Annotated in this window: 53 protein-coding genes and 1 pseudogene (1 of these 54 running past the window's edge); 8 read left to right on the top strand and 46 right to left on the bottom strand. The window is 71.2% G+C overall.

Features of this window, described 5'->3' with window-relative positions:
• The 14 genes from C3489_RS07345 to pyrR all read right to left on the bottom strand — a co-directional run.
• On the bottom strand, nt 1-626 hold the 5' end (the start) of the coding sequence (locus C3489_RS07345) for a primosomal protein N' (RefSeq protein ID WP_103780944.1). It extends 1,537 nt beyond the left edge of the window; only the first 626 of its 2,163 coding nucleotides appear in the window; it begins with the start codon at nt 624-626; the stop codon falls past the left edge of the window.
• A gap of 123 nt (nt 627-749) precedes the next feature.
• The gene (gene metK / locus C3489_RS07340) at nt 750-1,958 is read right to left on the bottom strand and encodes a methionine adenosyltransferase (RefSeq protein WP_103780943.1); all 1,209 of its coding nucleotides are present in this window, start codon (nt 1,956-1,958) and stop codon (nt 750-752) included.
• A gap of 238 nt (nt 1,959-2,196) precedes the next feature.
• Nucleotides 2,197-3,402, bottom strand: coding sequence for a bifunctional phosphopantothenoylcysteine decarboxylase/phosphopantothenate--cysteine ligase CoaBC (gene coaBC, locus C3489_RS07335; RefSeq protein ID WP_103780942.1), 1,206 nt, complete (start codon nt 3,400-3,402; stop codon nt 2,197-2,199).
• Nucleotides 3,403-3,504: 102 nt separating this feature from the next.
• On the bottom strand, nt 3,505-3,777 hold the full coding sequence (rpoZ, locus tag C3489_RS07330) for a DNA-directed RNA polymerase subunit omega (RefSeq protein WP_005319902.1): 273 nt from the start codon (nt 3,775-3,777) through the stop codon (nt 3,505-3,507).
• A gap of 38 nt (nt 3,778-3,815) precedes the next feature.
• The gene (gene gmk / locus C3489_RS07325) at nt 3,816-4,409 is read right to left on the bottom strand and encodes a guanylate kinase (protein WP_103780941.1); all 594 of its coding nucleotides are present in this window, start codon (nt 4,407-4,409) and stop codon (nt 3,816-3,818) included.
• Nucleotides 4,410-4,469: 60 nt separating this feature from the next.
• Nucleotides 4,470-4,793: an integration host factor gene (locus C3489_RS07320; protein WP_003977346.1), complete on the bottom strand. Its 324-nt coding sequence runs from the start codon at nt 4,791-4,793 to the stop codon at nt 4,470-4,472.
• Nucleotides 4,794-5,103: 310 nt separating this feature from the next.
• Nucleotides 5,104-5,949 (bottom strand): orotidine-5'-phosphate decarboxylase, encoded by an 846-nt coding sequence (gene pyrF, locus C3489_RS07315; protein WP_103780940.1) that lies wholly within the window; start codon nt 5,947-5,949, stop codon nt 5,104-5,106.
• On the bottom strand, nt 5,946-7,052 hold the full coding sequence (locus tag C3489_RS07310) for a quinone-dependent dihydroorotate dehydrogenase (RefSeq protein ID WP_103780939.1): 1,107 nt from the start codon (nt 7,050-7,052) through the stop codon (nt 5,946-5,948). The genes pyrF and C3489_RS07310 overlap by 4 nt, the downstream gene beginning before the upstream one ends.
• 89 nt (nt 7,053-7,141) lie before the next feature.
• Nucleotides 7,142-10,450, bottom strand: coding sequence for a carbamoyl-phosphate synthase large subunit (gene carB, locus C3489_RS07305; protein ID WP_103780938.1), 3,309 nt, complete (start codon nt 10,448-10,450; stop codon nt 7,142-7,144).
• Nucleotides 10,443-11,585, bottom strand: coding sequence for a glutamine-hydrolyzing carbamoyl-phosphate synthase small subunit (gene carA / locus C3489_RS07300; protein WP_103780937.1), 1,143 nt, complete (start codon nt 11,583-11,585; stop codon nt 10,443-10,445). Before carA ends, carB begins: the two co-directional genes overlap by 8 nt.
• A complete protein-coding gene (locus tag C3489_RS07295) occupies nt 11,582-12,148 on the bottom strand; it encodes a hypothetical protein (protein WP_103780936.1) in 567 nt (188 codons plus the stop codon). Before C3489_RS07295 ends, carA begins: the two co-directional genes overlap by 4 nt.
• On the bottom strand, nt 12,145-13,431 hold the full coding sequence (locus C3489_RS07290) for a dihydroorotase (protein WP_103780935.1): 1,287 nt from the start codon (nt 13,429-13,431) through the stop codon (nt 12,145-12,147). The genes C3489_RS07295 and C3489_RS07290 overlap by 4 nt, the downstream gene beginning before the upstream one ends.
• 5 nt (nt 13,432-13,436) lie before the next feature.
• A complete protein-coding gene (locus C3489_RS07285) occupies nt 13,437-14,414 on the bottom strand; it encodes an aspartate carbamoyltransferase catalytic subunit (RefSeq protein WP_103780934.1) in 978 nt (325 codons plus the stop codon).
• Nucleotides 14,415-14,506: 92 nt separating this feature from the next.
• Entirely contained in the window at nt 14,507-15,064 is a 558-nt protein-coding gene (pyrR, locus tag C3489_RS07280; RefSeq protein ID WP_103780933.1) for a bifunctional pyr operon transcriptional regulator/uracil phosphoribosyltransferase PyrR, read from the bottom strand.
• A 296-nt stretch (nt 15,065-15,360) separates the two neighbouring features.
• On the opposite strand from pyrR, the gene bldD reads away from it, so the two are divergent.
• On the top strand, nt 15,361-15,864 hold the full coding sequence (gene bldD, locus C3489_RS07275; RefSeq protein WP_067235530.1) for a transcriptional regulator BldD: 504 nt from the start codon (nt 15,361-15,363) through the stop codon (nt 15,862-15,864).
• 181 nt (nt 15,865-16,045) lie between these two features.
• On the opposite strand, the gene nusB is transcribed toward bldD, so the two are convergent.
• From nusB to C3489_RS07210, 13 genes and pseudogenes are all read right to left on the bottom strand, one after another.
• Nucleotides 16,046-16,480, bottom strand: a complete 435-nt coding sequence (gene nusB, locus C3489_RS07270) for a transcription antitermination factor NusB (RefSeq protein WP_103780932.1) — start codon at nt 16,478-16,480, stop codon at nt 16,046-16,048.
• Nucleotides 16,481-16,482: 2 nt separating this feature from the next.
• The gene (gene efp, locus C3489_RS07265) at nt 16,483-17,049 is read right to left on the bottom strand and encodes an elongation factor P (RefSeq protein ID WP_103780931.1); all 567 of its coding nucleotides are present in this window, start codon (nt 17,047-17,049) and stop codon (nt 16,483-16,485) included.
• Between the two features lie 47 nt (nt 17,050-17,096).
• Nucleotides 17,097-18,203, bottom strand: a complete 1,107-nt coding sequence (locus C3489_RS07260) for an aminopeptidase P family protein (RefSeq protein ID WP_103780930.1) — start codon at nt 18,201-18,203, stop codon at nt 17,097-17,099.
• Between the two features lie 154 nt (nt 18,204-18,357).
• A pseudogene (locus C3489_RS07255) lies at nt 18,358-19,252 on the bottom strand (Pro-rich N-terminal domain-containing protein).
• A gap of 161 nt (nt 19,253-19,413) precedes the next feature.
• Nucleotides 19,414-20,505, bottom strand: coding sequence for a 3-dehydroquinate synthase (gene aroB, locus C3489_RS07250; RefSeq protein ID WP_103780929.1), 1,092 nt, complete (start codon nt 20,503-20,505; stop codon nt 19,414-19,416).
• Nucleotides 20,502-21,017: a shikimate kinase gene (locus C3489_RS07245; protein WP_103780928.1), complete on the bottom strand. Its 516-nt coding sequence runs from the start codon at nt 21,015-21,017 to the stop codon at nt 20,502-20,504. Before C3489_RS07245 ends, aroB begins: the two co-directional genes overlap by 4 nt.
• Nucleotides 21,014-22,198, bottom strand: a complete 1,185-nt coding sequence (gene aroC / locus C3489_RS07240; RefSeq protein ID WP_103780927.1) for a chorismate synthase — start codon at nt 22,196-22,198, stop codon at nt 21,014-21,016. Before aroC ends, C3489_RS07245 begins: the two co-directional genes overlap by 4 nt.
• A 209-nt stretch (nt 22,199-22,407) precedes the next feature.
• Nucleotides 22,408-23,247 (bottom strand): shikimate dehydrogenase, encoded by an 840-nt coding sequence (locus C3489_RS07235; protein ID WP_103780926.1) that lies wholly within the window; start codon nt 23,245-23,247, stop codon nt 22,408-22,410.
• Nucleotides 23,228-24,943 (bottom strand): endolytic transglycosylase MltG, encoded by a 1,716-nt coding sequence (gene mltG / locus C3489_RS07230; protein ID WP_181139539.1) that lies wholly within the window; start codon nt 24,941-24,943, stop codon nt 23,228-23,230. Before mltG ends, C3489_RS07235 begins: the two co-directional genes overlap by 20 nt.
• Before the next feature lie 122 nt (nt 24,944-25,065).
• Entirely contained in the window at nt 25,066-25,530 is a 465-nt protein-coding gene (gene ruvX / locus C3489_RS07225; RefSeq protein WP_103780924.1) for a Holliday junction resolvase RuvX, read from the bottom strand.
• Nucleotides 25,531-25,557: 27 nt separating this feature from the next.
• On the bottom strand, nt 25,558-28,230 hold the full coding sequence (gene alaS / locus C3489_RS07220) for an alanine--tRNA ligase (protein WP_103780923.1): 2,673 nt from the start codon (nt 28,228-28,230) through the stop codon (nt 25,558-25,560).
• The gene (locus C3489_RS07215; RefSeq protein ID WP_103780922.1) at nt 28,230-28,577 is read right to left on the bottom strand and encodes a hypothetical protein; all 348 of its coding nucleotides are present in this window, start codon (nt 28,575-28,577) and stop codon (nt 28,230-28,232) included. The genes alaS and C3489_RS07215 overlap by 1 nt, the downstream gene beginning before the upstream one ends.
• Before the next feature lie 9 nt (nt 28,578-28,586).
• Nucleotides 28,587-29,030, bottom strand: coding sequence for a DUF948 domain-containing protein (locus C3489_RS07210; RefSeq protein WP_103780921.1), 444 nt, complete (start codon nt 29,028-29,030; stop codon nt 28,587-28,589).
• 153 nt (nt 29,031-29,183) lie between these two features.
• On the opposite strand from C3489_RS07210, the gene C3489_RS07205 reads away from it, so the two are divergent.
• Nucleotides 29,184-31,355, top strand: coding sequence for an AAA family ATPase (locus C3489_RS07205; protein ID WP_107499735.1), 2,172 nt, complete (start codon nt 29,184-29,186; stop codon nt 31,353-31,355).
• Nucleotides 31,356-31,379: 24 nt separating this feature from the next.
• Here C3489_RS07205 and rpsD read toward each other — a convergent pair whose 3' ends face one another.
• From rpsD to C3489_RS07190, 3 genes are all read right to left on the bottom strand, one after another.
• The gene (gene rpsD, locus C3489_RS07200; RefSeq protein ID WP_103780920.1) at nt 31,380-31,994 is read right to left on the bottom strand and encodes a 30S ribosomal protein S4; all 615 of its coding nucleotides are present in this window, start codon (nt 31,992-31,994) and stop codon (nt 31,380-31,382) included.
• Between the two features lie 291 nt (nt 31,995-32,285).
• Nucleotides 32,286-33,641: a replication-associated recombination protein A gene (locus C3489_RS07195; RefSeq protein ID WP_103780919.1), complete on the bottom strand. Its 1,356-nt coding sequence runs from the start codon at nt 33,639-33,641 to the stop codon at nt 32,286-32,288.
• A 42-nt stretch (nt 33,642-33,683) separates the two neighbouring features.
• Nucleotides 33,684-34,343 carry a vitamin K epoxide reductase family protein gene (locus tag C3489_RS07190; protein WP_103780918.1) on the bottom strand — a complete coding sequence of 220 codons (660 nt, stop codon included), beginning with the start codon at nt 34,341-34,343 and terminating at the stop codon, nt 33,684-33,686.
• A 143-nt stretch (nt 34,344-34,486) separates the two neighbouring features.
• Between C3489_RS07190 and C3489_RS07185 the strand changes: the two genes are divergently transcribed.
• From C3489_RS07185 to C3489_RS07170, 4 genes are read left to right on the top strand one after another with little or no spacing between them, the layout of a single operon-like run.
• A complete protein-coding gene (locus C3489_RS07185; RefSeq protein WP_103780917.1) occupies nt 34,487-35,356 on the top strand; it encodes an ABC transporter ATP-binding protein in 870 nt (289 codons plus the stop codon).
• Nucleotides 35,353-36,201, top strand: a complete 849-nt coding sequence (locus C3489_RS07180) for an ABC transporter permease (protein ID WP_103780916.1) — start codon at nt 35,353-35,355, stop codon at nt 36,199-36,201. The genes C3489_RS07185 and C3489_RS07180 overlap by 4 nt, the downstream gene beginning before the upstream one ends.
• Nucleotides 36,159-37,412 carry a sensor histidine kinase gene (locus tag C3489_RS07175; protein ID WP_103780915.1) on the top strand — a complete coding sequence of 418 codons (1,254 nt, stop codon included), beginning with the start codon at nt 36,159-36,161 and terminating at the stop codon, nt 37,410-37,412. Before C3489_RS07180 ends, C3489_RS07175 begins: the two co-directional genes overlap by 43 nt.
• Entirely contained in the window at nt 37,409-38,035 is a 627-nt protein-coding gene (locus tag C3489_RS07170; protein WP_103780914.1) for a response regulator transcription factor, read from the top strand. Before C3489_RS07175 ends, C3489_RS07170 begins: the two co-directional genes overlap by 4 nt.
• Before the next feature lie 46 nt (nt 38,036-38,081).
• On the opposite strand, the gene hisS is transcribed toward C3489_RS07170, so the two are convergent.
• Nucleotides 38,082-39,347 (bottom strand): histidine--tRNA ligase, encoded by a 1,266-nt coding sequence (gene hisS, locus C3489_RS07165; RefSeq protein ID WP_103780913.1) that lies wholly within the window; start codon nt 39,345-39,347, stop codon nt 38,082-38,084.
• Nucleotides 39,348-39,360: 13 nt separating this feature from the next.
• Complete coding sequence (locus C3489_RS07160; protein ID WP_103780912.1) at nt 39,361-40,074, bottom strand: MBL fold metallo-hydrolase; 714 nt, start codon at nt 40,072-40,074, stop codon at nt 39,361-39,363.
• A gap of 189 nt (nt 40,075-40,263) precedes the next feature.
• Here C3489_RS07160 and C3489_RS07155 point away from each other — a divergent pair, with 189 nt between their 5' ends.
• Nucleotides 40,264-41,085: a peptidylprolyl isomerase gene (locus tag C3489_RS07155; RefSeq protein WP_103780911.1), complete on the top strand. Its 822-nt coding sequence runs from the start codon at nt 40,264-40,266 to the stop codon at nt 41,083-41,085.
• Nucleotides 41,086-41,242: 157 nt separating this feature from the next.
• On the top strand, nt 41,243-42,472 hold the full coding sequence (locus tag C3489_RS07150; RefSeq protein WP_103780910.1) for a DUF349 domain-containing protein: 1,230 nt from the start codon (nt 41,243-41,245) through the stop codon (nt 42,470-42,472).
• Between the two features lie 64 nt (nt 42,473-42,536).
• On the opposite strand, the gene relA is transcribed toward C3489_RS07150, so the two are convergent.
• From relA to C3489_RS07075, 14 genes are all read right to left on the bottom strand, one after another.
• Nucleotides 42,537-45,080: a GTP pyrophosphokinase gene (relA, locus tag C3489_RS07145; protein ID WP_103780909.1), complete on the bottom strand. Its 2,544-nt coding sequence runs from the start codon at nt 45,078-45,080 to the stop codon at nt 42,537-42,539.
• Nucleotides 45,081-45,252: 172 nt separating this feature from the next.
• Nucleotides 45,253-45,792 (bottom strand): adenine phosphoribosyltransferase, encoded by a 540-nt coding sequence (locus C3489_RS07135; protein WP_103780908.1) that lies wholly within the window; start codon nt 45,790-45,792, stop codon nt 45,253-45,255.
• On the bottom strand, nt 45,789-46,895 hold the full coding sequence (gene secF, locus C3489_RS07130; RefSeq protein WP_103780907.1) for a protein translocase subunit SecF: 1,107 nt from the start codon (nt 46,893-46,895) through the stop codon (nt 45,789-45,791). Before secF ends, C3489_RS07135 begins: the two co-directional genes overlap by 4 nt.
• Before the next feature lie 3 nt (nt 46,896-46,898).
• A complete protein-coding gene (secD, locus tag C3489_RS07125; protein ID WP_103780906.1) occupies nt 46,899-48,683 on the bottom strand; it encodes a protein translocase subunit SecD in 1,785 nt (594 codons plus the stop codon).
• 136 nt (nt 48,684-48,819) lie between these two features.
• On the bottom strand, nt 48,820-49,323 hold the full coding sequence (yajC, locus tag C3489_RS07120; protein ID WP_103780905.1) for a preprotein translocase subunit YajC: 504 nt from the start codon (nt 49,321-49,323) through the stop codon (nt 48,820-48,822).
• 196 nt (nt 49,324-49,519) lie between these two features.
• Entirely contained in the window at nt 49,520-50,590 is a 1,071-nt protein-coding gene (ruvB, locus tag C3489_RS07115; RefSeq protein WP_103780904.1) for a Holliday junction branch migration DNA helicase RuvB, read from the bottom strand.
• An 83-nt stretch (nt 50,591-50,673) separates the two neighbouring features.
• Nucleotides 50,674-51,279, bottom strand: a complete 606-nt coding sequence (ruvA, locus tag C3489_RS07110; protein WP_103780903.1) for a Holliday junction branch migration protein RuvA — start codon at nt 51,277-51,279, stop codon at nt 50,674-50,676.
• Nucleotides 51,276-51,815, bottom strand: coding sequence for a crossover junction endodeoxyribonuclease RuvC (gene ruvC, locus C3489_RS07105; RefSeq protein WP_103780902.1), 540 nt, complete (start codon nt 51,813-51,815; stop codon nt 51,276-51,278). Before ruvC ends, ruvA begins: the two co-directional genes overlap by 4 nt.
• Nucleotides 51,816-51,932: 117 nt before the next feature.
• Nucleotides 51,933-52,685, bottom strand: a complete 753-nt coding sequence (locus C3489_RS07100) for a YebC/PmpR family DNA-binding transcriptional regulator (protein WP_103780901.1) — start codon at nt 52,683-52,685, stop codon at nt 51,933-51,935.
• Between the two features lie 57 nt (nt 52,686-52,742).
• Entirely contained in the window at nt 52,743-53,339 is a 597-nt protein-coding gene (gene pdxT / locus C3489_RS07095) for a pyridoxal 5'-phosphate synthase glutaminase subunit PdxT (RefSeq protein ID WP_103780900.1), read from the bottom strand.
• 33 nt (nt 53,340-53,372) lie between these two features.
• Entirely contained in the window at nt 53,373-54,278 is a 906-nt protein-coding gene (gene pdxS, locus C3489_RS07090; protein ID WP_023552068.1) for a pyridoxal 5'-phosphate synthase lyase subunit PdxS, read from the bottom strand.
• 117 nt (nt 54,279-54,395) lie between these two features.
• Entirely contained in the window at nt 54,396-54,938 is a 543-nt protein-coding gene (locus C3489_RS07085; RefSeq protein WP_103780899.1) for a hypothetical protein, read from the bottom strand.
• Between the two features lie 656 nt (nt 54,939-55,594).
• Nucleotides 55,595-56,764, bottom strand: a complete 1,170-nt coding sequence (locus C3489_RS07080) for a glycosyltransferase family 4 protein (RefSeq protein ID WP_103780898.1) — start codon at nt 56,762-56,764, stop codon at nt 55,595-55,597.
• On the bottom strand, nt 56,761-57,671 hold a 911-nt coding region (locus C3489_RS07075; protein ID WP_103780897.1), incomplete at its 5' end, for a phosphatidylinositol mannoside acyltransferase. The genes C3489_RS07075 and C3489_RS07080, both read right to left, overlap by 4 nt.

Below are 57,671 nucleotides of genomic sequence, written 5' to 3'. Positions count from 1 at the left end.
GCGTTCCCGGCGGCGAGGGCCTCCAGGAAGGCAGGACCGCGCTCGTACCGCGCCCAGGAGCCCGGTTCGGGGGCCCGCGGGGGCGGCAGCGGGGCGGGCGAGGGCCGCTGCTCGGCCCGTGCGCTGCGCGGGGGTACGGCGAGCTGCAGCACGTCGGCGAGGCTGCCGGCGTACCGGTCGGCGACGGCGCGGGCGAGGCCGAGCAGCTCGGGGCCGAGGACGGGTTCGGGTGAGACCACCTGGGCGAGGGCGGCGAGCGGCCCGGAGTAGTCGGACTCGGGGAGCCGCTCGATGAGGAATCCGTCGATCAGGCCGCCGCCCTCGCGGCGCCCCTCGCGCACCCGGTGCCGCCCGGCCCCGAAGCGCACGCGCACCCGCACCCCGGGCTGTGCCTCGGCGTCCAGCTCGGCGGGCACGGCGTAGTCGAAGTACCGGTCGAGGTGGAGTACGCCCTTGTCGACGAGCACCCGCGCGACGGGCAGCGTGGGCGCGAGGGCGGCGCCCCGCCAGGTCCGCGGCTTGGCCCGCGGCTCCTTGGCCTTGCGCACGCTCTCCCGGATGAGCGCGAGCTGCTCCGGGGGCGCCCCCTCGGCGCCCCCGCCACCCACGTCGTTCTCGCTGCTCACGCTTGCATTCTTACCAAACGTCACTGACAGCGGCGCAGGCCCGTGTCCCGCGAAGGCCGCCGGGACACATGCCGAAGGCCCGGCTCCCCGAAGGGAGACCGGGCCTTCACTGCCGGATGCCGATTACAGGCCGGCGGCCTGGCGCAGGGCGTCCACGCGGTCGGTGCGCTCCCAGGTGAAGTCGGGCAGCTCACGGCCGAAGTGACCGTAGGCGGCCGTCTGGGAGTAGATCGGGCGCAGCAGGTCCAGGTCGCGGATGATGGCGGCCGGGCGCAGGTCGAAGACCTGGTCGATGGCCTGCTCGATCTTGTCGGTGTCGACCTTCTCGGTGCCGAAGGTCTCCACGAACAGACCGACCGGCTCGGCCTTGCCGATGGCGTAGGCCACCTGGACCTCGCAGCGCGAGGCCAGGCCCGCGGCGACGACGTTCTTGGCGACCCAGCGCATGGCGTAGGCGGCGGAGCGGTCGACCTTGGACGGGTCCTTGCCGGAGAAGGCACCGCCGCCGTGGCGGGCCATGCCGCCGTAGGTGTCGATGATGATCTTGCGACCGGTCAGGCCGGCGTCGCCCATCGGGCCGCCGATCTCGAAGCGGCCGGTCGGGTTGACCAGCAGGCGGTAGCCCTCGGTGTCCAGCTTGATGCCCTCGTCGAGCAGCGCCTTCAGCTCGGGCTCCACGACGAACTCGCGGATGTCGGGGGCGAGCAGCGACTCCAGGTCGATGTCGGAGGCGTGCTGCGAGGAGACGACGACCGTGTCGAGGCGGACGGCCTTGTCGCCGTCGTACTCGATGGTGACCTGCGTCTTGCCGTCCGGGCGCAGGTAGGGGATGGTGCCGTTCTTGCGCACCTCGGACAGGCGGTTGGACAGCCGGTGCGCCAGGAAGATCGGCAGCGGCATCAGGGTGGGCGTCTCGTCGGTGGCGTACCCGAACATCAGGCCCTGGTCGCCCGCGCCCTGCCGGTCCAGCTCGTCCTCGTCGCCCTCGACCCGGGACTCGTATGCCGTGTCGACGCCCTGCGCGATGTCCGGGGACTGCGCGCCGATGGACACCGACACACCGCAGGAGGCGCCGTCGAAGCCCTTCTTCGAGGAGTCGTAGCCGATCTCCAGGATCTTGTTGCGGACCAGGGTGGCGATGTCCGCGTAGGCCTTGGTGGTGACCTCGCCGGCCACGTGCACCAGGCCGGTGGTGATCAGCGTCTCGACGGCGACCCGGGAGGACGGGTCCTCACGCAGGAGCGCGTCGAGAATGGTGTCGCTGATCTGGTCAGCGATCTTGTCGGGGTGACCCTCGGTCACGGACTCCGAAGTGAACAGGCGACGGGACACAACGCTCCCTGTGGTTGCAGCGGCTGCTGGCTGATCGATGGCGGACGAGCCGGGGGCTGCGCCTGGCGTCGTCCGTGAACAGTTTATCGGTCACACTCGGCCGCCGGACCACGTGTCTCGCCAGTCGGGAGCTCTGTGACCTGCGGCACGGGGCATTCTGCCCAATGCCCGGCGGCCTTGACCAGGGCAGCCGCGCCCGAATGTGCCGTAGGGCTCGGCCAAGTGGCCGAACCGCGACTCACCCCAGACGTTCCGACACGAGGTCCCAGACGATGTCCGCGAGGGCTTCCTTGGGGCCGTGCGGCACGGGTGTCTCGCTGCCGTCGGCGCCGAGCACGACGGCCTCGTTCTCCTCGGAGCCGAACGTCTTGCGCTCCCCCACCTCGTTCACGACGAGCAGATCGCATCCCTTGCGGCGCAGCTTGCTGCGGCCGTTGGCCAGGACGTCGTCGGTCTCGGCGGCGAAGCCGACGACCACCTGGCCGGGGCGGGCGCGGTCGGTGGAGATCTCCGCGAGGATGTCGGGATTGCGCACCAGGACGATCGGGTCGGGGTCCTTGCCGTCCTGCTTCTTGATCTTGCCGGCCGCGTAGGTCTCGGGCCGGAAGTCCGCGACGGCGGCGGCCATCACGACCGCGTCGGCGTCCGCGGCGGCCTTGAGCACCGCCTCGCGCAGCTGTACGGCCGTGCCGACGGGCACGACGTCCACGCCGGCCGGGTCGGGCAGCCCGCCCGTGTTGGCGGCGACCAGGGTGACCCGGGCGCCGCGGGCGGCGGCGGTGCGGGCGAGGGCGTAGCCCTGCTTGCCCGAGGAGCGGTTGCCGAGGAAGCGGACCGGGTCCAGGGGCTCGCGGGTGCCACCGGCGCTGATCACGACATGGCGTCCGGCGAGGTCGGGCTCGCGCACGCCCCGGGCGAGTACGCGGCGGCACACCTCGAAGATCTCGGCGGGGTCGGGCAGCCGGCCCTTGCCGGTGTCGACGCCGGTGAGACGGCCGACGGCGGGCTCGATGACGACCGCGCCGCGGCGGCGCAGCGTGGCGACGTTCTCCTGGGTGGCCGGGTGCTCCCACATCTCGGTGTGCATGGCGGGCGCGAAGACGACCGGGCAGCGGGCGGTGAGCAGGGTGTTGGTCAGCAGGTCGTCGGCGAGGCCGTGGGCGGCCTTGGCGAGCATGTCGGCGGTGGCGGGTGCGACGACGACCAGGTCGGCCTGCTGGCCGATGCGGACGTGCGGGACCTCGTGGACGGCGTCCCACACCTCGGTGGAGACGGGGTTGCCGGACAGCGCCGACCAGGTGGCGGCGCCGACGAAGTGCAGCGCGGAGGCGGTGGGGACGACGCGGACGTCATGGCCCGACTCGGTGAGCCTTCTCAGCAGCTCACAGGCCTTGTACGCGGCGATGCCGCCGCTGACCCCCAGAACGACCCTCGGCTTGTCCACCGTCTCTCCCCGGACTCGAAAACCTGGCACACCCATGAGACACCACAGGCCCGGCAGTCGCGCTGCCGGGCCTGTGGACAAGTCAACCGCGATCTGACCGTACTACTGCGCGGGGCCCTCGATGGCCTCGGAGGTCAGCAGACCGGCGTTGATCTCGCGCAGGGCGATCGAGAGCGGCTTCTCGTGGACGTGGGTGTCCACGAGGGGGCCGACGTACTCAAGCAGGCCCTCGCCGAGCTGGGAGTAGTACGCGTTGATCTGACGGGCCCGCTTGGCCGCGTAGATCACGAGGCTGTACTTGGAGTCGGTGGCCTCAAGCAACTCGTCGATCGGCGGGTTGATGATGCCCTCGGGCGCGGTGATGGAAGAGGACACGCTCTACCTTCCGAAGGAGGGGAAAAGATCAGACACGATCACACAACGTCCATCAAGGCTAGCAGCTCACGCGCCACGTCCTCGACGGAGGTGTTGACCAGGGTCGTATCGAACTCGGGCTCGGCCGCCAGCTCGGTCCTGGCCGCCGTCAGGCGACGCTCGATGACCTCCGGCGGCTCGGTGCCGCGTCCGGTGAGCCTGCGCACCAGCTCCTCCCAGGAGGGAGGGGCCAGGAACACCAGCTGGGCGTCGGACATCGACTCACGGACCTGGCGGGCGCCCTGGAGGTCGATCTCCAGCAGGACGGGCTCGCCGTTCTCCAGCCGCTCCAGCACGGCCGCGCGCGGCGTGCCGTAGCGGTTGCCGGCGAACTCGGCCCACTCCAGCAGCTCGCCGTTGGCGATCAGCTTGTCCATCTCCTCGTCGGTGACGAAGAAGTAGTGGACACCGTGCTGCTCGCCGGGGCGGGGCTTGCGGGTCGTCGCCGACACCGAGAGCCAGACCTCGGGGTGTTCCTTGCGCATATGGGCGACGACCGTGCTCTTGCCGACCCCCGAGGGGCCGGAGAGCACGGTCAGCCGCGGACGTGCGTCCGGGGGCTCGGGGGTCGTCCCCCGGGGTGTTACAGCCATGCAGCGATTATTCCAGCAATCCCGGAGTGCCCGGGACTCCCTTCCCGGCAGGGCTCGGGTTCAGGAACCCGTGCTGCCGAACTCACGCTCCAGCGAAGCGATCTGGTTGGAGCCGAGGCCGCGCACGCGACGGCTCTCGGAGATGCCGAGTCGCTCCATGATCTGCTTGGCGCGGACCTTGCCCACGCCCGGCAGGGACTCCAGCAGAGCGGAGACCTTCATCTTGCCGATGACGTCGTTCTCCTGGCCCTGCTTGATGACCTCGTGCAGGGAGGCGCCGGAGTGCTTCAGTCGATTCTTGACCTCGGCCCGCTCCCGGCGAGCCGCGGCGGCCTTTTCGAGCGCGGCTGCGCGCTGTTCGGGGGTAAGGGGCGGAAGAGCCACGCCTACGTCACCTCGGATGTCGAACTGTCGGATACGGACCGGTGGGGAAGCCAGTACGCCCCACACCTGGGGAGCCACGGGCAACAGGATTGCCTGCTTCTCCCCCACTGTCTCGGGGGCGTGGGGGCGCCCCCACACGTCGGAGACTAGCGGTCAAGTCCGCCAGAGTCAGCGAGAACAGCGGAAAAGTCCTGGTCAGCCTCCGCCAGGACGGACATTTAGGACATATTGCCCCTGATTTGAGGCTGTATCCAGACTCAAATCGTCCCGGGCGTCCTCGCCGGACCGCTCCGACGAGGACGTACGGCGCTCAGGCGCCCGTCACGGCGGCGCGGATCTCGTCGGCGAAGCGTTGCGCGGCGTCACGCAGCGTGACGGCGTCGGGGCCGTGCCGCAGCACCCCCCGGCTGACGTTCGGCACCACGTTGCGCACGACACCGCCGAAGACCCGGGGAAGATCCGCCGGGGTGGCCCCCTGGGCGCCGATGCCGGGCGCGAGGAGCGGGCCGTTGATGTCGAGGTCGTACGACGACAGGTCACCGAGGGTGGCGCCCACCACCGCGCCGAAGGAGCCCAGGGGCTCCTGTCCCGCGTTCTCGGCCGCCAGGTGGGCCAGCATGGTCGCGCCCACGCTGCGGCCGTCGGCGCGCACCGCGTGCTGCACCTCGCCGCCCTCCGGGTTGGAGGTCAGCGCCAGCACGAACAGGCCGGCGCCGCTCTCCCGGGCCAGCGCCACAGCCGGGCTCAGCGAGCCGTAGCCGAGGTAGGGCGAGACGGTCAGCGCGTCGGAGAACAGCGGGGAGTCCTTGTGCAGGAAGGCTTCCGCGTAGGCGGCCATGGTCGAGCCGATGTCGCCGCGCTTGGCGTCCATGACGACGAGCGCGCCGGCCGCCCGCGCCTCCGCCACGGCCTTCTCCAGGACCGCGACGCCCCGGGAGCCGAACCGCTCGAAGAAGGCGGCCTGCGGCTTGAGCACGGCGACCCGGTCGGCCACCGCCTCGACGACCGTGCGGCTGAACCGCTCCAGACCGGCCACGTCGTCGTTCAGGCCCCACTCGGCGAGCAGAGAGGCGTGCGGGTCGATGCCGACGCACAGCGGGCCGCGCTCGTCCATGGCGCGGCGCAGGCGCGCGCCGAACGGCTCGTACGACGTCATGCGGACTTCCTCACATCGGCGCCGACCGCGTCGGCGAGGGTGGCGTAGGGGCTGGTGCGCAGGCGCGCGGCGAGCCCCTTGTGGATCGCGCGCATCCAGAACGGCCCCTCGTAGATGAAGGCGCTGTAGCCCTGGACGAGCGTGGCGCCGGCCAGGATGCGCTGCCAGGCGTCCTCGGCGTTCTCGATGCCGCCGACGCCCACCAGGGTGATGCGGTCGCCCACGCGCGCGTACAGGCGGCGCAGGACCTCAAGGGAGCGCTGCTTGAGCGGGGCGCCGGACAGCCCGCCGGTCTCCTTGACCAGGGAGGGGTCGGACTTCAGGCCCAGGCCCTCGCGGGCGATGGTGGTGTTGGTGGCGATGATGCCGTCCAGGCCGAGCTCGACGGCCAGGTCGGCGACCGCGTCGATGTCCTCGTCGGCCAGATCGGGCGCGATCTTGACCAGCAGCGGCACGCGGCGCCGGGTGACCGTGCGGTCTGCGGCCTCGCGCACGGCGGTCAGCAGCGGGCGCAGCGCCTCGGTGGCCTGGAGGTTGCGCAGGCCGGGCGTGTTCGGCGAGGAGACGTTGACGACGAGGTAGTCGGCGTACGGCGCGAGCCGCTCGGCGGACTTCACGTAGTCGGCGACCGCCTCCTCCTCGGGGACGACCTTGGTCTTGCCGATGTTGACGCCGACGACGGTCCTGAAGGCCGGGTTGCGGGAGGCCAGGCGGGCGGCGACGGCCAGCGAGCCCTCGTTGTTGAAGCCCATGCGGTTGATCAGCGCCCGGTCCTTCACCAGGCGGAACAGCCGCTTCTTGGGGTTGCCGGGCTGCGGCTCGCCGGTGACGGTGCCGATCTCGACGTGGTCGAAGCCCAGCATGGCCATGCCGTCGACGGCGACGGCGTTCTTGTCGAAGCCGGCGGCGAGCCCGAAGGGGCCGTGCATGCGCAGGCCCAGGGCCTCGGTGCGCAGCTCCTTGTGGCGGGGGGCGAGGGCGGCGGCGACGAAGGTGCGCAGCACCGGGATGCGGGCGGCCAGGCGGATCCAGCGGAAGGCCAGGTGGTGGGCCTGCTCGGGATCCATGCGCGCGAAGAAGAGCTTGAAGAAGATCTTGTACATGCGTGTCCTCACGAAGACATGGGTGTCCTCGACATGGGTGTCCTCACGAAGAGGGGGACACCGTTGTTCGGTGTCCCCCTCGCCGGCTGCTAGTCGCGGGCCGCGGTCAGGTGTTCGGCGTGTTCCTGGAGGGAGCGCACGCCCACGTCGCCGTGGTTGAGGGCGTCGATGCCCTGTACGGCGGCCGCCAGGGCCTGGACCGTCGTCAGGCAGGGCACGGAGCGCGCCACCGCCGCCGTACGGATCTCGTAGCCGTCGAGGCGGCCGCCGGTGCCGTACGGGGTGTTGACGATGAGGTCGACCTCGCCGTCGTGGATGAGCTGGACGATGGTCTTCTCGCCGTTCGGGCCGGTGCCCTCGGACTGCTTGCGCACGACGGTGGCGTTGATGCCGTTGCGCTTGAGGACCTCGGCGGTGCCGGAGGTGGCCAGCAGCTCGAAGCCGTGGGCGACCAGCTCGCGGGCCGGGAAGATCATCGAGCGCTTGTCGCGGTTGGCGACCGAGATGAACGCGCGGCCCTTGGTGGGCAGCGGGCCGTAGGCGCCGGCCTGCGACTTGGCGTACGCCGTGCCGAAGACCGAGTCGATGCCCATGACCTCGCCGGTGGAACGCATCTCCGGGCCGAGGACGGTGTCCACGCCGCGGCCGGAGGTGTCGCGGAAGCGGCTCCAGGGCATCACGGCCTCCTTGACGGAGATCGGCGCGTCCAGCGGCAGCTCGCCGCCGTCGCCGGTCTTCGGCAGCAGGCCCTCGGCGCGCAGCTCGGCGATGGTCGTGCCCATGGAGATGCGGGCGGCGGCCTTGGCCAGCGGCACGGCGGTCGCCTTGGAGGTGAACGGCACGGTCCGGGAGGCGCGCGGGTTGGCCTCCAGGACGTAGAGGATGTCACCGGCCATCGCGAACTGGATGTTGATCAGGCCGCGCACCCCGACGCCCTTGGCGATGGCCTCGGTGGAGGCGCGCAGGCGCTTGATGTCGAAGCCGCCGAGCGTGATCGGGGGCAGCGCGCACGCCGAGTCGCCGGAGTGGATGCCGGCCTCCTCGATGTGCTCCATCACGCCGCCGAGGTAGAGCTCCTCGCCGTCGTACAGGGCGTCGACGTCGATCTCGATGGCGTCGTCGAGGAAGCGGTCGACCAGCACCGGGCGGGTCGGGCTGATCTCGGTGGACTCGGCGATGTAGGAGGCCAGGCGGGTCTCGTCGTAGACGATCTCCATGCCGCGGCCGCCGAGGACGTAGGACGGGCGGACCAGGACCGGGTAGCCGATCTCGTCGGCGATGGCCTTGGCCTCGTCGAAGGTGGTGGCGGTGCCGTGCTTGGGGGCCGGCAGGCCGGCCTCCTTCAGCACCCGGCCGAAGGCGCCCCGGTCCTCGGCCGCGTGGATGGCCTCGGGCGAGGTGCCGACGATCGGCACGCCGTTGTCCTTCAGCGCCTGCGCCAGACCCAGCGGGGTCTGGCCGCCGAGCTGGACGATGACGCCCGCGATCGGGCCGGCGAGGGACTCCGCGTGGACGATCTCCAGCACGTCTTCGAGGGTGAGCGGCTCGAAGTACAGGCGGTCGGAGGTGTCGTAGTCGGTGGAGACGGTCTCCGGGTTGCAGTTGACCATCACCGTCTCGTAGCCCGCGTCGCTGAGCGCGAAGGAGGCGTGGACACAGGAGTAGTCGAACTCGATGCCCTGGCCGATGCGGTTCGGGCCAGAGCCCAGGATGATCACCGCGGGCTTGTCGCGCCGCGCGACCTCGCTCTCCTCGTCGTAGGAGGAGTAGAAGTACGGCGTCTTCGCGGCGAACTCGGCGGCGCAGGTGTCGACCGTCTTGTAGACCGGGCGGATGCCGAGGGCGTGCCGGACCTCGCGGACGACGTCCTCGCGCAGGCCGCGGATCTCGGCGATCTGCTGGTCGGAGAAGCCGTGCCGCTTGGCGTCGGCGAGCAGCTCGGCGGTCAGCTCGGGGGCCTCGGCCAGCTCGTCCGCGATCTCCTTGATCAGGAAGAGCTGGTCGACGAACCAGGGGTCGATCTTCGTGTACTCGAAGATCTCCTGAGGGGTGGCGCCGGCGCGGATGGCCTGCATGACCGTGTTGATCCGGCCGTCGGTGGGCCGTACGGCCTCGCGCAGCAGCTCGTCCTTGTCGCCGGTCTCGCCGACGAAGGTGAACTGGCTGCCCTTCTTCTCCAGCGAGCGCAGCGCCTTCTGGAAGGCCTCGGGGAAGTTGCGGCCGATGGCCATGGCCTCGCCGACCGACTTCATGGTGGTGGTCAGCGTGGAGTCGGCCTGCGGGAACTTCTCGAAGGCGAACCGCGGGGCCTTGACGACGACGTAGTCGAGGGTCGGCTCGAAGGAGGCCGGGGTCTCGGCGGTGATGTCGTTGGGGATCTCGTCCAGCGTGTAGCCGACGGCCAGCTTGGCGGCGATCTTGGCGATCGGGAAGCCGGTGGCCTTGGAGGCGAGCGCGGAGGACCGGGAGACACGCGGGTTCATCTCGATGACGATGACCCGGCCGTCGACGGGGTTGACCGCGAACTGGATGTTGCAGCCGCCGGTGTCGACGCCGACCTCGCGGATGACGGCGATGCCGATGTCGCGCAGGATCTGGTACTCGCGGTCGGTGAGCGTCATCGCCGGGGCGACGGTGATGGAGTCGCCGGTGTGCACGCCCATCGGGTCGAAGTTCTCGATGGAGCAGACGACCACGACGTTGTCGTGCTTGTCGCGCATCAGCTCCAGCTCGTACTCCTTCCAGCCGAGGATGGACTCCTCCAGGAGCACCTCGGTGGTCGGGGAGAGCGTCAGGCCCTGGCCGGCGATGCGGCGCAGCTCCTCCTCGTCGTGCGCGAAGCCGGAGCCGGCGCCGCCCATGGTGAAGGAGGGGCGCACGACGACCGGGTAGCCGCCGAGGGTCTCGACGCCCTTGAGGACGTCGTCCATGGAGTGGCAGATGACCGAGCGGGCGGACTCGCCGTGCCCGATCTTCTTGCGGACCTCCTCCACGACCTCCTTGAACTGGTCGCGGTCCTCGCCCTTGTGGATGGCCTCGGGCTTGGCACCGATCAGCTCGACGCCGTACTTCTCCAGGACGCCGTTCTCGTGCAGCGAGATGGCGGTGTTCAGGGCCGTCTGGCCGCCCAGGGTGGGCAGGAGGGCGTCGGGGCGCTCCTTGGCGATGATCTTCTCGACGAACTCCGGGGTGATCGGCTCGACGTAGGTGGCGTCGGCGATCTCCGGGTCGGTCATGATCGTCGCCGGGTTGGAGTTGACGAGGATCACCCGAAGGCCCTCGGCCTTCAGCACGCGGCACGCCTGGGTGCCGGAGTAGTCGAACTCGGCGGCCTGGCCGATGACGATCGGGCCGGAGCCGATGACCAGGACGGACTGGATATCGGTGCGCTTAGGCACGCTGGCCCTCCATCAGGGAAACGAAGCGGTCGAACAGGTAGGCGGCGTCGTGCGGGCCCGCTGCCGCTTCGGGGTGGTACTGGACGGAGAAGGCCGGCTGGTCGAGCAGCTGCAGCCCCTCCACGACGTTGTCGTTCAGGCAGACGTGCGAGACCTCGGCGCGGCCGAAGGGCGTCTCGCTGACCTTGTCGAGCGGCGCGTCCACGGCGAAGCCGTGGTTGTGCGCGGTGACCTCGACCTTGCCGGTGGTGCGGTCCTGGACCGGCTGGTTGATGCCGCGGTGGCCGTACTTCAGCTTGTAGGTGCCGAAGCCGAGGGCGCGGCCGAGGATCTGGTTGCCGAAGCAGATGCCGAACAGGGGCGTCTTGCGCTCCAGGACGGCCTGCATCAGGGCGACGGGGCCGTCGGCGGTGGCGGGGTCGCCGGGGCCGTTGGAGAAGAACACGCCGTCGGGTCCGACGGCGTAGATCTCGTCGGCGGTGGCGGTCGCGGGCAGCACGTGCACCTCGATGCCGCGCTCGGCCATGCGGTGCGGGGTCATGCCCTTGATGCCGAGGTCGATGGCGGCGACGGTGAACTTCTTCTCACCGACGGCCGGGACGACGTAGGCCTCCTTCGTGGCGACCTCCTCGTACAGGCTGGCGCCCTTCATGTGGGGCTGGGCCTGCACCAGGGCGAGCAGCTCGTCGTCGGGCCTGACCGCCTCGCCGGAGAAGATGCCGGCGCGCATGGAGCCGCGCTCACGCAGGTGGCGGGTCAGGGCGCGGGTGTCGATGCCGGAGATGCCGACGACGCCCTGGTTCACCAGCTCCTCGTCCAGGGAGCGCTTGGCCCGCCAGTTGGACGGCACGCGCGCGGGGTCGCGCACGACGTAGCCGGAGACCCAGATGCGCTTCGACTCGTCGTCCTCGTCGTTCCAGCCGGTGTTGCCGATCTGCGGGGCGGTCGCGACGACGATCTGGCGGTCGTACGACGGGTCGGTCAGGGTCTCCTGGTAGCCGGTCATGCCGGTGGAGAACACGGCCTCGCCGAAGGTCTCCCCCACGGCCCCGTAGGCGCGGCCGCGGAAGATCCGGCCGTCCTCCAGGACGAGTACGGCGGGAACCTTCGCGGTTCCCCTTGTGGAGGTCGTCATCGTGCGCCTTCCGTCTTGTTGATCATGTCGTTCAGGGTGTCGACCCATTCGGTGTGCTCGGCCGCGTGGTCCGAGCGGAAGCCGGAGTCGATCAGTTTGTCGCCGTGGGTCCAGGTCACCACCAGCAGTCCGCCCTCGGTGAGGACCTTGCCGGCGATGCCCTTGTCCAGCCGGGCCCCGCGCAGCTGCGCGGCCGGGACGAAGAAGTCGCTCGCGCCGGGGCGTACGACGTCCAGTCCCGCGTCCGTCAGGGTGAGCTCGGCCCGGCTGCGGGTGCCGAGGCCGTGCGCCACGATGCGGTCGAGCCACTGTCCGGCGGTGGTGGAGCCGTGGTAGCGGCCGCTCATCGTCAGTCTCGCCTCGCCGGGCGCGTCGGGCGCGCTGGGCAGCTCCGGCAGGTCGCCCTGCAGGGTGCCGCGCCACTTCCAGCCCTCGCGCATCAGCCAGTAGACGAGCGCGATGAACAGCAGGAGTCCGACCACCCAGCCGAGCCGGGCGGCCCAGTCGGTGACCTCCGCCGATTTCTCTTCGGCGGCGAGGTGCGTCAGCTGCAGAGGTGTCACGTGAGCTTCCCGTCGACGAGCGTGGCCTTGCCCCGCAGCCACGTGTGCGTCACACGGCCCGGCAGCTCACGCCCCTCGTAGGGGGTGTTGCGGCTGCGCGAGGCGAAGCCCGCGGGGTCCACCTGGCCACGGTATTCCGTGTCGACGAGGGTGAGGTTGGCGGGCTCACCTGCCGAGACGGGACGGCCGTGACCGGTGGCCTGTCCGATCTGCGCGGGCTTGACGGACATCCGGTCGGCGACGCCGGCCCAGTCCAGCAGGCCCGTGTCGACCATGGTCTCCTGGACCACTGACAGCGCGGTCTCCAGGCCCACCATGCCCATGGCGGCGGCGGCCCACTCGCAGTCCTTGTCCTCGTGCGGGTGCGGGGCGTGGTCGGTGGCGACGATGTCGATCGTGCCGTCGGCGAGGGCCTCGCGCAGCGCCATCACGTCACGCTCGGTGCGCAGCGGCGGGTTGACCTTGTAGACCGGGTTGTAGGTGCGCACCAGCTCGTCGGTGAGCAGCAGGTGGTGCGGGGTGACCTCGGCGGTCACCTGGATGCCGCGGGACTTGGCCCAGCGGACGATCTCGACGCTGCCGGCGGTCGACAGGTGGCAGATGTGCACGCGGGAGCCGACGTGCTCGGCGAGCAGCACGTCCCGCGCGATGATCGACTCCTCGGCGACGGCCGGCCAGCCGCCCAGGCCCAGCTCGGCGGAGACGACGCCCTCGTTCATCTGGGCGCCCTCGGTGAGCCGGGGCTCCTGCGCGTGCTGGGCGACGACGCCGTCGAACGCCTTCACGTACTCCAGGGCGCGGCGCATGATCACCGCGTCGTGGACGCACTTGCCGTCGTCGGAGAAGACGGTGACGCCGGCCGCGGACTCGTGCATGGCGCCCAGCTCGGCGAGCTTGCTGCCCTCCAGGCCGACGGTGACGGCGCCGATGGGCTGCACGTCGCAGTAGCCGTGCTCCTTGCCGAGCCGCCAGACCTGCTCGACGACACCGGCGGTGTCGGCGACCGGGAAGGTGTTGGCCATGGCGAACACGGAGGTGTAGCCGCCGCTCGCGGCCGCACGGGTGCCGGTCAGGACGGTCTCGGAGTCCTCGCGGCCGGGCTCGCGCAGATGGGTGTGCAGGTCGACCAGGCCCGGGAGCAGCACCTTGCCGGCGGCCTCGACGACCTCGGCGCCCTCGGCGGACAGGCCCTGGCCGACCGCCTCGATGACCTCACCGTCGATCAGGACGTCCTGCGGCTCGCCGCCGAGCACCTTCGCACCACGGATCAGGATCTTGCTCATGGGTCTTACTTCTCCTCGGTACGAGAGTGGGTGACGGCGGGCTCGTTGCCACCGAGCAGCAGGTACAGCACGGCCATCCGGATGGAGACGCCGTTGGCGACCTGCTCGATCGCGGTGCAGCGGCCGGAGTCGGCGACCTCGGCGGTGATCTCCATGCCGCGCACCATCGGGCCGGGGTGCATCACGATGGCGTGCTCGGGCAGCTTGGCCATGCGGTCGCCGTCGAGGCCGTAGCGGCGGGAGTACTCGCGCTCGGTGGGGAAGAAGGCGGCGTTCATGCGCTCGCGCTGCACGCGCAGCATCATCACCGCGTCGCACTTGGGCAGCGTCGAGTCGAGGTCGTAGGAGACCTCGCAGGGCCAGGTCTCGATGCCGACCGGCAGCAGGGTGGGCGGGGCGACGAGGGTGACCTCGGCGCCGAGGGTGTGCAGCAGGTCGACGTTGGAGCGGGCGACCCGGCTGTGCAGCACGTCGCCGACGATGGTGATGCGCTTGCCGGCGAGGTCCTGGCCGAGGCCGGCGTCCCGGCCGACCAGGCGGCGGCGCATGGTGAAGGCGTCCAGCAGGGCCTGGGTGGGGTGCTGGTGGGTGCCGTCGCCGGCGTTGATGACGGCGGCGTCGATCCAGCCGGAGTTGGCCAGGCGGTACGGGGCCCCGGAGGCGCCGTGCCGGATGACCACGGCGTCGACGCCCATGGCCTCCAGGGTCTGGGCGGTGTCCTTCAGGGACTCGCCCTTGGACACGCTGGAGCCCTTGGCGGAGAAGTTGATGACGTCCGCGGACAGGCGCTTCTCGGCGGCCTCGAAGGAGATGCGGGTGCGGGTGGAGTCCTCGAAGAAGAGGTTCACGATCGTGCGGCCGCGCAGGGTCGGCAGCTTCTTGATCGGCCGGTCGGCGACCCGGGCCATCTCCTCGGCGGTGTCGAGGATCAGGACGGCGTCGTCGCGGGTGAGGTCGGCGGCCGAGATGAGATGACGCTGCATCTGTCAGGCTCCGTAAGGCAGTTCAATTCGGGAGGATGTGCGCACATCGGCGCGGGTGCGGGCATGCCGAAGCAGACCCTGCGCGCGAGGTGCTACTGGTCGGCCTTCACACCGAGCAGCACGGTGTCGCGACCGTCCTCCTCGGCGAGCTGGACCTTGACCGTCTCCCGCAACGACGTGGGGAGGTTCTTGCCGACGTAGTCGGCGCGGATCGGCAGTTCGCGGTGGCCGCGGTCGACGAGGACCGCGAGCTGCACCGCGCGGGGGCGCCCGATGTCGTTCAGGGCGTCGAGGGCGGCGCGGATGGTGCGGCCGGAGAAGAGCACATCGTCGACGAGGACGACGAGCTTGCCGTCGATGCCGTCACCGGGGATCTCGGTGCGGGCCAGCGCACGCGGCGGGTGCATGCGCAGGTCGTCGCGGTACATGGTGATGTCCAGCGAGCCGACCGGGACCTTGCGCTCGGTGATCTGCTCCAGCTTGGCGGCGAGCCGCTGGGCGAGGAAGACACCCCGGGTGGGGATGCCGAGGAGCACCACGTCGTCGGCGCCCTTGGCGCGCTCGACGATCTCGTGGGCGATGCGGGTCAGTACCCGCGCGATGTCGGGGCCTTCGAGAACGGGCCGCGCATCGGACGCTTGCGTGTCCATACGAAAAGGACCTCCTTCTCCGCCTCACGGGACGGACCTTAAAGGACGTCGGGTTTGCGCCATCCACGGTAGCAGGCCGCCACCCCACCGTGACGACACCCCCCTCAGTGGCCCGCACCACCCGGTCGGCGGCATGCCACCACCCGCATGGAGCAACCGGCCGCCACTACCACGGAAGAGTCGGTGTGGACCATTCGGCTTGACGCAGGAGAATCACGCTGCGTAACCTCACAGTGAGTTACCAGCCGCGCGGCATGGACGAAGCCAGTCGCGTCGACACAGTGCCGGGGAGCTATATGTCCAGCGAATACGCCAAACAGCTCGGGGCCAAGCTCCGGGCCATCCGCACCCAGCAGGGCCTTTCCCTCCACGGTGTCGAGGAGAAGAGCCAGGGACGCTGGAAGGCGGTCGTGGTCGGTTCGTACGAGCGCGGCGACCGTGCCGTGACCGTGCAGCGCCTCGCCGAGCTGGCGGACTTCTACGGCGTTCCGGTGCAGGAGCTCCTCCCGGGCACCACCCCCGGCGGCGCCGCCGAGCCCCCGCCGAAGCTGGTCCTGGACCTGGAGCGCCTCGCCCACGTCCCGGTGGAGAAGGCGGGCCCGCTGCAGCGCTACGCGGCCACGATCCAGTCCCAGCGCGGTGACTACAACGGCAAGGTGCTGTCGATCCGCCAGGACGACCTGCGCACACTCGCCGTCATCTACGACCAGTCGCCCTCGGTCCTCACCGAGCAGCTGATCAGCTGGGGCGTGCTGGACGCGGACGCGCGTCGCGCCGTCGCCACCCACGAGGAGGGCTGACCGCTCCGCCGCTCAGCAGAAACGTGCCGCCGGGGTGGCCGGAACTGTACGGTTCCGGCCACCCCGGCGGCTTTCTGCGCGCCTCACACGCCGTGGCCGTCCGGGAACGCCCCGGCCCGGCCCGCAACGCCCCAGGGCCCGCAGCGAGCGCGCTGCGGGCCCTGGGGCATCTGGGGTTCGGTTACGCCTCGTCCCGGCGCAGCGAGGGCTTGAGCTCCTTCAGCCGGCCGAGCAGGCCGTTGACGAACGACGGCGACTCGTCGGTGGAGAACTCCTTCGCCAGCTGCACCATCTCGTCCAGCACGACGGCGTCCGGGGTCTCGTCGACCCAGAGCAGCTCGTAGGCGCCCAGACGCAGGATGTTCCGGTCGACGACCGGCATCCGGTCCAGCGTCCAGCCCACCGCGTACTGGGAGATCAGCTCGTCGATGCGCTTGGCGCGCTTCGCGTAGCCCTCGACCAGCTGCATCGTGTACTCGCTCACCGGCGGCTGCCGGGTGTCGGAACGGGACAGCCGGACCCAGTCCGCGAGGACCGTCAGGACGTCGGCGCCGCGCTGGTCGCCCTCGAAGAGGATCTGGAAGGCGCGCTTGCGGGCCGTGTTACGGGCAGCCACGGTTAGCCGTTCACCCGGCCGAGGTAGTCGCTGGTGCGGGTGTCGACCTTGATCTTCTCACCGGTGGTGATGAAGAGCGGGACCTGGATCTGGTGGCCGGTCTCCAGGGTGGCGGGCTTGGTGCCACCGGTGGAGCGGTCGCCCTGGACGCCCGGCTCGGTCTCCTGGACGGTCAGCTCGACGGCGGCCGGCAGCTCGACGAAGAGCACCTCGCCCTCGTGCTGCGCGACGGTGGCGGTGAAGCCCTCGATCAGGAAGTTGGCGGCGTCGCCGACGGCCTTGCGGTCGACCATCAGCTGGTCGTAGGTCTCCATGTCCATGAAGACGAAGTACTCGCCGTCCATGTAGGAGAACTGCATGTCGCGCTTGTCGACGGTGGCCGTCTCGACCTTGACGCCGGCGTTGAAGGTCTTGTCGACGACCTTCCCGGACAGCACGTTCTTGAGCTTGGTGCGCACGAAGGCCGGGCCCTTGCCGGGCTTGACGTGCTGGAACTCGACGACGGACCAGAGCTGGCCGCCTTCGAGCTTGAGCACCATGCCGTTCTTGAGGTCGTTCGTGGAAGCCACGGTTGCGGAATCTCCTGGACTGACGTGGACGACCCCGGGGCACGCGCCTACAACGCGAGCAGCTCCTTGGTCGTGATGGTGAGTAGCTCGGGTCCGCCGTCCGCCTCGGGGCGGACGACGAGCGTGTCATCGATCCGGACACCGCCCCGGCCCGGGAGGTGGACCCCCGGTTCGACGGTGACCGGCACGCAAGCGTCCAGTTTACCCATGGCCGCGGGGGTCAACTGAGGGTCCTCGTCGATTTCGAGTCCGACACCGTGTCCGGTGAGCGGAAGAAGACGCTCCGCGTGACCGGCGGAGTCCAGCACCTGCCGGGCCGCGCGGTCCACGTCCCGGTACGGCGTGCCCGGCGTCAGGCTCTCACGACCCGCCCGCTGAGCGGCGAAGACCAGGTCGTACAGCTCGATCTGCCAGTCGGCGGGCGAGGTGCCGATGACGAAGGTGCGGCCGATCTCGCAGCGGTAGCCCCGGTAGGTGGCGCCCAGGCAGACGGAGAGAAAGTCGCCCTCCTCCACCCGGCGGTCGGTGGGCCGGTGCCCGCGACGGCCGGCGTGCGGGCCGGTGGCGACCGAGGTGGGGAAGGCCGGACCGTCCGCGCCGTGGTCGACCAGCCGGCGCTCCAGCTCCAGGGCGAGGTGGCGTTCGGTGCGGCCGACCAGGATGGACTCCAGCAGCTCGCCGAGGGCCTGGTCGGCGATCTCGGCGCCGATGCGCAGACAGGAGATCTCCTCCTCGTCCTTGACCACCCTGAGCTGCTCGACTGCACCGCCGAGGTCGGCCAGGCGCATCCGGGGGGCGACCGAGAGGATGGCCCGGTGCCGGGAGACGGTCAGGTGGTGCTCCTCCACGGCGAGGGCGTCCACTCCGGCGGCCTGGGCCAGGTCCGCCGCGGCGACGACCGCGTCGCCGCCGGAGTGGGAGAGGGTGTGGACGCGCAGGGCATCGTCGGGGCGGCCGTCCAGGGGCTGGTCGCCCGGCGGTCCCGCGCAGACCAGGACGTCCTCGCCCCGGCCCAGCAGCAGGGCGGCGCCCTGCGGGGCCGCGCCGGCGAGGTAGCGGACGTTGGCGGGGCGGGTCACCAGGGCGGACTGGCTGCCGCCGGCGTTGCAGCGTTCCCTCAGCCGGGCTCTGCGGCTGGCGTGCACCTCTGACATGAGACGAGCGTAGGAGGGGTGGGCGTTTTGTGCCGGTTGGGGAGGGCCGAAGGGGGGTCGCCGTGGGGATGCGCGGTGTCTTCCGGGTGCGGGCCGTGTGTGGCTGGTCGCGCAGTTCTCCGCGCCCCTTTTCAGGTTGGCGCGCTCCCGTTGGCTACCACTGCGGGGGGCTCGCTATCGCTCTTGCCAGGACGTCGTCCAGGATCTTCGCCGTCTCCGGGACGTCGAGTTGCGAGTTGTCGATGATCGGCAGGCCCGAGCCGTACCAGCCGGCCATCCGGCCGTGGATGCGGGCGACCTCCTCGTCGGTGAGGCGACGGTTGCCCGAGCGCTCGGCGTTGCGCTCCAGGACGATGTCGAGGCCGGGCAGCAGGACGACCGGGAGCAGGCCGGGCCCGACGTGCCGTTTCCAGCCGCCGAGGCCGACCACGGGGCGGTCGGGGAAGACGGCGTCGTCGAGGATGCAGGAGATGCCGTTGGCGAGGAAGTTGCGCGCGGCGAAGCCGCAGGTGCGGCGGGCGAGGCGGTACTGGGCCTCGGAGTGGTCGTTCCAGCCCGACTGCGGGTCGGCGAAGCCCGAGCGGACCCATTCGCGCACGTCGTCGAGGCTGATGTGGGCCGTGGGCACGCCGCGGTGGTCGGCCCAGTAGCGGGCGACGCTGGTCTTGCCGGCGCCGGCCGGGCCGATCAGCAGCACGGCCAGGGTGGTGGTCGCCGGGTCGGGGGCGACCGGGGTGGGCGGTGCGGTGGGCACGCCGACCGGGCCGCCGGGGGGGCAGCGCGACATGGCCGGTGGTGTCGGGGGGCGGCGGCGCGGAGGGGTGCGGCGGCATCGCCTGGGGCGGCGCGGCGGGGTGCGGCGGGGGCGGGACCGAGGGCGGCGCCCCGGTGAAGCCCGGGGGCGGCGGGGGCACGGGGCCCGAGCCCTGCGGTGCGGGTGCCGGGCCCTGGTGGGCGCCCGGGTGATGTGCGGCCGGTGACCAGCCGACGGCGGGTCCGTGCCCCGGCTGGTGGGGCGGCGGCAGCGGAGAACCCACTGCGTGCTGCATCCGGTGCCACTCCGTCTCGTACAGGCAATTGACGCTGGCAGCGGGGGCGAACCCCGCCCTACCGAACGGTACCGCCCCCGGCCGCCGATTGGTGAACGGCCGGGGGCGGTGTGAAGTGCCCGGTGGGGACGGGGAATCGGGCGCAACGGGCGCCGTGGGACTTACTCCCCCACCTCGCCGTACGCCGCGAGCAGCACCGCCGGGTCCGGTCCCTCCAGGACGGTCGGCTTGGCCAGGCCGTCCAGGACGATGAAGCGCAGCAGGTCGCCGCGGGACTTCTTGTCGACCTTCATCGTCTCCAGCAGCTTGGGCCACTGGTCGTAGCGGTAGTGCAGCGGCAGTCCGACCGATTCCAGGATCGTGCGGTGCCTGTCGGCCGTGGCGTCGTCCAACCGGCCCGCCAGCCGCCCGAGTTCGGCGGCGAAGTGCATGCCGACCGCGACGGCCGCGCCGTGCCGCCACTTGTAGCGCTCGTTCTTCTCGATGGCGTGGCCGAGGGTGTGACCGTAGTTGAGGATCTCCCGAAGCCCGGACTCCTTCAGGTCGCTGGACACGACCTCCGCCTTCACCCGGATCGAGCGCTCGATCAGCTCGGCCGTGTGCGGGCCCGCCGGGGTGCGCGCGGCCTGCGGGTCGGACTCGATCAGGTCCAGGATCACCGGGTCGGCGATGAAGCCGGCCTTGATGATCTCGGCGAGGCCGGAGACGTAGTCGTTGACCGGGAGGGAGTCCAGCGCGGCCAGGTCGCACAGCACGCCGGCCGGCGGGTGGAAGGCGCCCACCAGGTTCTTGCCCTCGGCGGTGTTGATGCCGGTCTTGCCGCCGACGGCCGCGTCCACCATCGCCAGGACGGTGGTCGGGACGGCGATCCAGCGCACGCCGCGCAGCCAGGTCGCGGCCACGAAGCCCGCGAGGTCCGTGGTCGCGCCGCCGCCGACGCCGACGATGACGTCGGTGCGGGTGAAGCCGGACTGGCCGAGCGCCTTCCAGCAGTAGGCGGCGACCTCGGCGGTCTTGGCCTCCTCGGCGTTCGGCACCTGGATCGCGACGGCCTCGTAGCCCTGCTCGGCCAGGTCGGCGCGCAGCGCGTCCCCGGTCTCGGCGAGCGCCTCGGGGTGGATGACCGCGACCCGCTTGGCCTTGCCGCCGATCAACCCGGCGAGCTCGCCGAGCAGCTGACGGCCCACCAGGACCTCGTACGGCTCGGTGCCGGCCGTGCCGCCGACGTGGATCCGCGTCACCGACTCGCTCATGCTTCCTTCAACTCCACTGCGTCCAGGGCGGCTCGGGTGACCTCTTCGGGGGTGCGCCCGTCGGTCGGCACGACCGCGGTGGCGACCTCCTCGTACAGATGGCGGCGGGCTTCCATCAGCTCGCGCCACTGCTTGCGCGGGTTGACGGCGAGCAGGGGCCGCGCGGCGTTGAGGCCGGTGCGCTTGACCGCCTCCTCGACGTCCATCGACAGGTAGACCACCTGGTGCCCGGCGAGAAGCCGGCGGGTGTCGGCGTCGAGGACGGCACCGCCGCCGAGCGCGAGGACTCCCCCGTGCTCGGCGAGCGCCCGGTGCACCGCCTGCTTCTCCATCGCGCGGAAGGCGCTCTCGCCCTCCTCGACGAAGATGTCGGCGATCGTGCGGCCCTGCTCCGCGACGATGTCGTCGTCCGTGTCCCGGTAGCCCACGCCGAGCTGCTCGGCCAGCAGCTGCCCGACCGTGGACTTGCCCACGCCCATCGGGCCCACCAGGACCAGCAGCGGCCCGCTCATCGGATGTGGAGGTTGTCGAGGTACGACCGGACGTTGCGGCGGGTCTCGGCCACCGAGTCGCCGCCGAACTTCTCGGCGACCGCGTCCGCGAGGACCAGCGCCACCATGGCCTCGGCGACGATGCCGGCGGCCGGGACCGCGGAGACGTCGGAGCGCTGGTGGTGGGCCTGGGCGGCCTCGCCGGTGGTGACGTCCACGGTCTGCAGGGCCCGCGGCACGGTCGCGATCGGCTTCATCGCGGCCCGCACCCGCAGCAGCTCGCCGGTGGACAGGCCGCCCTCGGTGCCGCCGGCGCGGCCGGAGACCCGGCGGATGCCCTCGGGGGTGTTGACGATCTCGTCGTGCGCCTTGGAGCCGGGCACCCGGGCCAGCTCGAAGCCGTCGCCGATCTCGACGCCCTTGATCGCCTGGATGCCCATCAGGGCGCCGGCGAGCCGGGCGTCCAGCTTGCGGTCCCAGTGCACGTGCGAGCCGAGGCCGACCGGCACGCCGTAGGCCAGCACCTCGACCACACCGCCGAGCGTGTCGCCGTCCTTGTGGGCCTGGTCGACCTCCGCGACCATCGCCTTGGAGGTGTCGGCGTCCAGGCAGCGCAGCGGGTCGGCGTCCAGCTTCTCGACGTCGGCCGGCGTGGGGTAGACGCCCTGCGGGGCCTTGACCGAGCACAGCTCGGTGACATGGCTGACGATCTCGATGCCGGCCGTCTCCTTCAGGTAGGAGCGGGCCACCGCGCCCAGCGCCACCCGGGCCGCGGTCTCGCGGGCGGAGGCGCGCTCCAGGATCGGGCGGGCCTCGTCGAAGCCGTACTTCTGCATGCCCGCCAGGTCGGCGTGGCCGGGGCGGGGCCGGGTCAGCGGCGCGTTGCGGGCGAGTTCGGCCAGCTCCGCCGGGTCCACCGGGTCGGCGGCCATGACCTTCTCCCACTTCGGCCACTCGGTGTTGCCCACCATGATCGCGACCGGGGAACCCAGGGTCAGTCCGTGCCGGACGCCACCGAGGAAGGTGACCTCGTCCCGCTCGAACTTCATGCGCGCACCGCGGCCATAGCCGAGCCGCCGCCGCGCCAGGTGGTCCGCCACCATCTCCGTGGTGATCGGCACGCCGGCGGGAAGGCCCTCCAGCGTCGCGACAAGTGCGGGACCGTGGGACTCACCCGCGGTCAGCCAACGCAGCCTGCTCAACGATGCTCCTCAGTGCTCGCGCCTGGTTCTGCTCCGGGTACACGCACGCACGCGTACCGCGACGGCGCGACCGGGTGCGCGGCCCGGGCCCGCCACCTCCGATCCTCCCACGTCCTCGCTGGAGTCCTGGTGCAGGTCCAGCAGGCGGACGCCGACGTGGACGCCGGCACCCCCGACGGCACCGTCCCTCGACGAGGCCGGCGTGGACGTCAGCGCTCGGCGAGCGCCTTCTCGCCGGCCCGGCGCATCGCCTCCAGCGGGGCGGGGGCCCGCCCGGTCATCTGCTCGACCTGGAGCACCGCCTGGTGCACCAGCAGGTCCAGGCCGCTGACCACGGCCCCGCCGAACATCGACCAGCGCGCCGCGAGCTCGGTCGGCCAGGGCTCGTAGAGCACGTCGAAGAGCGTGGTGGGCCGCTCCGGTACGGCGGCGGCGAGGGCGTCGGTCGTCCCGGCCGGGGTCGTCGCGATCACCAGGGGCGCGTGCAGGGCCTCCGCCGCCTGGGACCAGTCCGCGGTGCGCACCTCGACGTCCAGGCGCTCGCCCCACTGGCGCATCTCGGCGGCGCGGGCGGCGCTGCGCACGTACACCACGACCTCACCGGAACACACCCGGGACAGCGCGGCCAGCGCGGAGGAGGCGGTGGCACCGGCGCCGAGGACGGCGGCCGTGTCGACCTCTTCGACGCCGTGCTCGCGCAGGGCCGCCACCATGCCGGGGATGTCGGTGTTGTCCCCGACCCGGCGGCCGTCCTCGGTGAAGACCACCGTGTTCACCGCCTCCACCGAGGCCGCGGTCTCGCTGATCTCGTCGAGCAGCGGGATCACCGCCCGCTTCAGCGGCATGGTCAGCGACAGTCCCGCCCACCCGGGACCGAGCCCGTCGAAGAAGGCGGGCAGGCCGGCCTCGTCGACCTCGAAGCGGTCGTAGCTCCAGCCGTCGAGCCCCAGCTCGGCGTACGCGGTGCGGTGCAGCACCGGGGAGAGCGAGTGGGCGATGGGCGAGCCGAGGACGGCGGCGCGGCGGCCGTCAGTTGCCCGTGCTGTCATTGAACTTGTCCCTGAGCTGCTTGAATTCGGCGTACGTCTTGGCGAACTCGGTGTTGTTCTCGCCGTCGGTCGCCACGAAGTAGATCCAGCCGTCGTGCGTCGGATTCAGCGCCGCCTTCATGGCGTCCTCACCGGGGTTGCCGATGGGGCCGGGCGGCAGGCCCTTGTTGGTGTACGTGTTGTACGGGTCCTTGTTGCTGTTGATCTCACGTTCGGTGATGTGGATGTTGCTCTGACCCTTGAGGTAGTTGTAGGTCGAGTCGAACTGCAGCAGCTGGTTGGTCTCGGTGTTCGTGGGCTTGAGACGGTTGTAGACGACCTCGGCCATCTTGCGGTAGTCGTCGTGCGTCTTGCCCTCGGCCTGGACGAGGCTGGCGACCGTGATGAGCTGCAGCGGGTCCTTCAGCCCGAGGGAGGCGGCCTTGCCCTTCAGGTCGTAGCGGCTGTACACCTCGTTCGCCTGGGTCACCATCGCCTTGAGCACCGCCTCGGGCTTCATGCCCTTGGCCGCGGGATAGGTGCCCGGGGCGAGGAAGCCCTCCAGCGGGTCCTTGATCTCGCTGTCGCTGTTCGCCCAGGAGGGCAGGCCGAGGGTCTTGTACTGCTTGTCGGCGATGCCCTTGGTGGTGCCGGTGGCCAGGCCGAGTTTGAGGTCGATGGCCGCGTAGACGTGCGCGTTGCGCTCGCCGGGCGTGACCATGACGTTGTTCTGGCTCTTGGGGTCGAGCATCATCTGGACGGCGCTCGCGGCGGACATCTGCTTGCGCAGGATGTAGGCGCCGGCCTGGATGGTGTTGCCCTTGGGGTTCTGCTGCTGGGCGGAGACGAAGGCGTCGACGCTCTTGACCACGCCCGCCGCCTTCAGCCGGCGCCCGATGTCGTAGCCGCCGGCGCCCTTGGGGATCTCCACGGTCACCGACTCGCCCGTGCCGTCGCCGGCGTAGTCCGGAGCCGCGCCGAAACGATTTTGGTAGAAGGTGTAGCCGACGTAGCCGACCCCGGCGAGTCCGCCGCCGAACACCAGCAGGACCACCAGGCAGGCGACGCCGTTACGGCTCTTCTTCTTGCCGCCCTTGCCGCCTTTGCCTCCGTTGCCCCCTTTGCCGCCGCCGCGCCGGGCCGCGCGCCCCCGGGGCCGGGCCTCCTCGTCGGGGTCCTCGCCGTCGTCGCCCGCGAAGAAGGCGTGCTCGCCCTGGTCGGGGCCGGGGTCCCAGTCGGTCTCCCGCGGCTCGGGCTCCGTGCGGCGCCGGGCGGGCGGCTCGGGCGGCGGGTAGGCGTCCTCGGTCTGGTAGAAGTCGGGCTGCTCACCGCCGTAGGCCACGGCCTGGTGTCCGTAGGGGTCACCGGGATCGGGCGGGTACGGCATGTGCGTGTGCGTGCCGGTGCCGTCCCAGCCGCCGCCCTGCGGGTGGTGCTGGTTGCCGCCGCTCTGGTGGTACTGCTGCTCGCCGCCGCCCTGGGGGTACTGCTGATCGCTGTAGTACTGCGGGTACTGCTGCTGGTCGTAGCCGGGCTGCTGGCCGTGGCCCCAGTCGCCGTAGTCCTGGTGCTGCGGCTGCTGCGGATAGTGCTGCTGGCCGCCGTGGGCAGGCTGATGGCCCACGTGGGGCTGCTGCCCTCCCCATCCGCCGTCCCCGTACAACGGGTCCTCCGGATGCCACGGTTCGGAGCCTTGGCCCCGGCCATACTCAGTCATCGATCCCCTAGAGCCGCGAGGCGGCGGTCACGCGGCTGGTGGCTCCGGCTCCCGTCCCGCCTCTTGTTGTGCGGCAGCTGTTCGAACACCGCCGCATCGCGCGGAACGTTACCGTATCGCGATCAGATGACCACTTCGACGCCCTCGCCGGGCGCTTTCCCTGACACCCGTTCGGATTCGAGGGCCTGCTGCAGGATGATGACGGCGGCCGCCTGGTCGATGACCGAGCGGCCCTTCTTGGACTTCACGCCCGAGGCGCGCAGTCCCTGGCTGGCCGTGACCGTGGTCATCCGCTCGTCGACCAGGCGGACCGGCACCGGCTTGATGCCGCGTGCCAGCTCCTGTGCGAACGTGCGGACCTTGACGGCGGCCGGGCCCTCGCCCCCCTTGAGGGAGCGAGGGAGACCGACGACGACCTCGATCGGCTCGTACTCCTCGACCAGCTGCCGCAGGCGGCGGTGGGCGGCCGGGACGTCCCGGCCGGGAACCGTCTCCACCGGTGTGGCGAGGATCCCGTCGGGGTCGCACGAGGCGACCCCGATCCGGGCGTCCCCGACGTCGATCGAGAGCCGACGTCCTCTGCGCATGATTCCGACCGTTTCCTTACCGAACCGTCACTTGGCCGTCTCGGCGACGAGCCGCTCGACGGCGTCCACGGCCTCGCCGACGGCAGCCGGGTTCTGGCCGCCGCCCTGGGCGACGTCCGGCTTGCCGCCACCGCCGCCGCCGAGGGTCTTGGCGGCGGTGCGCACCAGGTCACCGGCCTTCAGACCGCGCTCGCGGGCGGCGTCATTGGTGGCGATGACGGTCAGCGGCTTGCCGTTGTTCACCGTGAACAGGGCGACCACGGCGGCCCGGCCGCCCTGGATGCGGCCACGGACGTCGAGGACCAGCTTGCGCAGGTCGTCCGGGGTGGTGCCGTCCGGGACCTGGCCCGTGACGACGGCCACGCCCCGCACGTCCTTGGCGGACTCGGCGAGACCGGCGGCGGCCTGGAGCACCTTCTCCGCGCGGAACTTCTCGATCTCCTTCTCGGCGTCCTTCAGCTTGCCGAGCATGGCGGAGACCTTCTCCGGCAGCTCCTCCGGGCGGCCCTTGAGCAGCTCGGTCAGCTGGTTGACGACCGTGTGCTCGCGGGCGAGGAAGTTGTAGGCGTCGACACCGACGAGGGCCTCGATACGGCGCACACCCGAGCCGATGGAGGACTCGCCCAGCAGCTTCACCAGACCCAGCTGGGCGGTGTTGTGCACGTGCGTGCCGCCGCACAGCTCCTTGGAGAAGTCGCCGATGGTGACCACGCGGACCCGCTCGCCGTACTTCTCGCCGAACTCGGCGATGGCGCCCTGCTTCTTGGCCTCGTCGATGCCCATGACCTCGGCGCGCACGTCGAGGTCGCGGGCCAGCACCTCATTGATCTTCTGCTCGACGTCGGTCATCACGGCCGTCGGAACGGCGGACGGCGAGCCGAAGTCGAAGCGGAAGCGGCCGGGCTGGTTCTCCGAACCGGCCTGGGCGGCCGTCGGGCCGAGCGCGTCGCGCAGGGCCTGGTGGGTGAGGTGGGTGGCCGAGTGGGCGCGGGCGATGGCGGTGCGGCGGCGGGCGTCGATGGAGGCGTGGGCCTTGGCTCCGACGGTCACCTCGCCGACCTGGACGACGCCCTTGTGGACGTAGACGCCCGGGACCGGCTTCTGGCAGTCGCGGACCTCGATGACGGCACCGGTGTCCACCTTGATGCGGCCGGTGTCGCCGATCTGGCCGCCGCCCTCGGCGTAGAACGGGGTGCGGTCGAGCACGACCTCCACCTCGTCGCCCTCACTGGCGGCCGGGGAGGAGACGCCGTCGACCAGGATGCCGACGATCGTGGACTCGCCCTCGGTGTCCGTGTAACCGATGAAGTCGGTGGCACCGGCGGAGTCGGCGATCTCGCGGTAGGCGCCCATGTCGGCGTGGCCGGTCTTCTTGGCCTGGGCGTCGGCCTTGGCGCGCTCCCGCTGCTCCTTCATCAGGCGGCGGAAGCCCTCCTCGTCCACGGACAGCCCCTGCTCGGCGGCCATCTCCAGGGTGAGGTCGATCGGGAAGCCCCAGGTGTCGTGGAGCAGGAACGCCTTGTCGCCGGGCAGGACCGTGCCGCCGGACTGCTTGGTCTCGGTGACGGCGGTGTCGAGGATGTTGGTGCCGGCCTTCAGCGTCTTGAGGAAGGCGTTCTCCTCGGCGAGGGCGACCTTCTCGATGCGCTCGCGGTCGGTGATCAGCTCGGGGTACTGCTGGCCCATCATGCCGATCACGGTGTCGATCAGGTCCTTGACGACCGGACCGGTGGCGCCGAGCAGCCGCATGTTGCGGATGGCGCGGCGCATGATGCGGCGCAGGACGTAGCCGCGGCCCTCGTTGCCCGGGGTGACGCCGTCGCCGATGAGCATGGTGGCCGTGCGCATGTGGTCGGTGACCACCCGCAGGGACACGTCCGAGGTGTGGGCGTCGCCGTAGCGGACGCCGGTCAGCTCGGTGGCCTTGTCGATCACGGCCATGGAGGTGTCGATCTCGTACATGTTCTGCACGCCCTGCAGAATCATGGCGAGGCGCTCCAGGCCGAGGCCCGTGTCGATGTTCTTGCTCGGCAGCTCGCCGAGGATCTCGAAGTTGTCCTTGCCGATGCCCTCGCCGCGCTCGTACTGCATGAAGACGAGGTTCCAGATCTCCACGTACCGCTCGTCGTTGACGGCCGGGCCGCCCTCGACGCCGAACTCGGGGCCGCGGTCGTAGTTGATCTCGGAGCAGGGGCCGCACGGGCCGGGCACGCCCATGGACCAGTAGTTGTCCTTCATGCCCAGGCGCTGGATGCGCTCCTTGGGCACGCCGACGACCTCGTGCCAGATGCGCTCGGCCTCGTCGTCGTCCTTGTAGACGGTGATCCACAGGCGCTCGGGGTCGAGGCCGTAACCGCCCTTGTCCTGGGGCGTGGTGAGCAGCTCCCAGGCGAGCTTGATGGCGCCTTCCTTGAAGTAGTCGCCGAAGGAGAAGTTGCCGCACATCTGGAAGAACGTGCCGTGCCGCGTGGTCTTGCCGACCTCTTCGATGTCGGGCGTGCGCACGCACTTCTGCACGCTCGTGGCGCGCGGGAAGGGCGGCTTGACCTCACCCAGGAAGTAGGGCTTGAAGGGCACCATGCCGGCGGGGACGAGGAGCAGAGTCGGGTCGTCCGCGATGAGCGACGCCGAAGGGACGACGGTGTGCCCGCGCTCCTCGAAGAAGCTCAGCCAGCGGCGGCGGATCTCAGCCGACTCCATCAGTGGTCCTCATTCCGGTTGTACGAGTACGTCGGGGCTTCGACGTACTTCGGGTTGCTGCGGTTGTTCTCGATGGCGGCGTACCGCCGGGGCTCGGCGAGTTCGGGGTTCTCGTGGATGCCCAGGGCCTCCTCAAGTTCCGCCTCGCGCTGGGCCATGTTGTCGCGGACGTCGAGGGCGAAGCCCACCGCGCGGTCCTTCAGCCGCTGACCCGCGTCGAGCGCCTTGTTGGCCGCGGTCGCGGCGAGGCTCTCCGGGGTCAGCTGCCTCAGCTTGCGGTTGACCTTGGTGGTGGCCCACACACCGGCGGCGACGCCCGTGCTGAACCAGAACGTACGGCGGAACATCGCTCGGTCTCAGTCCTTACTCCGCTTGCCCCGTCGTGAGGCCGGAACGGTGCGGCCCACGATCACGGTACGCCTCGACTCCCTGGCGGGCACCTCACCCTTGCGGCCGCCCAGCGCCCGGCGCACGCCGTAGCCGAAGGCCGCGACCTTGACCAGCGGGCCGCCGAAGGTGGAGGCCACGGTGCTGGACAGCGCGGAGGCGTTCGACGTGACCTCCTGGACGTCGGAGGCGATCGCGTCGACCCGGTCGATCTGGGTCTGCGCGGAGCGCACCGCCGCGGAGGCGTCGGCCAGCAGCGGGACGGCCTGATCGGTCACGTCCGCCACGAGCTTGGTCGTCGCCTTGAGCGTCTGGGCCAGCCTCGCGAGAGCCACCGCGAGGAAGGAGACCAGGATCGCCCAGAAGACGGCCACCAGGATCCCGGCCACCTCTCCACCGGACACTGTGCGCACCCGCTCCCTGAAACGTGCCTGAACATCGAGAAAGTCGTGCACCGAGCCTATCGCGCCGGGGCTGCGGCTCCGTACCGGATTAGGGGGCGTGGACGCCTGAGTTCCGGGAAGCGATTGTACGCGGTGATTACGCTTGAGTACGCTCCGTGTTCCATGCGGGATCATCAGCGCGCCGACAGTCCCGCGGGTGGCAATCTGCCCGCGGAATCGACCGGGTTCGTCGGCAGGTCCGCCGAACTGGCCGCCCTCGACGAGGCGCTGCGCGTCTCACGGCTGGTGACCGTGACCGGTCCGGGCGGGGTCGGCAAGTCACGGCTCGCGGCGCGCGCGGCCGCGAGGTGGCCCGAGGCCCGGGACGGGGTGTGGCGCGTCGAGCTGGCCCCGCTGCGCGACCCCGGGCTCGTCGAGTACGCCGTGGTGGAGGCGCTCGGCCTGACCGACCACACGCGCCGGGCGCCGCGCGAGACGCTGCTGGCCCATCTCGCCGACCGTGAACTCCTGCTGCTCCTCGACGGGTTCGAGCATCTGGCGCAGGCCTGCGCCGAGCTGGTGGCCTGCCTTCTGGCCCGCCTGCCGCGGCTGCGGGTCCTGGCGGTGGGCCGCCGGCCGTTGCGGCTGGCCGGCGAACGGCTGCTGCCGCTGGCGCCGCTCGGCGAGGAGGAGGCGGTGGAGCTGTTCACGGACCGGGCCGCCGCGCAGGGCGTGGTGGTCGGCGACGGCCCGGACGTACGGGAGGTGTGCCGGCGCCTCGACGGGATCCCGCTCGCGCTGGAGCTGGCGGCCGGGCGGCTGCGGGCGCTGTCGCCGGCGCAGCTGCTGGAGCGGCTCGACGACCGGTTCCGGCTGCTGACGGGCGAGGTGCGGGACGCGTTGCCGCGCCATCGGACGCTGCGGACGGCGATCGGCTGGAGCCACGAGCTGTGCACCCCGCCACAGCGGCTGCTGTGGGCCCGGCTGACGGTGTTCGCGGGCCAGTTCGACCTGGATGCCGTGGAGTACGTGTGCAGCGGGCACGGTCTGCCGGCCGACGACGTCCTGGACGTGCTGACCGAGCTGATCGCGCAGTCGGTCGTGACCCGGGAGGAGACCGCCACGGGCGTGCGCTACCGCATGCTCGACACGGTCCGGGCCTACGGCGCCGACTGGCTCGCGGCCATCGGGGACGCGGAGCGGATGCGGCGCCGGCACCGCGACTGGTACATGGGCCTGGCGACCTGGTGCGAGCTGGACTGGTTCTCGCCCCGGCAGGCGGAGGTCGCCGAGCGCGTCGAGGCCGAGCTGCCGAATCTGCGGTGCGCCCTGGAGCACTGTCTGAGCGAGCCGGGCGAGGCGCATCTGGGCCAGTACCTGGCCGGTTCGCTGTGGTTCTACTGGGTGGGCTGCGGGCGGCTCGCGGAGGGCCGGCACTGGCTGCGGCGCAGCGTCGAACTGGAGACGGAGGGCGCCTCGCGCAGTGCGGGTGAGCAGTCCCGGCTGAAGGCGCTGTGGGTGCTCGGCTATGTCGCGATCCTGCAGGGCGACCCGGTGCCGGCGCTCGCCGCGCTCACCGAGTGCCGCGCGGAGGCGGAGCGGGTGGACAGCCCGGCCGGTATCGCCTACGCCGAGCACCGCACCGGCTGTCTGGCGCTGGTCACCGACGACATGGCGCGCGCGGAGAAGCTGCTGCGCTCGGCGCTGGAGCGGTACCAGGAGATCGGCGAGCTGAACAGCAATGTGCTGATGGGCCAGGTGGAGCTGGCGATGACCCGGGCGTTCCAGGGCGATCTGCCGGACGCGGTGCGGCTGTGCGAGGACGTGCGCCGGGTGTGCGAGGACCACGGGGAGCGGTGGGCGCTGGGCTACGCGCTGTTCGTGCTGGCGTACGCGGCGTGGGCGCAGGGCGATCTGCCGCGCGCCCGGTCGCTGCTGGCCGAGTGCCTGGGCAGCGCGCACACGTTTCGCGATCTGCTCGGCTCGGTGCTGTCCATGGAGCTGCTGGCGCTGGTCACGGTGTCGGAGGGGGACGCGGCGGAGGCGGCGGTGCTGCAGGGCGCGGCGGCCGAGATGTGGCCGTCGGTGGGGCTGCCGCTGTTCGGCTCCGCGTACTACAACGGTCCGCACGAGCTGTGCGAGGGAAAAGCCCGCGAGCGGCTCGGTGACGCGCGCTACGAGGAGTGCGTGCGGCGGGGGCGGCGGCTCGGCCGGGCCGAGGCGGTGGAGCGGGCGCTGCGGGGCGGGCGGTCGCTGCGGGCGCTTCCCTCCCCGCGCCGGGCGGGGCGGCAGGAGGACGGAACGCGGCAGCCCGCCGCCTCGCCCACCCGGAAGGGCGGGGAGACGGCGGGCTGACGGAGTGCTGTCGCCTGCCGAGGGTCAGCGGGCGTAGTACTCGACGACGAGCTGCTCGTCGCAGATCACCGGGATCTCCTTGCGGTTCGGCTCGCGGTCCAGGCGGAACGCCAGGGCCTTGAGGTTCACCTGCAGGTAGCGCGGGGTCTCACCGTCGGGGGCGAAGCCACCCTCGCGGGCGATCTGGAAGAGCGTCTTGTCCTTGGAGCGGTCGCGGACCTGGACGACATCGTCGGGACGGACGACGAAGGACGGCTTGTCGACCTTCTTGCCGTTGACCTGGATGTGGCCGTGGACGACCATCTGGCGGGCCTGGTAGATCGTGCGGGCGATGCCCGAACGCAGGACCAGCGCGTCGAGGCGCTTCTCCAGCTCCACGATCAGGGCCTCACCGGTCTTGCCCTGGACCTTGGACGCGCGCTCGTAGGCGCGGACCAGCTGGCGCTCGGAGATGTCGTACTGAGCGCGCAGGCGCTGCTTCTCCAGCAGACGGACCTTGTAGTCCGAGTTCTGCTTGCGGCCGCGGCCGTGCTCACCCGGCGGGTAGGGACGGGCCTCGAAGTACTTGACGGCCTTCGGGGTCAGCGCGATGCCGAGGGCACGCGACTTCTTGACCTTGGGGCGGGACTGGTTCGCCACTGTTTCTCTTTTCCTTGTTCCGGCTTGTCAGGGTTGCGGGAGGTCGCATCCGCAGCCGGGGAAACCCTTGGGGTCCGCGTGGGACCCGCCGGGCAGCCGCTCCCCTGGTCTGGGCACATACGTGCAGCACGCGAGTGGCCCACCGACCTGTCCCGGGACTCCGGGTGGTGGTGGGCTGCCCGCGACACCGTTCGACGGTGCGCGACGCTCCTGGAACCCGCTGGGGGTTCCGGCCGGCTGTCCCGCTCTGACTGCACGGAACTCGGCACTTCAGGGCAGTCTACAGGGCGCTCAGGACCGCTTGCGACCGAGGTGCTTCCTGGTCCACTCCACGGCGTCGGCGTAACGGGCCTCCGCGCCGTGCCGGGTCGGGGTGTAGTACTCGCGGTCCTTGAGGGCGTCCGGCGCGTACTGCTGGGCGGCGATGCCCTCGGCCAGGTCGTGCGGGTAGACGTACCCCTGGCCGTGCCCGAGCCTGCCGGCGCCCTTGTAGTGGCTGTCGCGCAGATGCGCCGGGACCGGTCCGGCCAGTCCCTTGCGTACGTCGTCCAGTGCGGCGCCGATCGCGGTGGTGGCGGAGTTGGACTTGGGCGCGAGCGCGAGGGCGATGGTGGCGTGGCTCAGGGTGAGCGCGGCCTCGGGGAAGCCGATCATGGCGACGGCCTGGGCGGCGGCCACCGCGACGGACAGGGCGGTGGGGTCGGCCAGGCCGATGTCCTCGCTGGCGGAGATCATCAGCCGGCGGGCGATGAACCGGGGGTCCTCGCCGGCCTCGATCATGCGGGCGAGGTAGTGCAGGGCGGCGTCGACGTCGGAGCCGCGGATGGACTTGATCAGGGCGCTGGCGACGTCGTAGTGCTGGTCGCCGTCGCGGTCGTACTTCACCGCGGCCCGGTCGACGGTCTCCTCCAGGGTGGACAGGGAGATCTCCGTCTCGCCCTTGTCGAGGGCGGCGCCGGCGGCGGCCTCCAGGGCGGTCAGGGCGCGGCGGGCGTCGCCGCCTGCGATGCGCAGCAGGTGGTCCTCGGTGTCCTCGGGGAGGGCGACGGCGCTGTCGAGGCCGCGTCCGTCGGTGAGGGCGCGCTTGAGCAGGCCGCGGATGTCGTCGTCGGTGAGGGGTTCGAGGGTGAGCAGCAGGGAGCGGGAGAGCAGCGGGGAGATCACCGAGAAGTACGGGTTCTCGGTGGTGGCCGCGATCAGGGTCACCCAGCGGTTCTCCACGGCCGGGAGGAGGGAGTCCTGCTGAGCCTTGCTGAAGCGGTGGATCTCGTCGAGGAAGAGGACGGTCTCCTGGCCGTAGCCGCCGCTGGCCCGGCGGGCGCCGTCGATGACCGCGCGGACCTCCTTGACGCCGGCGGTGATCGCCGACAGCTCCACGAACCGCTTGTTGGTGGCCTTGGAGACCACGTACGCCAGGGTCGTCTTGCCGGTGCCGGGCGGGCCCCAAAGGATCACCGAGGAGGGGCCGGCCGGGCCCTTGGCCCCCTCGCCGACCAGTCTGCGCAGGGGTGAGCCCGGCTTCAGCAGGTGCTGCTGGCCCACGACCTCGTCGAGGGTGCGCGGGCGCATCCGGACCGCCAGGGGACTGGTCGTCGGGTCCTTCTCCTGGCGTTCTTCGGCGGCTGCGGTGAACAGATCGGGCTCCACGCTGAAACCCTAAAACACCGCACTGACAATCCCGTCGGGCTGTCAGCTGGTCCAGAAGTCCCACCAGCGGGTCAGGACGAGCATGCCGATGATGCCGATGTGCAGCACGGGCACGACCCAGGTGAACTCGCCGAAGAAGCTCTTCAGCCAGCGCGGGGCGGGCAGCAGGTCGTTGCGGATGTTGAACGACGTCACGTACCAGAACATCGTGATCGTGGCGACCCAGGCCAGGCAGCACCACAGGCACAGCGCGTTGATCCGGTACAGGGACTGGAACTGCAGCCAGGTGCAGAAGGCCACGCCGAAGAGCGTGCCGAAGTTGAAGGTGAGCCAGTACCAGCGCGGGAAGCGGGCGCGGGCCAGCAGGCTCATGCCGACGCAGATGACGATGCCGTAGCAGACCAGGCCCAGCATCGGGTTGGGGAACCCGAAGGCGGCGGCCTGCTTGGACTCCATCACGCTGCCGCAGGAGACGACCGGGTTGAGGCTGCACCCCGGGGTGAACGTCTTGCCCGCGACCTTGGCCTCAAGGATCTTGAACTTGTCGAGGGTGATGACCCAGGCGGCGAGCAGCCCGGCCGCGCCGGTGATCACCAGCAGCACCCCGAAGGCACGGCTGCCGCCCACGGCGCGCGGCGCGGCGGCCCCGGCGTGCTGCGGCTCGGGTTCGGTGGAGACGTCCTTCACTGTCGTCTTGCTCATTCCGCCGGTTCCGTCACTTGAGAGTTGGACCATCTTCGGGCAGGGCCATTGTGCCGCACGCGTTCCACTGTCCACCGTTCGATGGACATAAGGAAGTACGCGCGGTGGGTCAGGAACGTTCGGTTCCGGCCGATGATCGGGACATGACCACAGCACACACGGACGCGCTCGCCGTGAGCGTGCGGGGGCTGCGCAAGCAGTACGGCGACGTCACCGCCGTCCACGGCATCGACCTGGGCATACGCCCCGGCGAGGTGTTCGGACTGCTCGGCCCGAACGGAGCCGGCAAGTCCACCACGGTGGAGATCCTGCAGGGCAACCGGAGCCGCGACGCGGGCGAGGTCCGGGTGCTCGGGGCGGACCCGGCGACGGCCACCCGCGCGTGGCGTTCCCGCGTGGGAATCGTCTGGCAGGACGAATCCGCGCCCGCCGAGTTGACGGTACGCGAGACCGTCCGGCACTTCGCCCGGTACTACCCGAGGCCCCGCGATCCGGAGGAGGTCATCGACCTGGTCGGTCTGACGGAGAAGGCGGACCGCCGGATCAAGGCGCTGTCGGGCGGACAGCGGCGCCGCCTCGACGTGGCACTCGGTGTGATCGGCGGCCCCGAGCTGCTCCTGCTCGACGAGCCGACGACCGGTTTCGACCCGGCGGCCCGCCGGCGGTTCTGGGACCTGATCCGGCTGCTGGCCGACGAGGGCACCACGATCCTGCTCACCACGCACTACCTGGAGGAGGCCGAGGCGCTCGCCGACCGCCTCGCCGTGGTCGTCCGCGGCCGCGTCGTCGCCGAGGGCGAGCCGGCCGCGCTGCGCGAGCTGTACGGCACCGAGGCCACCGTCACCTGGACCGACCCGGACGGCACCCCGCGCACGGAGCGCACCGCCACGCCCACCCGCACGGTCGCCGAGCTGATCCACCGCTTCGACGGCGAGATCCCCGGCCTCACCGTGCACCGGCCCACGCTGGAGGACGTCTACCTGCGGCTCACCGGCCAGGAGGACGCGCGATGACCACCGCCGCACGCACGCGTGGCGGCAGGGAGACCAAGGGCGCACGGCCGCCCGGCGCCTGGACGCTCGGTCTGCACCGGGGCGCGCTGGAGATCAAGCAGTTCTTCCGGCAGCGCGATCAGGTGGTCTTCACCTTCGCCTTCCCCGTGGTCTTCCTGTTCCTGTTCGCGTCGATCTTCCGTGACGACGTCGAGGGGCTCGGCATCACCGCGTCCCAGCTGTACGTGCCCGCGATGATGGCCTCCGGGATCATGTCGACGTCGTTCCAGTCCCTGGGCATCTCCATCGCGGTGGAGCGCGACGAGAAGGTGCTGCGCCGGCTGCGCGGCACACCGATGCCGCCGGCGGCGTACTTCCTGGGCAAGATCTGGCTGGTGCTGTTCACCGGCGTCGCGGAGACGGCGATCCTGCTGCTGATCGGCACCACGCTGTACGACATCGGCCTGCCCTCCGACCCGGGCCGCTGGTTCGACTTCGGCTGGATCTTCGCGCTGGGGCTGACCGCGTGCGCGCTGCTCGGCATCGCGATCAGCTCGGTGCCGAAGTCGGCCCGCAGCGCGAGCTCGGTGATCGTGCTGCCGTTCCTGGTGCTGCAGTTCGTCTCCGGGGTCTACATCTCGGTGGATACGATCCCCGGCTGGATGCTGGACGTCGGCGCCCTGTTCCCGCTCAAGTGGCTGTGCCAGGGGCTGCGGGGCGTGTTCCTGCCGGACTCGGCGCGGGTGCTGGAGCAGGCGGGCAACTGGGAGTTCGGACGGATCGCGCTGGTGCTGACGGCCTGGTGCGCAGGGGGGCTGGTGCTATGTCTGCTCACGTTCCGGTGGAAGGACCGGCGCACGGGGTGACCGGGTTCGGCAGCGCACGCGCGGCGCACGCCTGGGACCGCTCGGTCCGGCTCTGGGACGCCTACTTCGCCGTCGCGTGGGTGGCCACGGTGGCCTTCGTCCTGGGTGCGGCCCAGCCGTCGTGGCCGGTGCGTGCGGTGGCGGCCGGACTGCTGGTGCCTCTTGTGCCGTACTACGCCCTGGTCGGCCGGCCGTTGCTGACGAGCGAGCCCGTGGACCCGGCCCACGAACGGCGGGCGGTGCGCTACCTCGCCGGGGCCATGCTGCTGTTCCTGCCCTCGGCCGCCCTGGCCGGCGAGACCCGGCTGCTGGCGTTCTCGCTGATCCCGCAGTGCTTCATGACGCTGCGGCAGCGCTCCGCGCTCGTCGCCGTGACGGTGGTCAATGTCGGGCCCGTGCTCGTCTGGGCGCTGCTGTGGTGGCCGGACGCCGCCTCGCTGTTCGCCAACTGCCTGTTCGCCGCGGTCACGCTGGTGTTCTCGGTGGTGATCGGCAGCTGGATCATCCGGATCATCGAGCAGAGCGCGGAGCGGGCCGAGCTGATCGCCGAACTCGACGCCAGCCGCACCGAGGTCGCGCGCCTGTCGGCCGCGCACGGCGCGCTCACCGAGCGCGAGCGCATGGCCCGCGAGATCCACGACACCCTCGCCCAGGGCTTCACCAGCGTGCTCATGCTGATCCAGGCGGTCGAGGCGGAACTCGACCACGACCTGCCACGGGCCCGCCGCCATCTCGCGCTGATGGACACCACCGCCCGGCAGAACCTCGCCGAGGCCCGCGCCCTGGTCGCCGGTGCCGCGCCCGCCGACCTCGACGGCGCCTGTCTGCCGGACGCCCTGCGCCGCCTGGCCGACCGGCACGGGGCGGCCCTCGCGGTGACCGGGCCGGCCCGTGCGCTGCCGGCCGCGGTGGAGGTCGTCGCCCTCCGCTCCTGCCAGGAGGCCCTGGCCAACGCCCACAAGCACGCGGGCAGCCGGGCCCCGGTGCGGATCGACCTGTCCTACGGCGAGCGGTCGCTGACCCTCACCGTCGAGGACGACGGCCGCGGCTTCGACCCGGCGACCGCCACGGGCGGATACGGTCTGGCGGGGCTGCGGGCCCGCGCCGCCGAGGTCGGCGGCACCACCGAGACCGTCAGCACCCCGGGCGAGGGCACGACGGTGACCGTGCGCCTGCCCGTACCGGCCGCCGTGAGGAGTGAGACGCCGTGATCCGGATCGTCCTGGCCGACGATCATCCCGTCGTACGCGAGGGTCTGCGGGCGATGCTCGACGCCGAGCCCGATCTGGAGGTGGTCGGCGACGCCGACAGCGGCCCGCGGGCGGAGGCGCTCGCGGCCCGGTTGCGGCCGGACATCGTGCTCATGGACCTGAGGATGCCGGGCGGCGGGGGCGTCGAGGCGATCGAGCGGATGAGCCGGGCGGGACTGCCCTGCCGGGTGGTCGTGCTGACGACGTACGAGACGGACCGGGACATCCTGCGGGCCGTGGAGGCGGGCGCGGCGGGCTATCTGCTCAAGGACCTGCCCCGTGCCGAACTCGCCGAGGCGGTACGGGCCGCGGCCCGCGGTGAGACGGTGCTCGCGCCGACGGTCGCGGCCAGGCTGGTGGACCAGCTGCGCGTCCGCCCGCAACGGCCCCGGCTGTCGGAGCGGGAGACGGCGGTGCTGCGCCTGGTGGCGGAGGGCTGCACCAACGCGGAGATCGGCCGCCGCCTGTACATCGGCGAGTCCACGGTGAAGACCCATCTGCTGCGCGTCTTCGGCAAGCTGGGGGTGGACGACCGTACGGCGGCGGTGACCAGCGCGCTGCGGCACGGTCTGCTGGAGCCGTGAAGGGCGAAGGGCTCCGGGGGTCACCCGGAGCCCTTCGCCGTGACGGTCAGCTGCCGAGCCGGGATTCCAGCTCCGCCACGATCTCGTTGACGCCGACCGCGCTCTGCTCGCCGGACTCCATGTCCTTGAGCTGGACCACGCCCTCGGCGAGATCGCGTTCACCGGCGACGATCGTGTAGCGGGCGCCGCTGCGGTTGGCGTTCTTCATCGCGCCCTTGAGGCCCTTGTGGCCGTAGGAGAAGTCCGCCGCCACGCCCACCTTGCGCAACTCCGTGACCTTGGCGAACAGCACCCGGCGGGCCTCGTCGCCGAGCGGCACCGCGAAGACGCTGGTGGCCTGCGGCAGTTCGAGCTCGACGCCCTCCGCCTCCAGGGCGAGCACCGTGCGGTCCACGCCGAGGGCCCAGCCGACGGACGGCAGCGCGGGGCCGCCGATCATCTCCGACAGGCCGTCGTAGCGGCCGCCGCCGCCCACCGCGGACTGCGAGCCGAGGCCGTCGTGGACGAACTCGAAGGTCGTGCGGGTGTAGTAGTCCAGGCCGCGCACCAGCTTCGGGTCGTCCTCGAAGGCCACGCCCGCGGCGGTGATCAGCTCACGGACCTCCTCGTGGTACGCCTTGCACGCGTCGCACAGGTAGTCGCGCAGCAGCGGGGCGTCGCCGAGCTGCTTCTGGACCGACTCGCGCTTGTCGTCCAGCACCCGCAGCGGGTTGATGTCGACGCGGCGGCGGGTGTCCTCGTCCAGGTCGAGGCCGCGCAGGAAGTCCTGCAGCGCGGCCCGGTACACCGGCCGGCACTCCTTGTCGCCGAGCGAGTTCAGCAGGATGCGGAAGTTGCGCAGGCCCAGCGAGCGGTACGCCTGGTCGGCGAGGATGATCAGCTCGGCGTCCAGCGCCGGGTCCTCCGCGCCGATCGCCTCGGCGCCGACCTGCGAGAAGTGCCGGTAACGGCCCTTCTGGGGGCGCTCGTAGCGGTAGTAGGAGCCGGAGTACCACAGCTTGACCGGGAGGTTGCCGGCCTTGTGCAGGTTGGCCTCCAGCGCGGCGCGCAGCACGGAGGCGGTGCCCTCGGGGCGCAGGGCGAGCCGGTCGCCGCCCTTGGTCTCGAAGGCGTACATCTCCTTGGTGACGATGTCGGTGGACTCGCCGACACCGCGCGCGAACAGCTCGACGTTCTCGAAGCCGGGGGTCTCGATGTAGCCGTAGCCGGAGGTGCGCAGCGGGCCGGCGATCGCCTCACGCACCGCCAGGTACTTCGCGGAGTCCGGCGGGATCAGGTCGTACGTGCCCTTGGGGGCCTTGAAGGTGCTCACGGAAGGTCTCTCGTCACATTCCTCGTCGGGGAGCGCGCGTGGCGTCGGCTCCCTGGCCGGCGGCCACCTGCCGCAGATACGGGTTGGTGGCGCGCTCCTGGCCGATGGTCGTCTGGGGGCCGTGGCCGGACAGCACCACGGTCGAGTCGTCGAGCGGCAGGCACACGCGGGCCAGCGAGTCGAGGATCTCGGCCATGTCACCGCCGGGCAGGTCGGTGCGTCCGATGGAGCCGGCGAACAGCAGGTCGCCCGAGAAGAGGATCGGCGGGATGTCCGCCGCCTCGGGCAGGCCGAAGGTCACCGACCCCTTGGTATGGCCCGGTGCGTGCGAGACGGTCATCGTCAGACCCGCCAGCTGAAGCCGCGCGCCGTCGGTGAGCTCCTTGACGTCGTCCGGCTCGCCCACGGTCAGCTCACCCATCAGCGGCATGCCGATGGACCGGCCGAGCGCCTTCTCGGGGTCGCTCATCATGTACCGGTCCTCGGGGTGGATCCAGGCCGGTACGTCGTGCGCGCCGCACACGGGGACGACCGAGGCCACGTGGTCGATGTGGCCGTGGGTGAGGACGACGGCGACGGGCTTGAGCCGATGCTTCTTCAGCGCCTCTTCGACTCCGGGGGCCGCCTGGTGGCCCGGGTCGATGATCACGCACTCCTCACCGGCGGCGGGGGCGACGAGATAGCAGTTCGTCCCCCAGGCCCCGGCGGGGAACCCGGCAATGAGCACGATCGTCCTTAGTTGTGGCGGTTGTGTCGGTACGGGGGCGGCTTTTCCCGCGCGCGCCCGCTGTCAGAGCCTACCGGCGCTGCCGATTCCTCAGCGAACCCATATACGGTACGGGGCACACGCAGGCGATCGGCTCATCGGACGCACGCGCCCCAACCGACGTACGAGACGCATTGAGGAGTAAACCCGGTGGTCAGCCAGGAGCAGCGGCGGCGTCAGCTCGCCCGGGAGAAGTTCTTGCGGCAGCAGCAGCGGCGGACCGAGGCACGGCGCAAGGCGCGGGTGCGCAATTCCGTGATCGCCTCGGTGCTCGGCGTCGTCGTGATCGGCAGCCTCGCCCTGTACACGACCGGTGTGTTCAAGGGCGACGACGACAAGGCCAACGCGAACGCCGAGGTGACGCCGTCGGCGTCGGCGAAGCCGAAGGACCCGTGCGGGAAGCCGGCGGCGGGCTCGGTGAAGAAGCTGAAGTTCGACAAGGAACCGGCGATGTCGATCGACACGTCGGCGAAGTACACGATGAAGCTCGACACCACGTGCGGTGAGATCGACCTCGCGCTGAAGGCGAAGGAGGCCCCGCACACGGTGAATTCCTTCAACTTCCTGGCGGCCAAGGGCTACTTCGACCACACCAAGTGCCACCGCCTCACCACGTCCGGCATCTACGTGCTGCAGTGCGGCGACCCGACGGCCACCGGCATGGGCGACCCGGGCTACAAGATGAAGGACGAGAACCTCAAGGACAAGAGCCTCAAGGGCGACGTCTACCCGGCGGGCACGGTGGCGATGGCCAACTCCGGCCCGAACACCAACGGCAGCCAGTTCTTCCTCGTCTACCAGGACAGCCCGCTGCCGCCCAGCTACACACCGTTCGGTACGGTGTCCGAGGCGGGCATGCAGGTGCTGAAGAAGATCGCGGCAGCCGGCTCCCAGCCCGCCGATCCCACCACCCAGAACACCGCGCCCAACGCGACGGTGGTGATCGACAAGGCGACGGTCGTCAAGTCGTGACGCCGCACCGGCGTCATCCGAGGCCACCTGCGAAATTTCGGTCGCGCTGGATGCGGACAGGCAACCCGCTGGTCGCCTATGTTGGCGGTGAACAAACTGTGGACGATGCCCGGGGGAGCTTCGAGGCCCCTCGCAGGCATCATGTGGAGGAGGCGCTGTGAGCAGCGACCCGTGGGGCCGCGTCGACGAGACGGGGACCGTGTACGTGCGGACGGCCGACGGCGAGAAGGTCGTCGGTTCCTGGCAGGCCGGCTCCCCCGAGGAGGCGCTGGCCTACTTCGAGCGCAAGTACGAGGGCCTGGTTGTCGAGATCGGCCTCCTCGAAAAGCGAGTACGGACCACCGACCTGTCCGCCAAGGACGCCATGGTCGCCATCGGCCACCTGCGCGAGCAGGTGGACGCGCACCACGCGGTCGGTGACCTGGACGCGCTGCGGGCCCGCCTGGACAAGCTGGTGCAGACGGTCGAGGCGCGGCGCGAGGAGCGCAAGGCGCAGCGGGCCAAGCAGGCCGACGAGGCCCGGCACGCCAAGGAGGCCCTGGTCGCCGAGGCGGAGGAGCTGGCGCAGTCCGACCAGTGGCGGGCGGCCGGTGAGCGGCTGCGGGCCCTGGTGGACACCTGGAAGGGTCTGCCGCGGCTGGACCGCAAGTCGGACGACGAGCTGTGGCACCGCTTCTCGCACGCCCGGTCGGCGTTCTCCAAGCGCCGCAAGGCCCACTTCGCGCAGCTGGACGCGCAGCGCGAGGAAGCCCGCCGGACCAAGGAGCGGCTGGTCGCCGAGGCCGAGGCGCTGTCGAGCTCGACGGACTGGGGTCCGACGGCAGCCCGCTACCGCGATCTGATGGCCGAGTGGAAGGCCGCGGGCCGCGCCCAGCGCGAGCACGAGGACGATCTGTGGAACCGCTTCCGCGGTGCCCAGGACGTCTTCTTCGCCGCCCGCAGCTCGGTCTTCGCCGAGCGCGACGCGGAGCAGGCCGAGAACCTGAAGCTGAAGGAGGAGCTGGCCGAGGAGGCCGAGAAGCTCCTGCCGGTGACGGACCTCAAGGCCGCGCGGGCCGCGTTCCGCTCGATCAACGAGCGCTGGGAGGCCATCGGCCATGTGCCGCGGGACGCCCGGCCGAAGGTCGAGGGCCGGATGCACGCGGTCGAGCGGGCCATCCAGGAGGCCGAGGAGGCCGAGTGGCGCCGGACGAACCCGGAGGCACGCGCGCGTGCCGAGGGTCTGACCGGTCAGCTGCAGGCCGCCGTGGACAAGCTCAAGGGCCAGATCGAGCAGGCGCGGGCCCAGGGCAACACCGCGCGGGCCGAGAAGCTGGAGGGTGAGCTGGCGGGCCGCCAGGAGCTGCTCGACCAGGCGCTGAAGGGTCTGCAGGAGTTCGGCGGCTGACCGGACGGTCCCACCGACAGCCGAAAGCCCCCGTACACGGCGTGTACGGGGGCTTTCGCGTGTCCTACGAGGGCCGGCGGGCCGAGGTGACGCGGTAGACGTCGTAGACGCCCTCGACGCCGCGTACGGCCTTCAGGACGTGGCCCAGGTGCTTGGGGTCGCCCATCTCGAAGGTGAACCGGGAGGTCGCCACCCGGTCGCGGGAGGTCTGCACGGCCGCGGAGAGGATGTTGACGTGCTGGTCGGACAGCACCCGGGTGACGTCGGACAGCAGCCGGGAGCGGTCCAGGGCCTCGACCTGGATGGCGACCAGGAAGACCGAGGACTGGGTGGGCGCCCACTCGACGTCGAGGATGCGCTCCGGCTCACGGGACAGTGACTCGACGTTGACGCAGTCGCTGCGGTGAACCGATACGCCACTGCCGCGGGTGACGAAGCCGATGATCGGGTCGCCGGGCACCGGCGTACAGCAGCGGGCCAGCTTGACCCACACGTCGTCGACGCCCTTGACGACGACGCCGGGGTCGTTGCTGCTGCGGCGCTTGCGGCCGCGGCCGCGGGTGGGCGGGACCGCCTCGTCGATCTCCTCGGTGGCGGCCTCCTCGCCGCCGAGCGCCTGCACCAGCTTCTGCACGATGTGCTGCGCGGAGACATGGCCCTCGCCGATCGCCGCGTACAGCGCGGAGATGTCCGAGTAGCGCATCTCGTGGGCCAGCGTGACCAGGGAGTCGCCGGTGAGGATGCGCTGGATCGGCAGGTTCTGCTTGCGCATGGCCCGCACGATGGCGTCCTTGCCCTGCTCGATCGCCTCGTCGCGGCGCTCCTTGGAGAACCAGGCCCGGATCTTGTTGCGGGCGCGCGGCGACTTGACGAAGCCGAGCCAGTCCCGGGACGGTCCGGCGCCGGCCGCCTTGGAGGTGAAGACCTCGACCAGGTCGCCGTTGTCGAGGGTGGACTCCAGCGGTACGAGCCTGCCGTTGACGCGGGCTCCTATGGTGCGGTGGCCGACCTCGGTGTGGACGGCGTAGGCGAAGTCCACCGGGGTGGCGCCGGCCGGCAGCGCGATGACGTCGCCCTTGGGGGTGAAGACGAAGACCTCGTTGCGGGACAGGTCGAAGCGCAGGGACTCCAGGAACTCGCCCGGGTCCTCGGTCTCCTTCTGCCAGTCCAGCAGCTGCCGCAGCCACGCCATGTCGTTGAGGTGGTCGTCCTTGCCCTTGCCGGACGACTTCGGGGCGTCGGTGCGCACCTTGGAGGCGCCGGCGACGGCCTCCTGCTTGTACTTCCAGTGCGCGGCGATGCCGTACTCGGCGCGGCGGTGCATGTCGAAGGTGCGGATCTGCAGCTCGACCGGCTTGCCGCTGGGCCCGATGACCGTCGTGTGCAGCGACTGGTACATGTTGAACTTGGGCATCGCGATGTAGTCCTTGAACCGCCCGGGAACCGGGTTCCAGCGGGCGTGGACGGTGCCCAGCGCGGCGTAGCAGTCGCGGACGGTGTCCACCAGGACGCGGATGCCGACCAGGTCGTAGATCTCCGCGAAGTCACGGCCGCGGACGATCATCTTCTGGTAGACGCTGTAGTAGTGCTTGGGGCGGCCGGTGACGGTGGCGCGGATGCGGGCGGCGCGCAGGTCGCCCTGGACCTCGTCGATCACCTTGGCCAGGTACTCGTCGCGCTTGGGGGCGCGCTCGGCGACCAGGCGCACGATCTCGTCGTACATCTTGGGGTAGAGGATCGCGAAGGCGAGGTCCTCCAGCTCCCACTTGATGGTGTTCATGCCCAGGCGGTGGGCGAGCGGCGCGTAGATCTCCAGGGTCTCGCGCGCCTTCTTCTCCTGCTTTTCGCGCTTGAGGTAGCGCATGGTGCGCATGTTGTGCAGGCGGTCGGCGAGCTTGATGACCAGGACGCGCGGGTCCTTGGCCATGGCGACGACCATCTTGCGCACGGTCTCGGCCTGCGCGGCCTCGCCGAACTTGACCTTGTCCAGCTTGGTGACGCCGTCCACGAGCAGGGCGACCACGTCGCCGAAGTCGCGGCGCAGGTCCTCCAGGCCGTACTCGGTGTCCTCGACGGTGTCGTGCAGCAGGCCGGCCATCAGCGTGGCCGGGTCCATGCCCAGCTCGGCGAGGATGGTGGTGACGGCGAGCGGGTGCGTGATGTACGGGTCGCCGCTCTTGCGCTTCTGGCCGCGGTGCCAGCGCTCGGCGACCTGGTAGGCGCGCTCGATCTGGCGCAGCGTGGAGTTCTCGATCTTGGGGTCGTTGCTGCGGACTATCCGCAGCAGCGGTTCCAGGACCGGGTTGTAGGGGTTGGCGCGCTGGACGCCGAGGCGGGCCAGACGGGCGCGGACGCGGTTGGAGGAGCCGGTGCGGGGCGCCGGCTGGGGGGCGGGCGCGCGGACCACGGGCGGGTTGACGGGCCGCTCGGGCGGTGCGGGCTTGGGTCGCGTCTCCTCGGCCGGCTTGTCGACGGGCGCGGACGGGGCGTGCTGAACCGGCCCGCGGGTGTCGTTCGTCGCGTGCGGCGCGGTCGGCGCGGGCTGTGCCGCGGATCCCGGGGCGGGCTCGGGCTTGGCGGCGGTCAGGTGCTGGGCCTCGTCTGGCAAGAGGGCTCCTCGTGCGCGATCCGGGTCCCCCGGTCAGGCTCCGGAGTCCCCATCGTAGCGAGCCTGGGCTCCAGGATCGCCTTCAGGCCACTGTGAGGGCCTTTCGCGCAGCACAACACGAGAGGCGGGCGCCGGATTCCTCCGGGGCCCGCCTCTCGTCTCACGGCGTCTTTCAGACGGTGAGCAGTGCCTCCAGCGGGGCCTCGCCGAGGGCGGCCTGCAGGCGCGGGCGGCCTTCGAGGAAGCTCAGCTCCATCAGGACGGCGGCGCCCGCGACCTGGGCACCCGCCCGCCGGATCAGCTGGACGGCGGCCTCGGCGGTGCCGCCGGTGGCGAGGACGTCGTCGACGATCAGGACACGGTCGTGAGCCGTCAGGTCCTCGGCGTGCACCTCGATCTCCGCCGAGCCGTACTCCAGGTCGTAGGCCTGGCTGAGCGTGGCTCCGGGGAGCTTGCCCGCCTTGCGGACCGGGACGAAGCCCAGGCCCGCTCGGACCGCGACCGGGGCGCCCAGGATGAAGCCCCGGGCCTCCAGGCCGACGATCCGGGTGGCACCGGTGCGCTCGGCGATCTCCGCGAAGGCGTCGGTGAGCGCGGTGAACGCCGCCGGGTCCGCGAGCAGCGGGGTGATGTCCTTGAACATCACGCCGGGCTCGGGGTAGTCGGCCACGTCCCGGATACGGCTGAGCAGCAGGTCCCTGATCTCGGTCATCGGCGCTTCCCGGAGGGTCGGCCACGGCCCCGGCTGCGGGGCGCGGACTGCTCACGCGGGCCGACGACCGCCGGTGCGGCCTCCTCCGGCCCACCGTCGCCGGCCGGGGACGCGGCGAGCTCCTCCTCGGTCCCGCCCTGGGCCCGCTTGGCCAGGACGCGCTTGCGCAGGGCCTTCATCTGCGGCTCGCGCTCCTTGAGGTCGGCGACGAGCGGCGTGGCGATGAAGATCGAGGAGTACGCACCGGCCGCGAGGCCGACGAACAGCGACAGCGAGATGTCGTTGAGCATGCCCGCGCCGAGGAAGCCGCCGCCGATGAACAGCAGGCCCGCGACCGGCAGCAGCGCGACCACCGTGGTGTTGATGGAGCGGACCAGGGTGCCGTTGATGGAGCGGTTCGCGATGTCGCTGTAGGTCCACTTGGTCTGCTTGGTGATGCCCTTGGTCTGCTCCTTGAGGCTGTCGAAGACGACGACCGTGTCGTAGAGCGAGTAACCGAGGATGGTCAGCAGACCGATCACCGTGCCCGGCGTCACCTCGAAGCCGACGAGGGCGTAGATGCCGGTGGTGATGGTGATGTCGTGGATCAGGGCGACGAGCGCGGCCACGGCCATGCGCCACTCGAAGGCGATCGCCAGGTAGATCACGACCAGGATCATGAAGATGGCCAGGCCCTGCCAGGCCTTGTTGGCGATCTGCTCGCCCCAGCTGGGGCCGACCAGGTCGGCGTTGATCTTCTCCGCGTCGACCTTGAGGTCCTTGGCCAGCTCGTTCTTGATCTTGGTGGCGTCGGCGGTCTCGATGCCGGCGACCTGGATGCGCAGGCTGCCGTCGCCGAGCTTCTGGACGATCGCGTCGTGACCGGAGGCCTCCTCCGCGTACCCCTCGGCCTTGGCGACCGAGACGGAGGTGTGCTTCGGGGTGGTGAAGACGGCACCGCCCTGGAACTCGATGCCCATGTTCAGGCCGCGCACCGCCAGGCCGAGGATGGCCGTGATGGTGATCAGGATCGAGACGCCGTACCAGATCTTGCGCTTGCCGATGAAGTCGTAGCCGATTTCGCCACGGTGGAGCCGGGCGCCGAGGTTGCCGAGCTTCGACATCTCTCACGCCTCCTTCGGGTCGACGGGGCCGCCGGCGGCCGGGCGGGAGGGACGACGGGTGCTGCGCAGCGGCGGCTTGGCGCCCAGGCTCTTGGGGTCCAGACCGGACCACTTGTGGCCGTCCGCGAAGAACTTGCGGCGGGCCAGGATCGTCAGCAGCGGCTTGGTGAACAGGAACACCACGACGACGTCGAGCAGGGTGGTCAGACCGAGCGTGAACGCGAAGCCCTGCACCTTGCCGACGGTGACGATGAACAGCACCGCGGCGGCGAGGAACGACACGAAGTCGGAGACCAGGATGGTGCGCCGGGCGCGCGGCCAGCCGCGCTCGACGGCGGGGCGCAGCGAGCGGCCCTCACGGATCTCGTCACGGACGCGTTCGAAGTACACGATGAACGAGTCCGCGGTGATGCCGATGGCGACGATGGCACCGCACACGGCCGGCAGGTTCAGCGCGAAGCCGATGGCCGGGCCGAGCAGCGACATGATCACGTAGGTGAGAGCAGCCGACACCAGCAGCGAGGCGCAGGCGATCAGCGCCAGGCCGCGGTAGTACACCACCAGGTAGATCACGACCAGCGCGAGACCGATCGCGCCGGCGATCAGACCGGCCTTGAGCTGCTCACCGCCGAGCGCCGCGGTCACCGTGGTGACGCTGTCCTCCTTGAAGGTCAGCGGCAGGGCGCCGTAGGAGAGCATGTTGGACAGGCTCTGCGCCTCCTCCTGCGAGAACCGGCCGGTGATCTCGGCGTTGCCGCCGGTCAGCGCCTCGCGGACGTACGGGTCGGAGACGACGTTGCCGTCCAGCACGATCGCGAACTGGTTCTGCGGGGTCTGCTGCTGGGCCAGCTTGCCGGTGATGTCGGCGAACTTCTTCGCGCCCTTGGAGGTGAACTCCATGGTCACGGTCCAGCCGGAGGCGTTCTGCGTGTTGAAGACGGCCTGCGCCTTCTTCACGTCCGTGCCGTCGACGCCGGCCGGGCCGAGGATGTACTTCTGCCACTGGCCGCTGGAGTTGCCGCAGGCCAGGGTGGGCTCGTCGGGCTTGGCGCCCTTGCCGGCCGCGGCGCGCTGGTCGGCCTTGGTGCAGTCGAGCGCGGCGTACTGCGCCTGGAGCTTGCTGGTCGAGTCGCCGGTGGCGCTGCTCGACGGGGAGGACGTCGCCTTGGGGCTGGCGGAGCCGGACGGCGTGGCGTCGGCCTTCAGCGCGTCGGAGACGGCGCGGCCCTGGGAGGTGGCGCTCGCCGTCGGGGTCGGGGAGGACGACGTGCCGGTCGCCTTCTCCTTGTCCGACGCCTTGTCCTTGCCCGAGGCCTTGCTCGGCGAGGCCGAGGGGCTGCCGGACGCGCTCGGCGACGGGCTGCCCGTGGCGGCGGGGCCGGAGATCTCGGTGGCGAGCACGGGGCGGAAGTAGAGCTTGGCGGTGGTGCCGACCTGCTCCCGGGCCTGCTCGGAGTTCGTGCCCTTGGGGATGTTGACGATGATGTTGCGATCGCCCTGGGTCTGGACCTCGGACTCCGACACACCAAGACCGTTGACGCGGCGCTCCATGATCTCGACCGCGGTGTCCATGTTGGTCTTGTTGATCGCCGACTCCTGGCCGGCCTCCGGGACCGCCCGGAGCGTGATGCTCGTACCACCGGCGAGATCGATGCCGAGTCGCGGTGTGGTGTGGCCGGAGGCGAACATGCCGCCGGTGAGCGCCACGATGGCGATCAGGATCAGGGCCAGCGCGCGCCACGGACTGCTCTGGGCGCTCGCGTTCCGGCCCTTTCTAGGTGCTGCCACCTTCTCGTACTCCCTCTCGGGCCGCGCCGCGCCGGGTCAGCACGGTCGGCGGCCATGACATGGTTGGGGCCCCCTGCGAGAAGCGCACGTCACATGGGGCACGCGCGACGGTAGTGGCGCGTGGCCCGGGACGCGACTACTTCGCGTCGGAGTCGCCGTCGGTCTTCTTCGGCTCTTCGTCGGCCTTCGCCTGCGCGGCGGTGTCCTCGGCAGCGTTGTCGTCCGCGACGTCCTTCTTGCCGAGGTCGACGCTCTTGTCGTCGGAGGCGGCGGCAGCGTCGGCGGCGGGCTCGTCGGCCTCGGTGAGGGAGGAGGCGTCGTCGGGGACGATGCCGGCGTCGGACTTCAGGTCGTGCTCGATGCCGTGGACGATGCGGTTGTACTCGTCGTCGGAAAGGACGGCGCCGATCGCGTTCTTGGCGAAGAGGAGCTCGACGCCGGGACCGGCGTCGAGGAGGACCGTGTCCTCGTTGACCTCCTTGACCGTCGCGTACATGCCCCCGATGGTGCGGACGCCGGAGCCGGGCTGCATTTCGTTCCGCATGGCCGCGGCCTGCTGCTGCTTCTTCTTGGCCGAGCGGGTCATCAGGAACATGGCCCCGATGAGCACGATGAACGGGAGGAGGGTCACGAGACTCACGGGTCGGAACTTCCTTCACACGACCGCGATGGTGAGCGGCCTGATGGCTGGGGGTGTATGGGGACTGCCGTCACAGGCGGCATCGGCGGAGTCTAAGCGAGTCCGCGCGCAAGGAACAACGCTCAGCATGGCACCTGGGTTCCTGAGCTTGCCAATCCCCCGCCGATGTCCCTCCGTCATGCACCGTCTACTGCTGTCATGCGCCGAACAGGTCCGCTTGTCCGTTTCCGGCCGCCGACGAGCGGGGCGGGGTGAGACCGAGATGGGCCCAGGCGGCGGGCGTGGCGACCCGGCCGCGCGGGGTGCGGGCCAGCAGACCCTCCCGGACCAGGAAGGGTTCGGCCACCTCCTCGACCGTCTCGCGCTCCTCCCCCACCGCGACCGCCAGGGTCGACAGGCCGACGGGCCCGCCGCCGAAGAGCTTGAGCAGCGCCTGGAGCACCGCCCGGTCCAGGCGGTCCAGGCCGCGCGCGTCGACCTCGTAGACGGCCAGGGCCGCGGCGGCGATCTCCCGGGTGATCAGGCCGTCCGCCTTGACCTGCGCGTAGTCGCGTACGCGGCGCAGCAGGCGGTTGGCGATACGGGGCGTGCCGCGCGAGCGTCCGGCGATCTCCGCGGCGCCGTCCGGATCGATCTCGACGTCGAGGAGGCCCGCCGAGCGGTGCACCACCTTCTCCAGCTCGTGCGGCTCGTAGAACTCCATGTGGGCGGTGAAGCCGAAGCGGTCGCGCAGCGGGGGCGGCAGCAGGCCGGCGCGCGTGGTGGCGCCGACCAGGGTGAACGGCGGCAGCTCCAGCGGGATGGCGGTGGCGCCGGGGCCCTTGCCGACGATCACGTCGACCCGGAAGTCCTCCATCGCCATGTACAGCATCTCCTCGGCGGGCCGCGACATGCGGTGGATCTCGTCGAGGAAGAGCACCTCGCCCTCCTGCAGCGACGACAGGATCGCGGCGAGGTCGCCCGCGTGCTGGATGGCGGGGCCGGAGGTGATCCGGATGGGGGCGCCCATCTCGGCCGCGATGATCATCGACAGGGTGGTCTTGCCGAGGCCGGGGGCGCCGGAGAGCAGCACGTGGTCGGCGGTGGCGCCGCGCGCACGGGCGGCGCGCAGCACCAGGTCGAGCTGTTCGCGGACCTTCTCCTGGCCGATGAACTCGCCCAGGTCCTTGGGGCGCAGGGCGGCCTCCACGGCCTGGTCCTCACGGTCGGCGGACGCACCGACGAGCCGCTCGTCGGCGGCGGCGTCGGTCGTGTCGTCCCAGTTCATGTGGTGTGCCTTCGGCTATCGGGGTCAGCGGGCGCGGTAGCGGGTCAGCAGGTGCGGCGGCGGTCAGCGCGTGCGGCAGGGGGTCAGCGGGCGCGGTTGAGGGTCTGCAGGGCGGCCTTCAGCAGCTGCCCGACCTGGGGCGTGCCGCCGGCGGCCTCCGCCTGGGGAGCCACCGCTGCCACCGCCTCGTCGGCCTCCCGGGTGGCGTAGCCGAGGCCGATCAGGGCGGCGTGCAGCTGGTCCCGCCAGCCCTGGCTTGCCGGGGCGCCGACGACGGGCGATCCGACGGGCTCGCCGAGACGGTCCTTCAGCTCCAGCAGCAGCTTCTGCGCGCCCTTCTTGCCGATGCCGGGGACGGCGGTGAGGGCCTTCTCGTCACCGGTGGCCACCGCCCGGCGCAGCGCGTCCGGGGTGTGCACGGCGAGCATCGCCTGGGCCAGGCGCGGGCCGACGCCGCTCGCGGTCTGCAGCAGCTCGAAGACCTGGCGCTCGTCGTCGTCCGCGAAGCCGTACAGGGTGAGCGAGTCCTCGCGTACGACCAGCGACGTGTGCAGCTTGGCGGGCTGTCCCATGCGCAGTGTGGACAGCGTGTTCGGCGTGCACTGGACGGCCATGCCCACTCCGCCGACCTCCACCACCGCGGCGTCGGGGGCGAGCGCGGCGACTGTGCCGCTGACGAAGGCGATCATGCCGTACGGCCTTTCGTTGCGTGGACGGTGTGCCGGGCGACAGCCTGCTGGAGCCGGCTCTGGGCGGGAGCGCGCCAGATGTGGCAGATGGCGAGCGCGAGCGCGTCGGCGGCGTCGGCGGGCTTGGGCGGCGCGGAGAGTCTGAGCAGCCGGGTGACCATGGCGGTGACCTGCGCCTTGTCGGCCCGGCCGCTGCCGGTGACGGCGGCCTTGACCTCGCTGGGGGTGTGCAGGGCGACCGGGATGCCGCGCCGGGCGGCGCACAGCATGGCGACGGCGCTGGCCTGGGCGGTGCCCATGACCGTACGCACGTTGTGCTGGCTGAAGACGCGCTCGACGGCGACGAACTCCGGCCGGTGCTCGTCCAGCCACTCCTCCAGGCCCTGCTCGACGGCGAGCAGCCGGTGGCTGAGGTCGGCGTCCACGGGCGTGCGGACGACTCCGACCCCGACCATCGTGAGCGGGCGGCCCGCGACCCCCTCGACGACGCCGACACCGCACCGCGTCAGTCCGGGGTCCACCCCCAGTACGCGCACCGCGCCCCTCCCTCGGATCACCTGCCGATCGCCTGTTCGTGCAGGCTATCGGGTCCCACTGACAACGCGACGGGCCGACGGGGTGTGTCCCGTCGGCCCGTCGGCAAGCCGTGCGTGCTACGCGTCGACCTTCTCCATGATCTCGTCGCTGACGTCGAAGTTGGCGAAGACGTTCTGCACGTCGTCGCTGTCCTCCAGCGCGTCGATCAGCTTGAAGATCTTCTTGGCGCCCTCCTCGTCCAGCTCGACCTGCATGGTCGGGACGAAGTTCGCCTCGGCGGAGTCGTAGTCGATGCCGGCGTCCTGCAGGGCGGAGCGCACCGCGACCAGGTCGGTGGCCTCGCTGATGACCTCGAAGGTCTCACCGAGGTCGTTGACCTCCTCGGCACCGGCGTCCAGGACGGCGCCCAGGACGTCGTCCTCGGTCAGGTCGCCCTTGGGGACGATCACCACGCCCTTGCGGTTGAACAGGTACGACACCGAGCCCGGGTCGGCCATGGAGCCGCCGTTGCGGGTCATGGCGACGCGCACCTCGGAGGCGGCGCGGTTGCGGTTGTCGGTGAGGCACTCGATGAGCACGGCGACACCGTTCGGGCCGTAGCCCTCGTACATGATCGTCTCGTAGTCGGCGCCGCCGGCCTCCAGGCCCGCGCCGCGCTTGACCGCGGAGTCGATGTTCTTGTTCGGGACCGACGACTTCTTCGCCTTCTGGATGGCGTCGTAGAGCGTCGGGTTGCCCTCGGGGTCCGCGCCGCCCATGCGCGCCGCGACCTCGATGTTCTTGATCAGCTTCGCGAAGAGCTTGCCGCGCTTGGCATCGATCACGGCCTTCTTGTGCTTCGTCGTGGCCCATTTAGAGTGGCCGGACATCTGCCTGTCTCCTTCGCGTAACCAATCTCTGTACGAACGCCTGGAATCCTACAAGGACTACGGCGTCCGTATCGCGCGCACCATGTCGACGAACAGGGAGTGCACGCGGTGGTCGCCGGTCAGCTCCGGGTGGAACGACGTGGCGAGCGCGTTGCCCTGGCGGACGGCGACGATGTGGCCGTCGTGCTCGGCCAGCACCTCGGCACCGGCACCGACGGACTCGACCCAGGGGGCGCGGATGAAGACGCCCTCGACGGGGGCGCCCTCGATGCCCTTGACGCCGACCGCCGCTTCGAAGGACTCGTTCTGGCGGCCGAAGGCGTTGCGGCGCACGATCATGTCGATGCCGCCGATCGTTTCCTGGCCCGAGCGCGGGTCGAGGATCTTGTCGGCGAGCATGATCATGCCCGCGCAGGTGCCGTAGACGGGCATGCCGTCACGCACGCGTGCGCGCAGGGGCTCCATCAGACCGAACAGGACGGCCAGCTTGGAGATGGTCGTGGACTCGCCGCCGGGGAGGACGAGACCGTCGACCTCGGCGAGCTCTTCGGGGCGCCGCACCGGCCTGGCCACGGCGTCCGCCGCGGCCAGGGCGATGAGGTGCTCCCGTACGTCGCCCTGGAGAGCCAGGACGCCGATGACAGGAGTGTTCATGAGTGGCTTACCTGTAGTGGCTGACCGGTGTGCTTACCAGCCGCGGTTGGCGTAGCGCTCGGTCTCGGGGAGGGTGTCGCAGTTGATGCCGACCATGGCCTCGCCGAGGTTGCGGGACGCGTCCGCGATGATCTTCGGGTCGTCGTAGAAGGTGGTGGCCTTCACGATGGCGGCGGCGCGCTTGGCCGGGTCGCCGGACTTGAAGATGCCGGAGCCGACGAAGACGCCCTCGGCGCCGAGCTGGCGCATCAGGGCGGCGTCGGCCGGGGTGGCGACGCCACCGGCGGAGAAGAGGACCACCGGGAGCTTGCCCAGCTCGGCGACCTCCTTGACCAGCTCGTACGGGGCGCGCAGCTCCTTGGCGGCGGCGTACAGCTCGTGGTTGTCGAAGCCGCGCAGCTTGGCGATCTCGTTCTTGATCTGGCGCAGGTGGCGGACGGCCTCGACGACGTTGCCGGTGCCGGCCTCGCCCTTGGAGCGGATCATCGCGGCACCCTCGGCGATACGGCGCAGGGCCTCGCCCAGGTTGGTGGCACCGCAGACGAAGGGGGTGGTGAAGGCCCACTTGTCGGAGTGGTTGACCTCGTCGGCCGGGGTGAGGACCTCGGACTCGTCGATGTAGTCCACACCGAGGGACTGCAGGACCTGGGCCTCGACGAAGTGGCCGATGCGGGACTTGGCCATGACCGGGATCGAGACGGCGTCGATGATGCCCTCGATCATGTCCGGGTCGGACATCCGGGCCACGCCGCCGTCCTTGCGGATGTCGGCCGGGACGCGCTCAAGGGCCATGACGGCGACGGCGCCCGCGTCCTCGGCGATCTTCGCCTGCTCCGGCGTGACGACGTCCATGATGACGCCGCCCTTGAGCTGCTCGGCCATGCCGCGCTTGACGCGGGCGGTACCGGTCTCGGGAGCCTGGTTCTCGGTGGTGGACACGGGTGACCTCACTGAAGGATAAAGAGGGGGTTACTGCAGCACTGAGGAAACGTGACGGGACCAGTCCACAGCAAGGGCCAATGGAAACCCGGTGGCTCCTTTTGTCCGCGGGCCCGGCTACGCGGACCGGCTGGCCAGGGCCGCCGGGGGCTCGTCGTCCATCTCGAACGCCATCGGGAACGGGGCGTGGCCGGCCAGCCGGAACCAGCGGACCTTGCGGTGCTCGCGCAGCCTGCGGGCCGCGCCGACCGCGTCGTTGTGGAAGCGACGGGCCATCGGCACGCGGCGCACCGCCTCCGTCAGCTCGCGGGCCGCCTCCTCTCCCCCGGGCGCCTCGCGGACCGCCTCCAGCTGCTCGCGCTCCGCGAACACCGCGCGCAGCGCCTGGCTCAGCTCGCTCTCGGCGACCTCCCGCTGCTCCTCCTCGGCCTGCCGGGCCGCGTGCGCGGCCTCGTACAGGACGATCGACGCGGCCGGGTCCAGCACGCCCGAGGTGGCCACCTCCTGCGCCACCGACGCCCGCCGCAGCAGCTGGGCGTCCAGGGCGGCCCGGGCGGCGTCGATCCGCGCGTGGAGCCGGTCCAGCCGCCCCGCGGTCCAGCTCAGGTACAGGCCGATCGCGACAAGGACGACAAGGGTCCAGATCAGGGTTGCGGTCACGGGCGGCAACACTACCGGCGCGAGGACCACGGCCATCCGGCCCGCCCCGGGGGCGCCGGCATCGCCGGGCCGGGTCCGCTGGGGCGGCGCGGGGTGGGCCTGCCTGGGCCCGCGCCGGCTTGGCATCTGGGCGGCTCGGGTCATGCCCGGCGGGCTGGGGCGGCCGACGTGTGCTGGGGGGCTGGCGGCCCACTTGGTAGGCGTCAGCTGCTGGGCCCTCTGTGGCCACTGGCACAGGTGGGTGGGCTGAAATCAGGGAGCCGCGCGGCCGTGGGGGCCGACGCAGGCTCTCACGGCCGACGCAGACTCGCGCGGCTCACGCGGGCTCGCAAGGCCGACGTGGGCTGACACGGCTCCCGCGGGGCGTACGGCCATCACCGCGGGCTCACACGGCTCACCAGCTCACGCGGCCATCACCGCAGGCTCACATGGCTCACCGACTCACGCAGGCTCACACGGCTCACGCAGGCTCACACGGCTCACGCGAACTCACACGGCTCACGGACTCACGCAGGCTCGCACGGCTCACGCGACCTCACACGGTTCACCGGCTCCCGCGGGCTCACACGGTCACGCCGTCTCGAACGGCTGACGTGGGCTCGACCGGGAGATCAGAAAGCGGCGGCCGGGACCGGCGTGAGCCGCCCCCGCACCCCTCAGTCCCGGGCCGCCAGGCCGAAGCGGGCTCGTAGGCCCGTCGGGCCCGCGTCGTCCGTCGCCACCGCTGCCGCGCCCGCCGTCACCGTCTCGTACACGGACAGGATGTCCGCACCGACCGTGGACCAGTCGAAGCGGCGGACATGCGTGCTGCCGCGCTCGCGCAGTTCCGCGCGGCGTTCCGGGTCCTCCAGGAGGCGTACCGCCGCCTCGGCGAGCGCGTCGGCGTCCTCGTTGGCGAACAGCTCACCCGCCTTGCCCTGGTCCAGCACCTGGGCGAAGGCGTCGAGGTCGGAGGCCAGCACCGGGGCGCCCGCCGACATCGCCTCGACCAGGATGATCCCGAAGCTCTCCCCGCCGGTGTTGGGCGCGACGTACAGGTCGACGGAGCGCAGGAAGCGGGCCTTGTCCTCGTCGCTGACCATGCCGAGGAACTCCACCCGGGAGCGCAGCTCGGCCGGCAGCGAGGACACCGCCTCCTCCTCGTCACCCCGGCCGGCCACCAGCAGCCGGGTCTGCGGCCGGGCGGCGAGGATCTTCGGCAGGGCCCGCATCAGCACCGGCAGGCCCTTGCGGGGTTCGTCGATCCGCCCGATGAAGCCGATCGTGTCGCCCTGCCACGCGGGGTTGGGCTCGGCCTTGGCGAAGAAGTCGACGTCCACGCCGTTCGGGATGACGACGGCGTCCCCGCCGAGGTGCTCGACCAGCGTGCGCCGCGCGTACTCGCTCACCGCGATCCGCGCGCTGATCTTCTCCAGCGCGGCCTGCAGGATCGCGTACGCGGCGATCATCGCCTTGGAGCGCGGGTTGGAGGTGTGGAAGGTGGCGACCATCGGGCCGCGCGCCGCCCAGCAGGTCAGCAGACCCAGCGACGGCGACGTCGGCTCGTGGATGTGCACGACGTCGAAGTTGCCCTCGTGCAGCCAGCGCCGCACCCGCGCCGCGGACAGGAAGCCGAAGTTCAGCCGGGCCACGGAGCCGTTGTACGGCACCGGCACCGCGCGTCCCGCGGAGACGACGTACGGCGGCAGGGGCGTGTCGTCGTCGGCGGGCGCCAGGACGGACACCTCGTGGCCGAGGCGGCTGAAGTAGTCGGCCAGGTCCCGGATGTGGAACTGGACGCCGCCGGGCACGTCCCACGAGTACGGGCAGACGATGCCGATCCTCACGCGGTCCCCTCCGACGGGTTCTTCGACGAGTCCTTAGACGGATCCGTGGACGGGTCCTTCGACGGGTCGAGATCGGCGAGCCACAGCCGCTGCAGCATGTGCCAGTCCTCCGGATGGTCGGCGATCCCCGTGGCGAAGGCGTCGGCCAGCGCCTGTGTCATGGAGGACGTCTTCTCCGCGCGCGTGCCTGACTCCGGCACGTCGATCGGGGGGTGCACCCGGCCCTGCATGACGGGCGAGTCGTCGTACCAGAGGGTGACGGGGAGCAGCAGCGCGCCGGTCTGCTGGGCCAGCAGCGCCGGTCCCGCCGGCATCCGGGCCGTCTCCCCGAAGAAGTCGACCTCCACGCCGGAGGAGGACAGGTCGCGGTCGGCGACCAGGCAGACCAGGCCGCCGTCGCGCAGCCGCCGCGCGAGCGTGCCGAAGGCCGAGCCGCCGCTGTGCGGCAGCACCTCCATGCCGAGGCCCTCGCGGTAGGCGACGAAACGGTCGTAGAGCGTCTCGGGCTTGAGGCGTTCGGCGACCGTGGTGAACGGGATGCCGAGCTTGGTGGTGACCCAGGCGCCGGCGAGGTCCCAGTTGGCCAGATGCGGCAGGGCGAGTATCACGCCCTTGCCGGCGGCCATGCCGTCGGTGAGGTAGTGCAGGTCCTTGGGGTCGAAGCCGCCCTTGATCCGCTCGGTGCTCCAGGCGGGCAGCCGGAAGGACTCCATCCAGTAGCGCAGGTAGGAACGCATGCCCGCGCGGGACAGCTCCGCGAGCCGCTCGGGGCTCGCGCCGGGCACCACGCGCGCGTAGTTGCTCTCCAGCCGCTGCACCCCCTTGCCGCGCTGCTTCCAGGCGAGGTCGGCGATGGTGCGGCCGAGGCGCACGGCGGCCGGCTCGGGGAGTTTCTTCACGGTGCCCC

This window comes from Streptomyces sp. Ru71 (genome assembly GCF_002920535.1).
GTDB lineage: Bacteria > Actinomycetota > Actinomycetes > Streptomycetales > Streptomycetaceae > Streptomyces.
This window is presented reverse-complemented; position numbering and strand designations above follow the sequence as displayed.

What these genes read in the sequence shown, in the direction of transcription:
- C3489_RS07100 (WP_103780901.1), bottom strand. Translation starts at nt 52,685, where the DNA reads ATGTCCGGCCACTCTAAATGGGCCACGACGAAGCACAAGAAGGCCGTG.
- C3489_RS07180 (WP_103780916.1), top strand. Translation starts at nt 35,353, where the DNA reads ATGACCACCGCCGCACGCACGCGTGGCGGCAGGGAGACCAAGGGCGCA.
- pyrF (WP_103780940.1), bottom strand. Translation starts at nt 5,949, where the DNA reads ATGACGTCGTACGAGCCGTTCGGCGCGCGCCTGCGCCGCGCCATGGAC.
- pyrR (WP_103780933.1), bottom strand. Translation starts at nt 15,064, where the DNA reads ATGGACACGCAAGCGTCCGATGCGCGGCCCGTTCTCGAAGGCCCCGAC.
- pdxT (WP_103780900.1), bottom strand. Translation starts at nt 53,339, where the DNA reads ATGAACACTCCTGTCATCGGCGTCCTGGCTCTCCAGGGCGACGTACGG.
- alaS (WP_103780923.1), bottom strand. Translation starts at nt 28,230, where the DNA reads ATGGAGTCGGCTGAGATCCGCCGCCGCTGGCTGAGCTTCTTCGAGGAG.
- C3489_RS07190 (WP_103780918.1), bottom strand. Translation starts at nt 34,343, where the DNA reads ATGAGCAAGACGACAGTGAAGGACGTCTCCACCGAACCCGAGCCGCAG.
- ruvB (WP_103780904.1), bottom strand. Translation starts at nt 50,590, where the DNA reads ATGAACTGGGACGACACGACCGACGCCGCCGCCGACGAGCGGCTCGTC.
- C3489_RS07205 (WP_107499735.1), top strand. Translation starts at nt 29,184, where the DNA reads ATGCGGGATCATCAGCGCGCCGACAGTCCCGCGGGTGGCAATCTGCCC.
- C3489_RS07135 (WP_103780908.1), bottom strand. Translation starts at nt 45,792, where the DNA reads ATGACCGAGATCAGGGACCTGCTGCTCAGCCGTATCCGGGACGTGGCC.
- C3489_RS07175 (WP_103780915.1), top strand. Translation starts at nt 36,159, where the DNA reads ATGTCTGCTCACGTTCCGGTGGAAGGACCGGCGCACGGGGTGACCGGG.
- C3489_RS07260 (WP_103780930.1), bottom strand. Translation starts at nt 18,203, where the DNA reads ATGTCAGAGGTGCACGCCAGCCGCAGAGCCCGGCTGAGGGAACGCTGC.
- C3489_RS07185 (WP_103780917.1), top strand. Translation starts at nt 34,487, where the DNA reads ATGACCACAGCACACACGGACGCGCTCGCCGTGAGCGTGCGGGGGCTG.
- aroB (WP_103780929.1), bottom strand. Translation starts at nt 20,505, where the DNA reads ATGAGCGAGTCGGTGACGCGGATCCACGTCGGCGGCACGGCCGGCACC.
- ruvA (WP_103780903.1), bottom strand. Translation starts at nt 51,279, where the DNA reads ATGATCGCCTTCGTCAGCGGCACAGTCGCCGCGCTCGCCCCCGACGCC.
- carA (WP_103780937.1), bottom strand. Translation starts at nt 11,585, where the DNA reads ATGACGACCTCCACAAGGGGAACCGCGAAGGTTCCCGCCGTACTCGTC.
- C3489_RS07235 (WP_103780926.1), bottom strand. Translation starts at nt 23,247, where the DNA reads ATGACAGCACGGGCAACTGACGGCCGCCGCGCCGCCGTCCTCGGCTCG.
- secF (WP_103780907.1), bottom strand. Translation starts at nt 46,895, where the DNA reads ATGTCGAAGCTCGGCAACCTCGGCGCCCGGCTCCACCGTGGCGAAATC.
- ruvX (WP_103780924.1), bottom strand. Translation starts at nt 25,530, where the DNA reads ATGCGCAGAGGACGTCGGCTCTCGATCGACGTCGGGGACGCCCGGATC.
- bldD (WP_067235530.1), top strand. Translation starts at nt 15,361, where the DNA reads ATGTCCAGCGAATACGCCAAACAGCTCGGGGCCAAGCTCCGGGCCATC.
- C3489_RS07310 (WP_103780939.1), bottom strand. Translation starts at nt 7,052, where the DNA reads ATGTACAAGATCTTCTTCAAGCTCTTCTTCGCGCGCATGGATCCCGAG.
- C3489_RS07290 (WP_103780935.1), bottom strand. Translation starts at nt 13,431, where the DNA reads ATGAGCAAGATCCTGATCCGTGGTGCGAAGGTGCTCGGCGGCGAGCCG.
- C3489_RS07285 (WP_103780934.1), bottom strand. Translation starts at nt 14,414, where the DNA reads ATGCAGCGTCATCTCATCTCGGCCGCCGACCTCACCCGCGACGACGCC.
- C3489_RS07245 (WP_103780928.1), bottom strand. Translation starts at nt 21,017, where the DNA reads ATGAGCGGGCCGCTGCTGGTCCTGGTGGGCCCGATGGGCGTGGGCAAG.
- C3489_RS07215 (WP_103780922.1), bottom strand. Translation starts at nt 28,577, where the DNA reads ATGTTCCGCCGTACGTTCTGGTTCAGCACGGGCGTCGCCGCCGGTGTG.
- mltG (WP_181139539.1), bottom strand. Translation starts at nt 24,943, where the DNA reads ATGACTGAGTATGGCCGGGGCCAAGGCTCCGAACCGTGGCATCCGGAG.
- gmk (WP_103780941.1), bottom strand. Translation starts at nt 4,409, where the DNA reads ATGGCTGTAACACCCCGGGGGACGACCCCCGAGCCCCCGGACGCACGT.